The organism is Methylobacterium platani (assembly GCF_001653715.1).
Lineage (GTDB): Bacteria > Pseudomonadota > Alphaproteobacteria > Rhizobiales > Beijerinckiaceae > Methylobacterium > Methylobacterium platani.
In genome coordinates this window covers 169,883-224,078 of the sequence record NZ_LWHQ01000047.1, presented here as the reverse complement: position 1 = coordinate 224,078, position 54,196 = coordinate 169,883, and the positions used below count along the sequence as shown (strand labels likewise).

The window sequence follows — 54,196 nt, the reverse complement described above, 5'->3', positions numbered from 1 at the left end:
CGGCGAAGGCGTGCGAGGGCCACAACGACATGGTGTGGCTGACGAGCTGCGGCCCGATGATGCCGGCGAACACGCCCCCGGCCATCACCGCCGAGAGGGCGCGCGGCCGGCGCTCGGGCGCGACGCAATCGGCGGCGGCGAAGCGGAACGACAGCACCACCGCCGCGTAGGCGCCGCCGAAGAAGGTCGCGAGGCAGAAGAGCCAGAACGACGACAGCACCACCGCGAGCGCCGCCAGCAGGCCGACGAGCACCCCGCTGCCGGTGCCGGCGAGGAACGCGGTGCGGCGGCCGTAGGCCCGGGCGATGCGCCCGGCCGGCAGGGTGCAGGCGGCCATGCCGACGACGAAGATCGAGATCGGCAGGGTGGCGAGCGCCGGATCCGGCGCCAGCCGGCTGCCGATGACGGCGCCGGTGGCGTAGACCACCACCGAGTTGGCGCCGGCGAGCGCCTGCGCGACGGCGAGGCGCAGGACGTTGCCGGTGCCGGTCGCGGCGGGGAGGCTCGTCCCGGGGAGCGGGGCGGCGGGATTCGACATCGGGATCTCTCTCAGGCGGGGAGCGCGGCCCGCCAGCGCGCGTCGCGCGGCGAGGGGCGACGATGGAGGCGGGTATCGAGGAGGGTGCGGGCGGCTCCCGCCTCGCCGGCGCGCATCAGGGCGACGAGGCGGGTGTCCTCGATCACCTCGCGCTGGGCGCCGCTGCCGCCGATCCGCACGACCTCTGCGGCGACCGGCTCGAGGAGCCGCGCGCAGGCCGCGTAATCCTCGTCCGCGAAGGCCAGCGCCGCGCGGCAGATCGCCGGCACCACCGGCCCCGCCGCCAGCGTGCCGTCCTCGACGAGGGCGGTGAGGCCGGCGATGCGTCCCTGCGCCGCCGCCCGGTCGCCGGTCGCGGCGGCGAGCAGGCCCATATGGGCGTCGGCGAAGCCGAAGCCGGCTTGCGTGAAATAGGGCTCGGCATAGGCCCGGACCTCGTCCCACAGCCCGGCCGGGACCGCGTGGCCGTAGGCGCCGAGGCGCCAGAGCAGCGAGACCGTGTCGGTGACGACGTTGAGCGGCAGGCCCGCCGTCGCCCCGGGGCGGACGTGCCGATCGTAGAGGGCCAGGGCCCCGTCCGCGTCGCCGCGCTCCAGCGCCGCGAGGGCGGCGTGCCAGGCGATGTGGCCGTGCAGGATGCCGGAGCGGTCGTAGCCCGGCAGCCAGCCGGCGATCAGCGCCTCGGCCTCGGGGCCGGCGCCGTCCTCGAACAGGGCGTGGGACAGGGCATGCGCCCCGTTGGCGTTCGCGCGCCGCAGGGCGAAGCCGTGCTCGGTCAGCGCCCGGCCCCGCGCCACCGCGCCGTCCTCCGTCAGGGCCCAGCCGCGGGAGACCGCGAACCACCAGTCGTCGGGGTCGTAGGCGGCGGCGTGGCGCGCGCAGAGATCGACCCGGGCCCGGTCGTGGTCGGGCCGGCCCGAGAAGGCGAGGAGCCCGAAGGCGCCGAGCGGCAGCGACAGGATCAGGGCGTCGCGGGGCCAGGATTCGAGATGGGCGAGCGCCCGGTCGAGCGCCGGCCCCGATTGCCCGCCGATCGCCAGCGCCAGCACCGCGACGTGGCTCCGCTCGCGCTCGCTCCCGCCCCGCGCCAGGCATTCCGCGGCCGCCGCGATGCGGGCCCGTGCCGCCGCCGGTTCGGTGCGCATCGCGTGCAGGCGGGCCCGGGCGGCCTGGGCCAGGGCGAAGTCCGGATCGGCCGCGATCGCGGCGTCGAGCGCCTCCGCGGCGCCCGGCCAGGCGGCCAGCAGGAGGTCGACGCCCTCGCGGTAATGCGCGGCGGCGGTGGCGGAGCGTGTCGACAGGGGCAGGCCGCGGCGGTCGGTATGGGCCATGACGGGTCTCTCGCGACGATCCTTCTCCGGCGGCAGCCCGAGACAGCACGATTCTTCTCCTGCTTAGCGGAGCCGCGGCTGTCCGTATTTCGACGGGAAGACAGCTCGCGTAGAATAGCTGCCAAACTGGAGGCGCGCATGCAGTGGGAGACGATCGAGACCCCGCCCGGCGCCGCGCCGCCCCGGCCCCTGACGGTGCGGGCGCAAGCCATCCCGGCGCGCCACTCGTTCCCGGAGCACGCCCATCCCTGGCATCAGGTCGTCTACGCCATCTCCGGCGTGCTGACCGTGGCGGTGGCCGGCCGCTCGTTCGTGATCTCGCCCGAGCAGGCGGTGTGGCTGCCGACCGGGCACCGGCACCGGGTCGGCTCGCTGCTCGGGGCCGAGTTCCGCAGCCTGTGGATCGCCGACGCCGCTGGCCGGGGCCTGCCCGGGGAGCCGACGGTGTTCGGCGTCTCGGCCCTGCTGCAGGCGCTGATCGTCGAGGCGGCGGCGCTCGACGGGCAGGACGCGCACGCTGACGACGACGGCCGGGAGGGCGGCTATGCCGGCCGCGTCGCCGGGCTGATCCTCGACCAGCTCCGCCGGGCCGCGCCGCTGTCGGGGGCGCTGCCCTGGCCGCGCGGGGGGGGCGCTGACCGGCCTGTGCGAGGCGCTCTACGCCGAGCCGGCCGATTCCCGGAGTCCCGAGGAGTGGGGCCGGGCGCTCGGCCTGTCGGGCCGCACGCTCGCCCGGCGCTTCGAGGCCGAGCTCGGCATGAGCCTGCGCTCCTGGCGCCGCCGCCTGCGGCTGTTCAAGGCGATCGAGCTGATGGGCGGCGGGCTCGACGTGACCCGGACCGCGATGGCGCTCGGCTACGGCTCGACCTCGGCCTTCGTCTATGCGTTCCGGTGCGACATGGGCTGCGCGCCCCAGGCCTACATGCGCGGAAGGCGGGCGGGGGCCGGGCCGTGACGCGGGAGAGACCCGCCCGGTCGGGAGATCGCAGCCCGGCAGAGGTGAAGCGAGCGGCAGACGTGGCCGGCCGGCGGCGTGATCCATGGAGCCGTGAGGTCTGTTTGACGGGCGAGAGCCTGATCGGGCCGCGAAGGCAGATCGATGGGCGGTCGGTCCAACCCATTCCCGCCCTCATCCTGAGGTGCCGCTGCTTGCAGCAGCCTCGAAGGCGGGCTCCGGACATCGCCGCACTCCCTGGCGCCCTCCTTCGAGGTCAGCCGATTTCCAATCGGCTGACACCCCCAGGATGAGGTCCAGAATGGAAATTCGTTTGAATAATTTACAAGTCATCTCTGAAAGGAACATTTTGAAGACCGTCAAATAATATTATCGAAAACGGAAAAAACGCTGTAAGTCATGCTATCATATTTGTATATCGAAATTGAATTTTGCCAAATGATGCCAAAAATATGACTTTCATACAGTCCATATCGGAGATATTCAGGAATCACCCCTGTCATCTGAAAATCCATCGGCCCTCGTCAAATCGAGGCTTGACGGGATCGTCGATCGGGCATTCTGATCGGCGCATTGCGGCGGCGCGAGAGCTGGCCATGACAGGACATTCGAGCTGGAAGACCGTGCGGGCACGGGGGCGGCAGCAATTCGTCAAGGTCAGGGCGGGCGAGGAGTGGCATTTCCTCGCCGCGGGCTCGTGGTGGGACTGGTTCATCCCGTGCGGGCCGGACGGATACCGGAATTTTTTGACCGATGCCGTCGGCATCTCGCCGCGCGTCAAGGACGCCAAGTGGTTCTGCCTCGTCGGCGAGGTCGAGAGCGGCACCGGGACGATCCTGGAGACGGTGCGGATCGGCGAGGGGTGCAGCCACACCTTCGCGCAGTCCGGCGACCTCTATGTCTTCGCCAACGACGTCAGGGGGATGACCTGGAACAACCGGGGCGCGGTGGCGCTGGCGGCGGCCAGGGCGCCGGCGCGACCGCTGCGGCCCGCAGCGCGGCCCGGTCTCGTCGAGCGGTGGTGCCGGCTGCGCGCCTTCCTGAGCACGACCCGGGGCCTCCTGCTCATCGCGCTCCTCGCCCTCGGCACGCCCGCGATCCTGGCGCTCGCCCCGCAGGGCCGGGACCTGATCCGCGCCTTCGCGGAGGACCCTCCGGGTCCCGGCGCGCGCTGGCCGCAGGGGATGTTCGCGTTCACCCTGCTGTTCCTGGCGCTGCAGGCCTGGTCCTGGTCGCGCGCGATCGTCGTCTCGAATTACGGGGCGGACCGCGAGCGCTGGCGGACGGATCCCTACGGCCCGGTCCTGGTCTGGGCGCCGCGGATCGTCGGGATCGGCCCGTTCGTGATCGCCGCCATCGCCGCCGCCTTCCTGTCGGCGGAGGCATGGCTGAACGTCGCCGTCCTGCTCGCGCTCGGCGCCGGGTTCACGCTGTTCGTGGTGTTCCGGCCGAAGAACCCCGCGAAAGGGTTCGCGCAGGTCTGGATGACCCTCGGATTCGTGGCCGCGTTCGCCGCCATGATCTGGGCCGGCTTCTCCCCGACGACCTTCGGCTGGTGGTTCGGGCCGGCCGGCGTGGTGTTCCTGGGCGTCGGCCTGATCATCCCCCCGGTGGTGACGCTGATCCAGAGCAGGGCCGGCCTGCGCCTGCCGGTCGTCGCGGGCGCCCTGGCCTGGGTGGCCCTCCTCAGCCTGTGGACCGACAACCACGCCGTCCGGACGATCGGCTGCGACAAGCCCGAGACCTGCACGGCCGAGATCGCGGCGCACCGTCCCACGCTCGAGGACGCCTACGGGCAATGGAAGGCCAGGCAGAAGCCCGCCGGCGACGGATCGTACACGATGGTGCTCGTCGCCGCGGAGGGCGGGGCGTCGCGGGCCGGCAACTGGACCGCGGAGGCTCTGGCGGCGCTGCACGAGGCGAGCGGGGAGCGCCTGCCCGAGCACCTGTTCGCGATCAGCTCGGTCTCCGGCGGCAGCGTCGGCGCGGTCGGCTACGTCGCCGCCCTCGACGAGGCGGTCCGGCCCCGGGGCGAGACCTTTCGCCAGCCGCTCCTGCGGCTGACCGGGGCCGACGCCCTGAGCCCGGTCCTGGCCGGCCTGCTCTTCCCGGACCTGCTGCAGCGCGTCTTCCCGTTCGGGGTCTTGCCGGATCGGGCGAAGGCGCTGGAGCGGGCCTGGGAGCAATCGTGGTGCGGGGTGCCGAACCGATGCAATCCACCGAGCCCGGATGAACCGGCAAACCCGCTCGGCGAGGCGTTCCTGTCGCTCGGGCCGTCCAAGACACCGCCTGGGACACCGTCCGGGGCGGTGCCGGAGACGCCGTGGCGGCCCTTCGTCATTGTCGAGGGTGCGAGCGAGGAGACCGGGCGGCGCATCCTGACGAGCAAGGTCGAGCTGGCCGGCGCTGCCGACGCCGACGACTTCTACGAGATCGTCGGGCGCGACGTCCCGATCTCGACCGCCATCCACAACGGCGCCCGCTTCCCGTGGATCAGCCCGGCCGGCACCCTCGTCGACCGGGAGGGCAACCGGAAGGGGCATATCCTCGACGGCGGCTATTTCGATCCGGCCGGGCTCGAGGTCTTGCGCGAGCTCGCCCACGCCCTCTCGGTCGGGCCCGCCAAGAGGGACACCCTCCGCTTCGTGTTCGTCTTCATCGGCTACGAGGCGCACGGCCTCCTGAACGAAGCGTCGAAGCCGGTCTGGATCAACGAGGTTCTGGCGCCCCTGCGCGGCCTGTTCGCGAGCCGCACGGCCCACGGGTCCCATCTCCGGACGCGCGCCAGCAAGCTGGCGGAGGAGGATGCTGCGTCGCAGGATTGCAGACCGACGGTGCCGGGCGCCCGGTTCGAGAATCGCTGCACGAAGTTCGTGGACTTCCAGAAGATCACGCTGTTCGACGACAGCTGCGAGCGGGGCGATCCGATCGCCCCGCCGCTCGACTGGGCCCTGTCGGAACGGGTCCGGCAGTTCATGCGCCGCGCCACCGGCATGGCCGAGGACGTCTGCGCGCCGGCGCGGGAGGGCAATCCGGACGGGCAGGCAAGTGCGCGAAAGCTCGCGGCGGCCAACCGCACGGCGATCCGCCGCGTCGCCTGCGCGGTCGGCGCACGGGAGGCCTGCGATCCGGCGCCCGCGCGCTGAGCCCGAAAACGCGAAGAAGGCCGGCACCCCGGGGTGCCGGCCTTCTCGAGATCGCTCGACAGGTGCGGGCGCGATCAGCGCTGCACGATCACCTTCGTGCCGACCTTGGCGCGGGTGTAGAGGTCCATCACGTCGTCGTTGGTCATCCGGATGCAGCCGGAGGAGACCGCGGTGCCGATGGTCTCGGGCTCGTTCGAGCCGTGGATGCGGTAGAGCGAGCCGCCGAGATACATCGCGCGGGCGCCGAGCGGGTTCTCCGGGCCGCCCTTCATGTGGCGCGGCAGGTCGGGCCGGCGGCGGATCATCTGGGCCGGCGGGCGCCAATCGGGCCACTCGCGCTTCATCGAGATGGTCTGCACCCCGTTCCAGGCGAAGCCCGGGCGGCCGACGCCGACGCCGTAGCGCAGGGCCTGGCCGTTGCCGAGCACGTAGTAGAGCCGGCGCTCGGCGGTCGAGACCACGATGGTGCCGGCGCCGTAGGGGCCGGCATAGGCCACCGTCTCGCGCGGGATCGGGCTCATCTTCGGCACCGCGGCGTCGAGGGGATCGACGGCCGCCGCCGCGGCGGCGGGGGCCCGCACCGTCATGGTGAGGGGCTGGTCCAGGGGCTGGCGGGTGAGCGGGTCGATCTCGTAGGCGGCGGCGGGCGCCGCCCAGGCGGTGACGACGCAGGCCAGCCCGGCCAGGGCGGGGACGAAGCGGCGCATGAAAGCCTCTTGGCAGGAACGCTTGGGGGGGAAAGGCGCGGAGCTGACGACGGTGCGAACGCGACCGGCACCGTACGGCTGAACCAATGGCCAAGCCGTAAACGCCCACGTCTCAAAGCCAAGCTTAAATCCGGCCAAGCTTCGCGGTTGCGAGATCGGCGTTGTGCCGGCGCCACAGTGATGCGGCGCAGGCACATTTCTGGTTCGTTACTGGATGGCCGCGAGGGTGCGGCGGGCCCGCTCGGTGATGGCGGCAAAATTCCCGGCGCGGATCTCGGCCTCCGGGGCGAGCCACGAGCCGCCCACCGCCGCGACGTTCGGCAGGGCGAGCCAGGCCTTGGCGTCGGCCTCGCTGACGCCGCCGGTCGGGCAGAAGCGGGCCTGCGGGAACGGCCCGCCGAGCGCCTTGAGCGCCGCCATGCCGCCCGCCGGCACCGCCGGGAAGAACTTCGCCACCGTGAAGCCGGCGGCGAGCACCTGCATTAGGTCGGAGGGGGTGGCGATGCCGGGCATGAACACCATGTCGCTCGCCGCCGCCGCCCGCAGGAGCTCCGGCGTCGCCCCGGGGCTGAGCGCGAAGCGGGCGCCCAGCGCGTGCGCGGTCTCGAGGTCGGCCGGCGTCAGCACCGTGCCGAGGCCCACCACCGCCTCCGGCACCTCCTCCATGATCGCCTTCGCGGCGTCCCGCGCCACCGGCGTGCGAAGGGTGATCTCGAGCGTGGTGATGCCGCCGGCCACCAGGGCGCGGGCCAGCGGCACCGCGTGGGCGAGGTCCGGCACGGTGATGACGGGAATCACCGGCGAGGCGGCGAGCAGCGCGTCGAGGCGGCGGGCGCGGGTATCGGTGGTCATGAGCGTCGTTCCGAATCGGGGGTGAGGGCGAGGTCGGGCATCGCCGCCCGGGGGATCACGGCGCCGCGATGCCCGATCACGGCGCCGGCGAGGCGGTGGCCGATGGCTGCGGCCTCGGCGGGCGGCCGGCCGGCGAGGCGCGCCGCCATGTAGGCCGCCGCGAAGCTGTCCCCCGCCGCGGTGGTGTCGACGACCGACCCGACGGGGGCGGCCGGCACCGTGACGTCCTCGTCGCGCGCGAGCACCCGGACGCTCGGCGGCGAGCCGCCGCCCTTCAGCACGATCTCGCAGCGGCCGTGGTGGCGCAGAACCTCCGCCTCGCCTTCGGCCCCGTAGAGCCAGTCGAGGTCTTCCGCCGAGGCGAAGATCAGGTCGGCCGCCGCCATCGCGTCGCGGAAGGCGCCTTGCGCCTTCGCCGTGTCGGGCCAGCCGCGGGGCCGGTAATTGGTGTCGAAGGCGACGCGGCCGCCCCTCGCCTGCACGGCCCGGCAGGTCTCGGCGAGCGCCGCGCGCCCGGCCTCGCCGTAGAGCGACAGGCTGATCCCCGAGGCGTAGACGAGGTCGTAGCCGGAGAGCGCCTCTCGCGTCTCGGCGGCGCCGGGGCCGGCGAAGAGGTCGCGGGCGGCGGCGCTGTCGCGCCAGTAGTGGAAGCTGCGCTCGCCGGACCCGTCGGTGCGGATGATGTAGAGCCCTGGCATCCGCCCGGGCAGGCGGCGCACCCGGTCCGTGCCGATCCCCTCGGCGGCCCAGGCCGCCAGCATCTCCTCGCTCCACGGATCGTCGCCGAGCGCCGTGACGTAATCGACCGCGACGCCGAGCCGGGCGAGGTAGAGGGCGGTGTTCAGCGTGTCGCCTCCGTAGCTGCGCAGCAGGCTGCCGTCCGGCCGCTCCGACAGCTCCATCATGCACTCGCCGATGCAGGCGACCCTCGTCGTCATCGTGTCCGTTCCTCTCCCTGCCGCGTTCCGGGCGCGCTTTCCCCTTCCGGGGGGCGGCGTGGGGTGGCGCCCCCCGCGGAGCGCAGGGGCCTGTCCGGCGCATGCCTGCGTCGCCCTCCCACAAGGAGGAGGAGAGGGGATGGGTGTCAACGCCCCTGCGCCGTCCGCGCGTTCGCCCCCCCCGGGGACGCACCTTGTCCAGAGTTGAGACTTGAACAGTTGCGCCGCGGCGCTAAAAGACTTGCCCCAACGTCGCCCGATCGGGCAACTGCTGCGATGAACCCGCGACGGCTCCGCGCCGCCGCGAATGACGAGGCGTTCGACGCCGTCTTCCTGCCGCGGCCGGGAGCGGGTGGGACGACCGGTTCGAGACCACGAGGCTGTCGCCGCTCACGCCAGAGATCCGGGTTCGCGAGATCCCCGCCTGGCGTCCGGAGTTCGTCCGTCATGCCGCTCTACCGATTGCGCTCCATCGTCCACGACCCGGGAGAGACCGCTTCGTTCGACGATCTGCCGATCCGGGAATTCCCGATCGAGGCGCCGACGGTGCGCCACGCCGCCGCCCGTATCCTGGGCCAGGCCGACGCGATGTTCGGCGACCGGACCGGCGAGGCCTGGCTCGTGGCCGAGGACGGCGCCCGGGTCTGGAGCCTGAGCCTCGACGCCCATGAGGGCGATGCCCATGAGGGCGACGTCCGCGAGAGCGAGGCGCGGGAGAGCGCCTGGACCTGATCCCTCGCCCGCCTTGCTGACGCCGCAAGCGCCCCGCATCGGGACGGCCCCGAGCCCCGTTGCGAGTGTCCCGATTCGATGAGAGTGCTGCTCCCCGGTGCCGTCGCCGGTCTCGTGCTGGCCGCCGCGCCGGCCGCCGCCGACTGGCGCTACTGCCTCGCCCGCGGCCCCGACCGGACCGTCTACCTGTCGTCCCCGTTCTCGACCGTCGCGGCGATGCCGTCCCTCGACGCCGCCTTCGGGCAGATGCTCGACCGCACCCACCGCGCCCACGATCCGGTCCAGTGCCCCCGGGCCGAGGACGCGAAGGCCCTGCGGGCGATGCGCCAGACGGCGCTGCGCTACAACCGCGAGGACGGCGTGACCGTGGTCGAGCTCGACTGGGCCCCGGACCGGGACGCCGCCGCCCGGCAGTGACGCGCCGGCGCGCGAGGCTTTCCGCGCGCATGGCCGCCCCGCACCCACCGCGCTTCCGGCCAAATCGTTAGCATCCTATCTATGAGGCCGATCAATCATCGGCTTCTGCCGAACGCGACGGCGATGCGACGCGACCTCCTGCAATCCCTCACCCTGACCCTGCTCCAGGCCGGGCGCGTCTGGCGCCGGGCCGCCGACGAGGTCGTGACCGCCTACGGCCTGACCGAGGCGACGGCGCTGCCGCTGCTGCTGATCGGGCGGCTCGGCGGCGACCTGCGCCAGACGACGCTCGCCGACGCCCTCGGCGTCGAGGGACCGAGCCTGGTGCGCCTGCTCGACCAGCTCTGCGAGGCCGGCCTCGTCACCCGCCGGGAGGACCCGACCGACCGTCGCGCCAAGGTGCTGCACCTGACGACGGAGGGCCACGCCCGCGCCGCCGCCATCGAGGCGCGGTTCGACACGCTGCGCGAGGCCGTCTTCACCAGCGTCGGCGACGACGACCTGCGGGCGGCGTTGACCGTGCTGCGCACGCTCCAGGCCGACGGCCCGAAGGGTGCGGGTCTCTGCCCGCCCGACGAGGCCGCCCCCCTGCCGCGCCGAGCGGCCGAGGGCACCGCCACGAGAGGGAGCCTGTGATGCCCGGCTGGCGCCAATGGCTGTTCGCCCTCAAGGTCAGCGGGGCGGCCCTCCTCGCCCTCGGCATCGCGCTGTGGGTCGACCTGCCGCGCCCGTACTGGGCGATGGCGACCGTCTACATCACCATGCAGCCGCTCTCCGGCGCCACCCGCTCGAAGGCGGTCTACCGGGTGGTCGGCACGCTGATCGGCGTCTCGGCGGCGGTCGCGATGGTGCCGCCGCTCGTCGCCTCGCCGGAGATGCTGACGCTGGCGCTCGCGCTCTGGACCGCCGGCTGCCTCTACCTCTCGCTCCTCGACCGCTCGCCCCGGTCCTACCTGTTCATGCTCGCCGGCTACACCGCGGCGCTGATCGGCTTCCCGGCGGTGACGGCCCCCGAGACGATCTTCGACACCGCGGTGTCGCGGGCGGAGGAGATCACGCTCGGCATCCTGTGCGCCTCGCTGGTGGCGAGCCTGGTCCTGCCCGAGCCGGTCGGGCCGGTCCTGGCCGCCCGCGTCGGCGCCTGGCTCCGGGAAGCCGGGCGCTGGACCGGCGACGTCCTCTCGGGCGCCGGCGAGGCGCCGGCCGTCCGGGCGCGCCGCCTGCGGCTCGCCGCGGAGGCCGCGGAGATCGACGCGCTCTCGGCCCATCTCGCCTACGACACCTCGGCCCAGAGCCGGGCGGTGCCGCTGGTGCAGCTCCTGCGCGGCCGGATGCTGATGCTGCTGCCGGTCCTCTCGTCCCTCGCCGACCGGATCGCGGCGTTGCGCGGCCTGTCGGGCTTGAGCCCGGAGCTGAGCCGCCTGCTCGCCGACGTCGAGGCGTGGTCGGCCGCCGGCGCCCCGGCCGCCGGGGCCGACGCGCTGACGGCCCGGATCGAGGCCGCCGACCGGCCGCTGCCGCCCCACGCCGACTGGACCGCGCTCGTCCGGGCAAGCCTCCTCGACCGCCTGCGCGAGCTCGTCGCCATCGGCCGCGACTGCCGGGCGCTGCAGGACGGGATCGCCCGCGGCAGCGGCCGCCCGCGCGAGCCGCTCGCCTTCGCGGGCGAGTTCGGCGGCCGCGCCCCGCGCCACCGCGACCACGGCATGGCGTTCCGCTCCGCGCTGAGCGCGTTCCTCGGCACGGTCGCCTGCGTGGTCGTCTGGATCGCCACCGCCTGGCCCGACGGCGCCACCGCGGCGATGATGGGCGCGGTGCTCTCCTGCATGTTCGCGACCCAGGACGATCCGGTCCCGGCGATCCTCAGCTTCGCCACCTGGACCGGGGTCGCGGCGGCCGCGATCGGCGTGATGCTGTTCGGCGTGATGCCGCTCGTCCACGATTTCGTCAGCCTCGCGCTGGTGCTGGCGCCGGGCCTGATCCTGTGCGGCCTGCTGATGACCTCGCCGAAGACCCTGCCGGTGGGCCTCGCGCTCGGCGTCAACGGCAACGCGCTCCTGGCGATCCAGGACCGCTACGCCTCCGAATTCGGCGCCTACGTCAATTCCGGCATCGCCCTCGTCGGCGGTATCTGGATCGCCGCGATCGTGACCCGGCTGGTGCGCTCGGTCGGGGCCGAGCACGGGGCGCGCCGGCTGATCGCGGCGAGCCGGGCCGACCTCGCCCGGGCGGCGCGCCGGCGCGGGCGCGGCGACCGGGTCGCCTTCGCCCACCTGATGCTCGACCGCCTCGGCCTCCTGGTGCCGCGGCTCGCCGCCGCCGGGCCCGACAGCGAGCTGTCCCGCATCGACGCCCTGGCGGCGCTTCGGGTCGGCATGAACCTCGTGTCGCTGCGCCGTGCCCGCCACGGCCTGCCGGCCGACCAGGTCGCCGCCCTCGACGCCGCCCTCGACGCGGTGGCGCGCCATTACGAGGGACCGCGCGGCCCGGCCTCCGACGGCCTGCTGGCGGAGATCGACGCGGGCCTCGCCCTGATCGGCGCGCAGGCCGGGGCGGGGGTCGGGGAGGGCATCGAGGCCCGGGGCCGGCGCGACGCGCTCCTCGGGCTCGCGGGCCTGCGCCGCGCCCTGTTCCCCGGGGCGCCGCCCGCCGGCACCCCCCTGCTCGCGAGGGAGGCCGCCTGATGGCCGATATCGACCTCTACGGCGTCTTCGTCCCGGCCCTCCTGGTCTGGGCGGTCGTCGCCTTCCTCGTCAACCTGGTCCTGCGCCGGCTGATCGGCGCGCTCGGCCTCTACCGCCTGGTCTGGCACCGGGCGCTGTTCGACCTCTGCCTCTACCTCGTGTGCCTCGGCGGCGTCGTGTCGCTCGCCGGCCGCCTGACCTGAAGAATCCCGATCATGACCCGCGCGCTCGCCTTCCTCGGCCGCTTCGCCGTCACCGCCGTCCTGCTGGCCCTCGCCGTCGTCGTCGGGACGGCGCTCTGGGACTACTACCTCGAGGCCCCCTGGACCCGCGACGGGCGGGTGCGGGCCGAGGTGGTCGGCGTCGCCCCCGACGTGTCCGGCCTCGTGCGCGACGTCGAGGTGCGCGACAACCAGGCGGTGAAGCGCGGCGACGTGCTGTTCCGCATCGATCCGGACCGCTTCGCCCTGGCCCTGCGGCAGGCCGAGGCCGTGGTGGCCGGCCGCAAGGCCAATCTGGTCCAGGCCGAGGCCGACCTCGCCCGCTACCGCCAGCTCAGCGACAACGTCGTGTCGCAGCAGAAGCTCGAGGCGACGCTCGCCGCCGACCAGAGCGCGCGCGCCGCCTACGACCAGGCGGTCGCCGACCGCGACCTCGCGAAGCTCAACCTCGACCGCTCCGAGGTGCGCGCCTCGGTCAACGGCCGCATCAGCAACCTCGAATTGCGCCCCGGCGCCTACGTGGCCGTCGGCAAGGCGGTGATGGCGCTCGTCGACAGCGACACCCTGCACGTCCAGGGCTATTTCGAGGAGACGAAGCTCGACCGCATCCATCCGGGCGATCCCGTCAGCGTGCGCCTGATGGGCGAGGATCGCGACGTCACCGGCCGGGTCGAGAGCGTCGCCGCCGGCATCGAGGACCGCGAGCGCAGCGCCGGCTCCAGCCTGCTCGCCAACGTCAACCCGACCTTCGCCTGGGTACGCCTCGCCCAGCGCGTCCCGGTGCGCGTCGCCCTCGATCCGAGCGTCGAGCGCGACCGCCTGACCGTCGGCCGCACCGCCACCGTGGTGGTGCATCCCGGCGGCGCACGGCCGGAGATCCGCCCCTTCGAAGGTTGGCACCATCTCGGGCTGCGCGACGGCTGGGAGGCGCTGAAGGCCAGGCTGCCGGTGATCAGGAGCTGACGACGGGGCTCGGTCACCCGGAGCGCCGCGCCGTTCCTCGTCGCCCGCGTGGCGATGGTGTGCGCGGTCCAAGGCCTCCTGACGCGCGGCTCGGCGGAGGGGCCGGCGCCGACACGGCGTCGAGGGCGATTGTCCCTTTTCGGGCCGGATCCGGTCTGAAAAGGGATAATGCTTTTTCAATCAGTGATTTGGCTTCCGCCATCGTCGTCCTGGGGCTCCCCGACGGGCGATGATCCGGGATGCGACGCCTCGGAACGCCCCGGAGAGGTGCCGGGGCGAGTGCGATCAGACCGGCCGTTCACACCGCCAGCCCCACGACCGCCAGCCCCGCCGCCAACCCCCACAGGAGCCCGCACGCCCGCCGGTACAGCACCAGCGCGCGACGGATGTCGTCGGCACGCGCCTCGGCCCGGCCCGATCCCATCCAGGCATCCTCGACCCGCGTCGCGCCGTAGACCCGCGGGCCGGCGAGGCGAAGGCCGAGCGCGCCGGCCATCGCGGCCTCGGGCCAGCCGGCATTGGGCGAGCGGTGGCGGCCGGCGTCGCGCCGCGCGGCGCGGAGCGCGCCGCGCGCCGAGGCGCCCGGGGTCAGGGCGGCGGCGGCGACGACGAGACCGGCGGTGAGGCGCGAGGCCGGCAGGTTGACGAGGTCGTCGAGGCGGGCGGCGGCCCAGCCGAAGGCCTCGTGGCGCGGCGTGCGGTGGCCGATCATGCTGTCGGCGGTGTTGATCGCCTTGTAGAGCGCCCCCCCGGGCAGGCCGCCGAGGCCGAGCCAGAAGGCCGGCGCCACGATGCCGTCGGAGAAGTTCTCGGCCAGGCTCTCGATCGCGGCGCGGCAGATCGCGGCCTCGTCGAGGGTCTCGGGGTTGCGCCCGACGATCATCGCGACCGCCCGGCGCCCGCCGGACAGGCCCTCGCGGTCGAGGTCCCGGGCCACCCGGGCGACGTGGTCGTGCAGGCTGCGCTGGGCCGGCAGGCTCGCGGCGAGGAGCGCGCAGGGGAGGAGGCCGACGGGTCCGAGCGTCCCGCAGGCGAGGGCGAGGGCAAGCGCCGCGAGGCCGGTCGCCGCGAGGACGAGCCCGAGCGCCAGCACACCGGCGGCGCGGCGGCGCGCCGCCGGCGCGGCCTCGCGGTTGAGGCGCCGGTCGAGGGCGGCGATCAGGGCGCCGATCCAGGTGACAGGGTGGCCGGCCAGCCTGTACAGGCGGTCCGGATAGCCGAGGGCGGCCTCGACCGCGAGGGCGAGGACGAGCAGCAGGAGGCTGTCGGGCGGGTGCAGCAGGGCGGTCATCGGGCGTGGACGGGATGGCGAGCGAGAGGCGGGAGGGGCCGATCCGGCACGGAGGCGACCTCGGCGAGGCGGGCGGTCTCTTCCCGCAGGCCCCCGAGCCCTGGATCGATCTCTCGACCGGGATCAATCCGATCCCCTATCCGTGGCCGGCCCTCGAGGCCAGCGCCTTCACGCGGCTGCCGGCGAAGGCCGACCTCGCCGCCCTCGAGGCGGCGGCGGCCCGTGCCTACGGCGCGCGGCCCGAGCACGTCGTCGCGGCGCCCGGCACGCAGGCGCTGATCGACCTGATCCCGCGGCTGCGCGCCCCCGGCCGGGTCGCGGTGGTCGGCCCCACCTACGCCGAGCACGCGGCGGCCTGGGTCCGGGCCGGGCACGCCGTCGCGACGGTGCCGGACCTCGCCGCGGAGGCCGACGTCGTCGTGGTCGTCACCCCCAACAACCCGGACGGGCGCGTCGTGCCGCCCGGCGACCTCGCGGCGGCGGCGGCGCGCCTTGCCGGGCGCGGCGGCTGGCTCGTGGTCGACGAGGCCTTCGCCGATCTCGAGGCCTTCGGCCCGGAACCCGTCGAGAGCCTGTGCGCGGCGCCCCCGCCGGGGTGCCTCGTGCTGCGCTCCTTCGGCAAGACCTACGGCCTCGCCGGGCTGCGGCTCGGCTTCGCGGTCGCCGGCACGCCGATGGCGGACCTCGTGCGCCGCGCCCTCGGGCCCTGGGCGGTGTCGGGGCCGGCGATCGCGGTCGGGTGCCGCGCCCTGGCGGATTCCGTCTGGCGGCGGGAGGCGGCGGCGGCCCGCGGCCGCGACGCCGACCGGCTCGACGCGCTGCTCGCGGCCGCCGGCGGCCGGATCGTCGGCGGGACGCGGCTGTTTCGCACCGCCGATTTTCCCGACGGCCCGGGCCTGTTCGGCCGCCTCGGGCGGGCCGGCCTGTTCGTGCGCCGCTTCGAGGCCGCGCCGGCGCGCCTGCGCTTCGGCCTGCCCCCCGACGCGGCGGCCTGGACCCGCCTCGCCGAGGCCCTCGCCGCAGCCCCGGGGGCGTGACCCGACGCCTTTAAAAAGGCCGAAAACCGAAGCATCCGACACAACCGAGAGAACCGGGATTTCCGGTGGTCGCGAAGCCGGCCGGCGCCGCACGAGGATCAAGGCACAGATGGACGCGGACGAGGTCAAACGGCGCGACAGGCTCGGCAGCATGATCGCGTTCGCGCGCCGCACCGTGCCGGACCTGCGCCGCAACGCCGAGACGGTCGAGCCGATCGCCCCGGCCGGCCCCGGCGGCCGTCTGCCGGCCCTGCTCAACCCGCTGCGCTGGACGCGCGTGCCGCTGCTGCCCTCGTCCGGCACGCAGAACCGCGTCCTCGCCCGGCTCCTGCGCCACATCGGCCTCTTCGTGCTGCTGCCGACGGCGGTGGTCGGGATCTACCTGTTCGTCTTCGCCGCCGACCAGTACGTGGTCGAGGCCCGCTTCGCCGTCCGCGGCGAGGTCGAGCCGATGGGCAACGTCGCGCTCGGCGAGTTCTCCTCGCTGATCCAGAAGAACAACAGCCAGGACAGCTACATCGTCCAGGAATACGTCCAGAGCCAGCCGATGCTGGAGAGCGCCCAGAAGGAACTCGACGTCGTCCGGATGTTCACCCGCGACGAGGCCGACTTCTGGACCCGCTATTCCGGCGACAAGCCGGTCGAGGAGCTGCTGAAGTACTGGCGCAAGCACGTCCAGGTCCACATCGACCTGGTCTCGGGCGTGATGACCCTGACGGTGCAGGCCTTCAAGCCCGACGACGCCCTGGCGATCGGCAAGCACGTCGTGGCCCGCGCCGAGGCGCTGATCAACGCGATCTCGTCCCGGGCGCAGCAGGACATGCTGCGGCACAGCCAGGACGACCTGGCGGCGAGCGAGGCGCGGCTGCGCAAGGCCCACCTCGCCTTGCGCGAGTTCCGCAACCGCTGGGGCATCATCGATCCGGCGAAGTCGGCGGAAGCGACGATGACCACCCTGCTCTCCCTGCGCAAGGACAAGATCAAGTCGGAGAACGACCTCCAGGTGCTGCGGGGCTCCGGCCTCGACGAGAAGTCCCGCTCGATCCAGACCATCGTGGCGAGCCTCAACGCCACCAACCAGCAGATCAAGCAGCTCGAGGATTCGCTGACGAGCGACGGCATGGCGGTCGGAGGCCGGCACGTCTCGGACGCGATCCTGGAATACGAGGGCCTGATGGTCGAGCGCACCATCGCCGAGAAGCTGAACGATTCCGCCACCCTGATGCTCGACCGTGCCCGGGTGGCGGCCAACCGCCAGCACGTCTACCTGTCGGTCTTCGTGCCGCCGACCCGGCCCGAGCTCTCCACCGTGCCGATGCGCGGCCACGCCCTGTTCGTGGCCTTCTTCGCCTTCCTGGTGCTGTGGGGCTGCAGCAGCCTGCTCATCGCCGGCGTCAAGGACCACAACATGTAAGGTGCCGCATGGCCGAAGCCGCAGCCGGGCCTTCGGTCCCGGCGCGGGCCGTGCGATGAAGCGGTCCGGGGCGCCGCAGGGGCGCCCGCGGGCCCGAGTTCGCGAGCCTCAAGGACGAGCAACACCCCGATGTCCGATTTCACGGACCTGGTCGCCCGGGCGGTCTCGCCGGCCATGAGCCGGGAGGAGCGCGAGGCGGTCTACCAGGTGGTCAAGCAGGCCATGCGGCGGCTCCAGGAGCGCGAGAACCTCCCGCCGGACGATCCCCGCGCCCTGCTCCAGGAGCACCTCGTCGAGGAGACGATCCGCGACGTCGAGGCGCTGGTCACCCGCTACCTCGCCCGCCAGACCATCGTGGAGGCCGAGCGCGCCGCCGAGGCGGCGAACGCCGCGGCCGCGGCCGGCGATTAGCCGGCTCAGGCTCCCTCGGTCAGGCGCTTGAGCGAAATCTGGAGCGCGTCGCCGCCGAGCAGCAGCGCCCGCGACAGGTCCGCCAGGGTGACCCAGCCGGTGACGCGCCCGCCCGCATCCCGCACCGGCAGGCGCCGGACGTGGTGGGCGGCCATCAGGTCGAGGGCGGTGCGCAGGGGGTCGGTCTCGGCGCAGGACACGACGGGGCGCGACAGCACCTCGCTCACCCGGACGGTCGCCGGGTCGAGCCCCCGGGCGACGACCCGGTAGAGGATGTCGCGGTCGGTGACGACGCCGTCGAGGGCGTCCGGCGTCCCGACCGGCAGGGCGCCGACGTCGAGCTCGCCCATCAGCACCGCGGCCTCCTGCACCGGGGCCTCGCCGGCGACGAACTCCACGTCCCTGCTCATCACGTCCGCGACCGTCGCGCTCATCGCACCCCCTCGCTGCTCCCGAGATCCTGGCCGGCAACCCGCGGCGGCGGCCGCGGCTCCGGATCGCGATGCGATTCCGACCGGTAAAATGACACCGGTGAAATTTTGACGGCGGTGCGGGAGCTTGGGCGAGGGCCGGCGCGTTCAGCCCACAGTCAGGCTTCTCGCCTCCGGGATCGTCGAACGCCCCCATGAACATGGAACTCACGTCCAAGCCCGCGCCGGAGACCCCGGCGGCCTCGCCCCTCGCCCGGCGCGCCTCGCGCATCAGCGAGGGCCAGCCCTTTCCGCTCGGCGCCACCTGGGACGGCCTCGGTGTCAACTTCGCGCTGTTCTCCGCGCACGCCACCAAGGTCGAGCTGTGCCTGTTCGACGATACCGGCGAGACCGAGATCGAGCGGATCGAGCTGCCCGAGTACACCGACGAGGTCTGGCACGGCTACCTGCCCGATGCCCGCCCCGGCACGATCTACGGCTATCGCGTCCACGGCCCCTACGAGCCGGAGGCCGGCCACCGCTTCAACCCCAACAAGCTGCTCCTCGATCCCTACGCCAAGGCGCTCGTCGGCTCCGTCACCTGGAACCCGGCCTTGTTCGGCTACGTGATGGAGAGCGGCGACGACACCACCTTCGACACCCGCGACAGCGCGCCCTTCACCCGCAAGTGCCGGGTGATCGACCCCGCCTTCACCTGGGGCCGTGACCAGAAGCCGAACGTGCCGTGGGACAAGACGGTCTTCTACGAGACCCACGTCAAGGGCTTCACCAAGCTGCATCCGGCGGTGCCCGAGCGCCTGCGCGGCACCTATGCGGGCCTCGGCACGCCTGAGGTGCTGGCCTATATCCGCAGCCTCGGCGTCACCTCGGTCGAGCTCCTGCCGGTCCATTCCTTCGTCAACGACAGCTACCTGCTGGAGAAGGACCTGGTGAACTACTGGGGGTACAACACCCTCTCGTTCTTCGCACCCGCCCGCCGCTACGCCGCCGTCCCGGACTTCGCCTTCTCGGAGTTCAAGGAGATGGTGGCCCGCATGCACGGGGCCGGCCTCGAGGTGATCCTCGACGTGGTCTACAACCACACCGCCGAGGGCAACGAGAAGGGCCCGACCCTGTCGTTCAAGGGCATCGACAACGCCTCGTACTACCGGCTGCTGCCGGACCAGAAGCGCTACTACATCAACGACACCGGCACCGGGAACACCGTCAACCTCTCGCATCCGCGGGTGCTGCAGATGGTGACGGATTCCTTGCGCTACTGGGCGACCGAGATGCGGGTTGACGGCTTCCGCTTCGACCTCGCGACGATCCTCGGCCGCGAGCCCTACGGCTTCGACGAGGGGGGCGGCTTCCTCGATTCCTGCCGCCAGGACCCGGTGCTCTCGTCGGTCAAGCTGATCGCCGAGCCGTGGGATTGCGGCCCGGGCGGCTACCAGGTCGGCGGCTTCCCGCCCGGCTGGGCCGAGTGGAACGACCGCTTCCGCGACGAGGTCCGCGGCTACTGGAAGGGCGACGAGGGCCTGCTCCCGGCGCTCGCCTCGCGCCTCACCGGCTCGGCCGACAAGTTCAACAAGCGCGGCCGGCGCCCCTGGGCCTCGGTGAACTTCATCACCGCGCATGACGGCTTCACCCTCGCCGATACGGTCTCGTACAACGAGAAGCACAACGCGGCGAACGGCGAGGACAATCGCGACGGCCACTCGCACAACCTGTCCTACAATTACGGGGCGGAGGGGCCGACCGACGATCCCGAGATCCGCGCCGTGCGGATGCGCCAGATGCGCAACCTGCTCGCCACGCTGCTCCTGTCGCGCGGCACCCCGATGCTGCTCGCCGGCGACGAGTTCGCCCGCAGCCAGAAGGGCAACAACAACGCCTATTGCCAGGACAACGAGATCTCGTGGATCGAGTGGGACAAGATCGGCGAGGAGGAGCGTGACCTCGCCGAGTTCACCCAGCGGCTGCTGATCCTGCGCCGGTCCCTGCCGATGCTGAGCCGCGGGCGGTTCCTCACCGGCGCCTACGACGCGGATCTCGGCGTCAAGGACGTGAGCTGGCTCACGCCCGGAGGCACCGAGATGAACCCGGAGAACTGGAACGACGGCGGCGCCCGCTCGCTCACCGTCGTCCTCGACGGCCGGGCCCAGTCGAGCGGCATCCACCGGCGCGGGGGCGAGGCGACCCTGATGCTCCTGTTCAACGCCTATCACGACATGGTGGAGTTCACCCTGCCGGAGGTGGTGGGGGGCGATGCCTGGATGCGGGTGCTCGACACCAACCTGCCCGACACCCAGGAACTGGCCCGCTTCGCCGTCGGCAGCACCTACGCGGTCACCGGCCGCTCGATGCTGATGTTCGTCCTGCGCCCGACCGACGTCGACCATGCCAGCGAGACCTGGCGCTCCTACCAGCACGTGATCCAGGCCTTCGAGCGGGCGGAATCCGAATGCGTGGCGTTCGGGTTGCCGCACGAGGGATGACAACCGGGCGGGCCTGCCCACTTTGAGTGGGCCCGGATATTCCGCCCGCCCCCGCCGTCAGTGGGGGCGGGCGTGCATGAGGGCCTGTCGGACAGGCGCGGTGCCAGGGGAGCGGCCGGACCGGCCTGTCCCGTCGGCGATCGCGCGAGCGTGGAGTGGGGGCGGTGGCGAAGATCCTTCTCGTCGAGGACCATGAGGAAATCTGGGATTTCCTCTCCCGGCGACTCAAGCGGCGGGGCTACGAGGTCGTGCTCGCCCATGACGGCGAGGAGGGCGTGATGAAGGCCCGCACCAGCCGGCCGGACATCATCCTGCTCGACATGAACCTGCCGGTGCTCGACGGCTGGTCGGCGGCCCGGGCGCTCAAGTCGGACGCCGAGACCGCCCGGATCCCGATCATCGCGCTCACCGCCCACGCCATGTCGGGCGACCGCGAGAAGGTGATCCAGGCCGGCTGCGACGACTACCACCCGAAGCCGGTCGACTTCTCGAAGCTCCTGACCCAGATCGGCGCCGCCCTCGGCACGCCGCCCACTTCTTAAGACACAACAGCTGCGGCGGGTGCGAAGCCGATGATCGACGATCCCGTGACGGCGCGCCGCCTGCGCGACGCGATGCCGGTGTTCACGGCGCTGGCGGCCTGCCTGCTGGTCCTGGCAATCGGGGCGATCCTGTCGCTCGCCCGCGACGTGCTGATGCCGATCACCCTCGCGGTGCTGCTCAGCTTCGTCCTGGCGCCGGCGGTGCGGGGTCTGCAGCGCCGGCGGCTGCCGCGCTCGCTCGCGGTGCTGGTCGTGGTGCTGGCGACCTTCGGGGCGATCGGCGGCCTCGGCCTCCTGATCGCCAACGAGACGGCGCAGCTCGCCTCGGACCTGCCGCGCTACACCGTGACGATGCGCGAGAAGATCGGGGCGCTGCGCGCGCATTCCGGCGGCGGCGCCACCTTGGAGCGCCTGTTCCAGGCGGTGCAGGACCTGAGCCAGGACCTGCAGCCGCCCGAGGCCGCCAAGCCGAAGGGCGGGCCGGCCGACGTCGAGAAGCCGATGCTGGTCGAGGTGCGCGAGCCGAAGGCGGGGCTGCTCGCCACCCTCGGCAGCGTCGTGGCCCCGGTGCTGCACCCGCTCGCCACGATCGGCCTGATCCTGCTCTTCACCCTGTTCTTCCTCGCCCAGCGCGAGGACCTGAGGAACCGCGCGATCCGGCTCGCCGGCTCGGGCGACCTGCGCGCCACCACGGCCGCCATGGACGACGCGGTGGCGCGGCTGTCGCGGTTCTTCCTGGCCCAGGCCGGGCTCAACTTCGCCTTCGGGGTGGTGGTGGCGGCGGGCCTGTGGCTGATCGGGGTGCCGAGCCCGATCCTGTGGGGCGTGCTCGCGGCGATCCTGCGCTTCGTGCCCTATATCGGCGCCGTCATCGGCATGGCCTTCCCCCTGCTGCTCGCCGCGGCGGTCGATCCGGGCTGGTCGATGCTGATCGCGACCCTCGCGCTGTTCGCGGTCGTCGAGCCGATCGCCGGCCACGTCGTCGAGCCGCTGCTCTACGGCCACTCGACCGGCCTGTCGCCGGTGGCGGTGATCCTGGCCGCGACGCTGTGGACCTTCCTGTGGGGGCCGGTCGGCCTCGTGCTCGCCACCCCGATCACCGTCTGCCTGGTGGTGCTCGGGCGCCACGTCGAGCGCCTGGAATTCCTCGACGTGATGCTGGGCGACCGCCCGGCGCTCGCGCCCTCCGAGATCTTCTACCAGCGCATGCTGGCCGGCGACCCCCTCGAGGCGATCGACAAGGCGCGCCAGGTGCTCAAGGAGCGGGCGCTCGCCACCTACTACGACGAGATCGCGCTCGGCGGCCTGCGGCTCGCCCAGAACGACCGGGCGAGCGGCGCCCTCGCGGCGGACCGCCAGCAGGCGGTCGGCCAGGCGATCGAGACCGTGGTCGAGACGCTCGGCACCGTGCCGGTCCGCAAGGGCGCCTCGGCGGTCCGCAGCGCCGAGGTCGAGGCCACGGTCGCGGCGGTGGGGCCGGACCGCGCCACCACCGCCATCGTGCGCCGCAAGGAGGATCTCGCGCCGGCCTGGCGCGGGGCCGCCCCGGTGCTGGTGGTGGCGGCCCGCGGGCCCTTCGACGCCGCCGCCGCCGGCATGCTGGCCCAGGTGCTCGGGCGCCACGGCCTCAACGCCCGCACGACCTCGCAGGACGCCCTGAACCGGGGCGAGCGGCCGGACACCGAGGGCGTCGCCCTCGTCTGCCTGTCCTACATCGAGCCGATCAGCACCTCCCACATCCGGCTCGCCGCGCGCCTCGCCCGGCAGGCGATCCCGGGCGTGCGGGTGATGGTGGCGGTCTGGCGCGAGCGCGACCCGGCCGACCGCGACCGCCTGCGCCGGGCGACCTCCGCCGACATCCTGGTGACCACCATCACCGACGCCCTCGACGCCTCCTTGCGGCTCTCGGGCGCGGGGGAGGTCCGCCGCGAGGCCCCGCGCCGGGCGGCCTGACCGCCACGGCGCGCGGGCGGCCGCCCGGCGCCCGGATCCGGGTGCCGGGCAGGAAGCATAGACCGGCACCGCGGCCGCCCGTGAGAGGATAGCCGCGCGCCGGCGAGCGCCCGGGACGGTCCCGGTGCGGCACGCCCAAGTCCATCGCGGCGGATCGGATGCGCGATTCCTGTCGCCGGGATCGTTGTCCGGCTCCGAATCGTACGGAACGCCGGATCGGGGGCCGGCCGGGCGATTGCAACCTTGCGTCGCCCGCCCTACCTCGGAGCGGAGCGACGCACGGCCGCGGTTGCGATCGGCGGGATTCGTGGGTGTGCGTCGCCGTCGGGCATGGGCGCGGCGCGCGAGGGGCCCGGGCAAGGACCCCGGGCGGGCGCGGGATCGAGGTCAGCGGAGCGACGATGAGTGTGAAGCGAACGCCGACCGAACTCGGGACCCGGCCGACCGTCGCCGACGTGCCCACCGACGTCTCGGACCATCACAGCGACATCTTCTTCGCCGCCGTCGAGATGACGCGGATGCCGATGATCGTCACCGATCCGCGCCAGCCCGACAACCCGATCATCTTCGCCAACCAGGCCTTCCGGGCGATGACCGGCTACGCGCCCGAGGAGCTGGTCGGCCGCAACTGCCGCTTCCTGCAGGGGCCCGAGACCGACCGCGAGACGGTGGCGGAGGTGCGCCGCGCCATCGCCGCGCGCGAGGAGATCGCCACCGAGATCCTGAACTACCGCAAGAACGGCTCGACCTTCTGGAACGCGCTGTTCATCTCGCCGGTCTACGACCCGACCGGCGAGCTCGTCTATTTCTTCGGCTCGCAGCTCGACGTGTCGCGCCGGCGCGACGCCGAGGAGGCCCTGCGCCAGTCGCAGAAGATGGAGGCGCTCGGCCAGCTCACCGGCGGCATCGCGCACGACTTCAACAACCTGCTCCAGGTGGTGGTCGGCTACGTCGACATCCTGCAATCCGGGCTCGAGGACCCGGCGACCGATCCGCGCCGGATGACGCGGGCGGTCGACAACATCCGCAACGCCGCCGAGCGCGCCACCACCCTGACCCAGCAGCTGCTCGCCTTCGCCCGCAAGCAGCGCCTCGACGGGCGGGCGGTGAACCTCAACAACCTGGTCGAGGGCATGCGCGACCTCGCCGGGCGCACCCTCGGCGAGGGCATCGCCGTCGAGGCCGAGCTCGCTCAGGGCCTGTGGAACGCCCGCCTCGACTCGACCCAGACCGAGGTGGCGCTCCTCAACATCCTGATCAACGCCCGCGACGCGATGCCGGCGGGCGGTACGGTGACGATCCGGACCGAGAACCACGCCTTCACCGCGGACGAGCTGCCCTCGGGCCTGCCGCAGCCCGGGCGCTACGTCTCGGTGTCGGTCACCGATACCGGCGACGGCATGCCGCCGGAGATCCTGGCGCGGGTGATGGAGCCGTTCTTCACCACCAAGGAGGAGGGGCGCGGCACCGGTCTCGGCCTCGCGATGGTGTACGGCTTCGCCAAGCAGTCCGGCGGCACGATCGTGATCGAGTCCCGGGCCGGCCACGGCACCACCGTGCGGCTCTACTTCCCGATGAGCGACAGCGACGAGCGCCCGGCCCCCGGCCCGGGGCAGCGGGCCGACCAGCGCGCCGGCACCGAGACGATCCTCGTCGTCGACGACCGCCGCGACGTCGCCGAGCTCGCCCGGGCGATCCTGCGCGACTTCGGCTACACCACCCTGCTCGCCACCGACGGCCGCCAGGCCCTCGAGCTTCTCGACGGCGGCGACAAGGTCGACCTCCTGTTCTCCGACCTGATCATGCCCGGCGGCATGAACGGCGTGATGCTCGCCCGCGAGGCGCGCCGCCGCCAGCCCCGCCTCAAGGTGCTGCTCACCACCGGCTACGCCGAGGCCTCGCTGGAGCGGACGGATGCCGGCGGCAGCGAGTTCGAGATCATCAACAAGCCCTATCGCCGGATGGAACTGGCACGCCGGGTGCGCGCGGTGCTGGACGGGCCGACCGGGGTGACCTGAGGCGCCGCGCCCGCGCCGACCGGAGGAGGGACCGATGCCGGATCGCCCGACGCGCCGCGTGATGCTCGGCACCCTCGCGGCCGGCCTCCTGGCGCCCCGGCCGGTGCAGGCGACCTGCCTCCTGACCCCGCAGGCGGTCGAGGGTCCGTTCTACCTCGATCCCCGCCTCCTGCGCTCGGACATCCGCGAGGACCGGGACGGCACGCCGCTCGCGGTCTCCCTCCAGGTCGTGACGTTGCGCGACTGCGCCGCCCTGCCGGAGGCCCGGGTCGATCTCTGGCACGCCGATGCGCAGGGGCGCTACTCGGGCTACCCCGGCCAGGGCGACCGGGGCGCGTCGACGGTCGGTCGGACCTTCCTGAGGGGCACGCAGGTCGCCGACCGGGCCGGCCGCGTGGCCTTCCGGACGATCTATCCGGGCTGGTACCCGGGCCGCACGCCGCACCTGCACGTCAAGGTGATCCTGGGCGGGCGGACGGCGCTCACGGGCCAGATCTATTTTCCGGATGCGGTCAGCGACAAGGTCTATGCCGGATCGGCTTACGCGGGCCGCCCGCGGCGCGGCCGGATCGGCAATGCCCGCGATGTTCTGCTGCGCCAGGACGACCCCGAGGGCCGCGGCATCGCGACGGTCCGCCCGGTGGCCGAGGGCCAAGGGGGTGGGGGCTACGAGGCGGCGCTGACGCTGGTAATGAAGCGGGCGTGAGGGATCTCCCGCGGCGCCGAGGCCGCGGGACACCGGAGCGAGGACCGAAACGGGCGGCCGGGAAGCCCGGCCGCCCCGACGGCCTCAGGCCGTCATCGCGGTCTTCAGGTTCTCGTCGATCTTGTCGAGGAAGCCGGTGGTCGAGAGCCACTTCTGGTCGGGGCCGACGAGCAGCGCGAGGTCCTTGGTCATGAAGCCGGCCTCGACGGTGTCGACGCAGACCTTCTCCAGGGTCTCGGCGAACTTCGCGAGATCGGCGTTCGAGTCGAGCTTGGCGCGGTGCGACAGGCCGCGGGTCCAGGCGAAGATCGACGCGATCGAGTTGGTCGAGGTCTCCTTGCCCTTCTGGTGCTCGCGGTAGTGGCGGGTCACCGTGCCGTGGGCGGCCTCGGCCTCGACGGTCTGGCCGTCGGGGGTGAGCAGCACCGAGGTCATCAGGCCGAGCGAGCCGAAGCCCTGCGCGACGGTGTCCGACTGCACGTCGCCGTCGTAGTTCTTGCACGCCCAGACGTAGCCGCCGGACCACTTCAGGGCCGAGGCGACCATGTCGTCGATCAGGCGGTGCTCGTAGGTGATGCCGGCCGACTGGAACCGCGACTTGAACTCGGCCTCGTACACCTCCTCGAAGATGTCCTTGAACCGGCCGTCATAGGCCTTGAGGATGGTGTTCTTGGTCGACAGGTAGACCGGGAACTTGCGGGCGAGGCCGTAGTTCATCGACGCGCGGGCGAAGTCGCGGATCGACTCGTCGAGGTTGTACATCGACAGGGCGACGCCGGCGCCCGGGAACTTGAACACCTCGCGCTCGATGACGGTGCCGTCGTCGCCCTCGAACTTGACCGTCATGCGGCCCTTGCCCGGCACCTTGAAGTCGGTGGCGCGGTACTGGTCGCCGTAGGCGTGGCGGCCCACCACGATCGGCTGGGTCCAGCCCGGCACCAGGCGCGGCACGTTCTTGCAGATGATCGGCTCGCGGAAGATCACGCCGCCGAGGATGTTGCGGATCGTGCCGTTCGGCGACTTCCACATCTCCTTGAGGTTGAACTCCTTCACCCGCGCCTCGTCCGGGGTGATGGTGGCGCACTTCACGCCGACGCCGTGCTTCTTGATCGCCTCGGCAGCCTCGATCGTCACCTTGTCGTTGGTGGCGTCGCGGTGCTCGACCCCGAGGTCGTAGTATTCCAGCGGAACGTCGAGGTAGGGGTGGATCAGCTTGTCCTTGATGGACTGCCAGATGATCCGGGTCATCTCGTCGCCGTCGAGCTCGACGACGGGGTTCGCCACCTTGATCTTCGCCATGTCTGATCCAGCCTTCCGTGATCCGGGGCCGCCCACAAGCCCGCGTTGGCTAAGCGGCCGGCCGTGGCGCGGTCATAGCGCGCTGCACAAACAGGGGGAAGCGCCGGGGCGGAATGGATTTTCTCAAGCGCCACGAAAAAAGCCCCGGCGCGGGGGCACCGGGGCTGCAAGGAGGTCCGCACTAACAACACGGATCGGGGCCGGTGGGTTCCCGTCCTCGGCCGGCCGCTTCATTTCGGGGCCGGTTTCCGATATCGATGAGCCGGGTCGAGCTCTTTCGCGCCGGACCATGATCGAGAGCCTGCACCTTCGCAATTTCAAGAGCTTCGCCGACGCCACCCTCACGGTCGGCGGACTGACGGTCGTCGTCGGGGTGAATGCCAGCGGGAAGAGCAACCTGCGGGATGCGTTCCGATTCCTGCATGGGATCGGGCGGGGGTACACGCTGCCGGAGATCATTGGCGGGAAGTATGGTGAGGGTGGTTACCTTGAGTGGGGGCCGCTGCGGGGGACTACGTCCGAAATCGTCAGGTTTGGACAGTCGAACTTTGCTCTAGAAATCGTCGGCAGGCTCGCGGGTGGCCGCCAATTTCGCTATAAGATTATCGTGCCGCGTGAAGATGTGGGTGGTCGATTCTATGTGGGGGCGGAGTCTCTTCAGCTAGAAATCGGAGAAGAGGCACAAGCAGTATTTCATACTCTGAATGCGCCGTTCGGGCGTGATGTTGGTCTATGGTTCAGAGGCGACCCGATGGTCGTGATTGGTACAACGGACGATCATGGCTACCTCAATCGGGCTATCCTTCGAAGCGATCGGCCGATCCTGACGCAACTTACGGCTTGGCATGACGTCCCACAGTACCTGCGCAACACAATAGAACAAGTTGCCGCCACCCTCGCCGCCATCCGCTTCCTCGACCTCTCCCCCGAAGCCATGCGCCGGCCCTCGTTCCCCGGACAGACGGTCCTCGGCGAAAGCGGCGAAAACCTCGCGACCGTCCTCCAAGCCCTCTGCCTCGACCCCGAGCGCAAGCACGCCCTCATCGCCTGGATCTGCGAGCTGACGCCGCTCGAAATCGCCGATTTCGAGTTCGAGAGCGACGCCACGGGCCGCATCATCCTGTTCCTGAAGGACGCCGAGGGCGGCCGCATCTCGGCGTTCAGCGCCTCGGACGGCACGCTCCGATTCCTCGCCATGGCGGCGGCGCTCCTGTCGGATTCCGGCCGCAGCTTGTTCTTCTTCGAGGAGATCGATACCGGCCTGCACCCGTCGCGGATGCGGGTGCTGATCGACCTGATCGAGCGGCGCGTCGCCGAATCCACCCTCCAGGTCGTGACCACGACCCATTCCCCCGATCTGCTCACCCTGGTCGGCGACAAGACCTTCGAGAGTACCTCGGTCGTCTACCGGCCGCCCGGCGCCGGCGGGTCGGTGATCCGCCGGGTCGGCGAACTGCCGCGCATCGCCGAATTGCGAAAGACCCAGACCCTCGGCCGGCTGCATTCTTCCGGCTGGTTCGAGGACGCGCTGTACTTCGACGATCCGGCCGAGGCGGCCGAATGAGATTCCTCGTGATTCCCGAGGATTTTCGCAACGACCAGCACCTCCTCGCCCCGATCCTGACCGCGCTCCTCGCCTCGCTCGGCTTCGCGCGGCCGAAGCTGAAGGTCTGCCTCGATCCGCTCATCGGCGGCATCGACGAGGCGCTGAAGCCGGAGCGGCTGGACGAGGTAGTCGAGCGCTACCGCGGCATGGTCGACGTCTTCCTGCTCTGCGTCGACCGCGACGCCAACCCGCATCGCCGTGCCCGTCTCGATGCCATCGAGGCCCGCTTCGCGCCGCTCGTCTGCTTCCTCGCCTGCGAGGCGTGGGAGGAGCTGGAGACCTGGGCGCTCGCCGGGCTCGACCGGCCGGGACCGGCGCCCTGGGCCGCGATCCGCGCCGAGCGCGACGTGAAGGAGCGCCATTTCGCGCCCCTGGCGGCCGCCCGCCGGCTCTCGGCCGAGCCGGGCGGCGGGCGCCGGACGCTCGGGATCGAGGCGGCCAAGCGCGTCGACCGCATCCGGCAGCGTTGCCCCGAGGATTTCGACCGGCTGGCCGGCCGGCTCGCCGCGTTGAGACTGCGTGACTCATGACCGAATCCAACCGCCCCATCGTCATCCTGGTCGAGCCGCAGCTCGCCGAGAATATCGGCATGACCGCCCGCGCGATGGGGAATTTCGGGCTCGACGCCCTGCGCCTCGTCGCCCCGAAGGGCGGCTGGCCGATGAAGGGGGTGCGCGAGACCGCCTCGAACGCCACCCACGTCCTCGACGGCGCCACGATCTTTGCCACCGTCGCCGAGGCCCTGGCCGACCTGAATTACGTGCTCGCCACCACGGCGCGGGAGCGGGGCCAGATGAAGCGGGTCTTCGGGCCCGACGAGGGCATGGCGGAGGCGGCCGGGCGCCTCTCCGCCGGCGAGCGGGTCGGCATCCTGTTCGGGCGCGAGCGGGTCGGGCTGTCGAACGACGAGGTGTCGCTGGCCGACGCCATCGTCACCTTCCCGGTCGATCCGGACCACGCCTCGCTCAACCTCGCCCAGAGCGTGCTCCTTGTCGCCTACGAGTGGCGCCGGGCGGCGGGCCGGGCGGTGCTGCCGTTCTCCGGCGCGATGCGCTCGGGCGCCGCGCCCCGCGAGGCCCTGATCGCGCTGTTCGAGAGCCTGGAGGCCGACCTCGACGCCGCCGGCCATTATCCTCCGGCGAAGCGCGACGGGATGATCCGCAACATGCGCGACATGTTCCACCGCATGGCGATGACCGAGCAGGACGTGCGCACCTTCCGGGGGGCGCTGCGGGCGCTGGCGCGGCGCTCCCCGGAGGCGTGACGCCTACAGCTTCGCGTGAAGCCTACAGCTTCACCACCAGCTTGCCGAAGTTGCGGCCCTTGAGCAGGCCGATGAACGCCTCCGGCGCGCTCTCCAGCCCCTCGACGACATCCTCGCGGTAGCGGATCTTCCCCTCGCGCAGCCACTGGCCGACATCCTTGAGGAAGGCCGGCCCCTGGTCGGCGAAATCGGAGACGATGAAGCCGCGGAAGTTCAGGCGCTTGCTCAGCACCGCGCGCATCAGGGCCGGCACCCGGTCGGGCCCGGGGGGCAGTTCGGTCATGTTGTAGTTGGCGACGAGGCCGCAGACCGGGATGCGGGCGAAGTCGTTGAGGAGCGGCAGCACCGCGTCGAACACAGCCCCGCCGACATTCTCGAAATACACGTCGATGCCGTCCGGGCAGGCGGCGGCCAGCGCCGCGGGCAGGTCGCCGGAGCGGTGGTCGACCGCCGCGTCGAAGCCGAGATCCTCGGTGAGGTGGCGGCACTTGTCGGCCCCGCCGGCGATGCCGACCGTGCGGGCGCCTTTCAGCTTGGCGATCTGGCCGACGAGCGAGCCGACCGGGCCGGTGGCGGCGGCGACCACCACGGTCTCGCCGGGCTTCGGTGCCCCGATGGTCAGGAGGCCGGTATAGGCGGTCATGCCCGGCATGCCCAGCACGCCGAGCGCCGTGGTGACGGGGGCCGCCGAGGGATCGAGCTTGCGCAGGCCCTGGCCGTTCGACACCGAGAAGTCCTGCCAGCCGCCATAGGCCAGCACAGTGTCGCCGACCGCGAAGCCCGGATGGTGCGAGGCGACCACCTCCGACACCGTGCCGCCGACCATCACGTCGTTGATCTCGACCGGCTTGGCGTAGGATTTCGCCGCGCTCATCCGGCCGCGCATGTAGGGATCGAGGGAGAGGTAGCGGTTGCGCAGCAGCACCTCGCCCTCGTGCGGCACCGGCACCGTGCCGCGCTCGAGGCGGAAATGGGCGGGCGTCGGCTCGCCGTGGGGCCGGGACGCCAGGACGATGCGGCGGTTCACGTCGGACATGCGGGGACCTCCCTGCAGGGATCGTTCGACGCCGGTCGCGGTCGCGGTCGCGGTCGCGGCCGGCATGGGTCGCAACTGGGACGAGAGGCCCCGCGCGTCAACGCCGCGCTGGCGGCGGAGCGTCGGTGCCATACCTGTCCGGGCAGCCGCCGGACGGCCGGTCCGGGGCGATCCGCGACCCAAGGATTCGGCATGCTCCCGTCCTCCCTCCTTGCCGGCGCCCTCCTGCTCGCGGCGGCCGCCATGGCGGTGCCGGCCACGGCGGCCGGCACCGATCTCGACCGCTACCGCTGGACGTCCCGGGTGCTGGTGATCGCGGCCGAGGCCGGCGATCCCCGCGCGGCGGCGCAGGAGGCGATCGTCGCGGCGGCGGCAAGCGGGATGGGCGAGCGCGACCTCGTGGTGGTGCGGGCGATCGGGGAGGGGAGGGAGGCCGCCTCCCTGCGCCGCCGCCTCGGCCTGCCGGCGACGGGATTCCGGGCGGTGCTGGTCGGCAAGGACGGCGGGGCGAAGCTCGAGGCCGCCGAGCCGATTCCGGCGCAGACGCTGTTCTCGACCATCGACGCGATGCCGATGCGGCGCGAGGAGTCGGCGGGGCGCCGGAACTGACCGGCCCGCCACGAAAAAAGGGCCGCCCCGCCGGGCAGCCCTCCTCCGATCGCGGTGTGCCCGCCGTTCAGTAGCAGCGGGTCACGAGGACGCGGCGATAGCCGTAGGGCGTCCAGCGCACGCGGGGCACCTCGTAGCAGCCGCCGCCATAGCCGTAATCGTAGCCGCCGCCGTAATAGCCGACCGGGGCGTAGCCGCCATAGCCGTATCCGCCGTAGCCGTAGCCGCCGTAATACGGGTAGGCCGTGGCCGCCGCGAGTCCGAGCCCGACGCCGAGCCCGAGGCCCGCCGCGCCCCAGCCGTAGCCGCGGCGATAGCCGTAGCCGCCGCGCCAGCCGCCATAACCGCCGCGCCAGCCGCCGAAGCCGACGCCGCGGTAGCCGCCGAAGCCGCCGCGGTAGCCGCCGAAGCCGACCCCGCGATAGCCGCCGCCGAAGCCCCGGCCGAAGCCGCCGCCGCCGAAGCCGCCCCGGAAGCCGCCGCCGTGGAAGCCGCCGAAGCCTCCGCCGCCATGGAAACCGCCGCCGCCGAAGCCGCGCGCCTCGGCGGTGGCCGGCACAACCAGCAGCGCGCCCGCGAGGACCGCCGACGCCGCCAACATGCCTTTCATGATCCGATCTCCTGATCGAGAGATGACGTGTACCCCCAGGCCCTCAGAACGTCGCAGCGCGACGGTTGGTTCGTGCTGCAAAACGTCACGATCGCTCTATACCGGTACCCCGAAAACCGGCCCGGCGGCCGGGAGCGGGCCAACCCGGCCAGGACCGGGCCGGGCGCGAAGCGGCACGAGAGCGGAGAGGCACATGGCGGGACTGGCGGGACGGATCGGGGCGTTGCTGCTCGGGGCGGGATGCTGCTGGCTTCCGGCCGGCCCTGTCCCTGCGGCGCCCGGCCCCGCCCCTGCGGCCTCGTCTCCCGCCTCCGCCCCCGCGGCCCTGTGCCGGCCGCAGACCCACGAGGGCCAGGCCTACGCCGTCTGCACCGTCGACCTGCGGCGCGCCCGGGTGAAGCTGTTCTGGCGCGGGCCCGACGGGCTGCCCTACGGCTCGCTCTCGCGGCTCGCCGGCCAGCAGGGCGAAAAACTCGCCTTCGCGATGAATGCCGGGATGTACGATACCGGCCTCGGCCCCGTCGGCCTCTACGTCGAGGACGGGCACGAGCTGAAGGCCGCCAACACCGCCAACGGCCCGGGCAACTTCCACATGAAGCCCAACGGCGTGTTCTACGTCGCCGGGGACCGGGCCGGAGTGCTCGAGACCGGGCGCTACCTGAAGGCGCATCCGCGGGCCGAGTTCGCGACGCAATCCGGCCCGATGCTGGTGATCAACAACCGCATCCACCCCAGGATCTCCGAGGACGGCCCGTCGCAGAAGATCCGCAACGGCGTCGGCGTGCGGCCGGACGGGCATACCGCGGTGTTCGCGATCTCGGAGGCGCCGGTGAGCTTCGGGGCCTTCGCGCGGCTGTTTCGCGATGCCCTGGGCTGCCCCAACGCGCTCTTCCTCGACGGCAGCGTGTCGAGCCTCTACGCCCCGTCGCTCGGCCGCCAGGACCTGAGCCGGCCGCTCGGGCCGCTGGTCGGGGCGGTCGTCAAGTGAGGCGGGCGAAGGGGCGGGCGGTTCCGTCGAGGCCGAAAATGCTCTAGGGGGACCACGATGAACCGCACCGCGCTCTATGCCGGCTCCTTCGATCCGGTGACCAACGGCCATCTCGACGTGGTGCGCCAGGCCTGCCGCCTGGTCGGCCGCCTCGTCGTGGCGATCGGCGTGCATCCGGGCAAGACCCCGCTCTTCTCCGCCGAGGAGCGGGCGGAGCTGATCCGGGCCACCTGCGGCCCGCTCGCCGCCGAGACCGGGACCGCGCTCGAGGTCGTCACCTTCGCCGACCTCGCGGTGGCGGCGGCGCGCCGGCACGGCGCCAGCCTGTTCATCCGCGGTTTGCGCGACGGCACCGATCTCGACTACGAGATGCAGCTCGCCGGCATGAACGGCGCCATGGCGCCGGAGGTGCAGACCGTGTTCCTGCCGGCCTCGACCGGCGTGCGGCCGATCACCGCCACCCTGGTCCGCCAGATCGCCGCCATGGGCGGCGACGTGCGGCCCTTCGTGCCCGCGGCGGTGGCCGACCGCCTCGGCGCCCGCTTCGCCCCGTCCGCCTGACGCGGCCGACTTTTCCACCCAGGAGACCCCCATGATCCGCTGGCTCGCAGCCCTGGTGCTGTCCGTCGCCGCCCTCGGCATCGCCGCCCCGGCGAGCGCCGCGCCCGACCAGAACACCGTCTACCTCGACACCAAGGACGGCCGGATCACCATCCAGCTGCGCCCCGACCTCGCGCCCAAGCACGTCCAGCAGATCAAGACGCTGACGAAGCGCGGCTTCTACAACGGCATCGTGTTCCACCGCGTCATCGACGGCTTCATGGCCCAGACCGGCGACCCGACCGGCACCGGCATGGGCAAGTCCGACCTGCCGAACATCCCGGCGGAGTTCTCCAAGGCGCCGTTCAAGCGCGGCACCGTCGGCATGGCCCGCTCGCAGGACCCGAACTCGGCCAATTCCCAGTTCTTCATCTGCTTCGGCGACGCCCCGTTCCTCAACAACCAGTACACGGTGGTGGGCGAGGTGACCTCGGGCATGGACGTGGTCGACAAGATCAAGAAGGGCTCCTCGGCCCAGAACGGCAGCGTGCAGAACCCGGACAAGATCGTCCGGATGAGCCTGGCGCAGGACGGCCAGTAAGCCTTGCGCGGCGGGCTTTTCCGCGCCGGCCTCGCGCTGGCGGTGTCTGGCTCGCCCGCCGCCGCGCAGTTCGACGTCTACGACAACCCCTCGGTGCTCTCGCTGCCGACCACCCTGCGGGCGACCGTGCGTGTGCCGGTGACGGCGAATCCCGCGGGACCGGCCGACACCCTCGCGGCGCTCTATCCCCGGCTCGCCGCCTGCTGGCGCGCCCCGGCCGATCTCGGAGCCGCCGCGATCACCGCGCGGTTCGCGCTGCGGCGGGACGGCAGCCTGCAGGGCCGCCCGCGGATCACCTTCACGCGCGTTCCGCCCCGGCAGCGGGACGCGCTCGTCGCCGAGACCCTGGCGTCGCTCGCCCGCTGCACCCCGGCGCGGCTGACGGCGGGGCTCGGCGGCGCCGTCGCGGGGCGTCCCATCGCCCTGCGTTTCGTCTACCCTGGTCCGAATCAAGGAGACCGACCATGACCGACAGCAACCGACTCGTGATGGAGACCAGCAAGGGCCGCGTGGTCATCGAGCTGCGCCCCGACCTCGCCCCCAACCACGTCGAGCGCATTACGACCCTCTCGGAGCAGGGCTTCTACGACGGCGTGCCGTTCCACCGCGTCATCGACGGCTTCATGGCCCAGACCGGCGACCCGACCGGCACCGGCACCGGCGGCTCCGAGCTGCCCGACCTGAAGGCCGAGTTCAACGCCGAGCCGCACGTCCGCGGCACCTGCTCGATGGCCCGCACCAACTTCCCGCACTCGGCCAACTCGCAGTTCTTCATCTGCTTCTCCGACGCCCGCTTCCTCGACAAGCAGTACACGGTGTGGGGCAAGGTGATTGAGGGCATGGACGTGATCGACCAGATCAAGCGCGGCGAGCCCGTGCGCGATCCCGACACCATCAAGACGATGCGCGTCGAGGCGTAAGCCCGCGCTTTTGAACCCTCCCCCCTCTGCGGGGGAGGGTGGACCCTGCGTCAGCAGGGGCCGGGAGAGGGGCAGCGCGACGCTGATCGAGAGAGCGTCCTTCATCAAGCGCGCGACCTTTCCGGAAGCGGCGTCCCCTCTCCCGCCCCACTCCGTGGAGCACCCTCCCCCGCAGAGGGCAGGGCTGTCCGGGGAAAAGATTGGCGCGGGATCCCCTCTCCCACACGGGAGAGGGGATCCCGCGCTTGATCTTTAAAGGGATTTTCCCCGGCCAGCCCTGCGCAGAGGGGGAGGGTTCAAGTCCGCGCTTCACTGGATGGCCGAGCGTTCCTCACCGGCCAGCAGCCGCTCCGCCGCGAAGACATCCTCCGGCGTGTTGAGGTTCAGGAACGGATCCACCGGCTCCGTCTCCCACGCCGCCTCCGCGGCGTTGTGCCGGGCGATCCACATCCCCACGCGCCGCAGGCCGCGCTCGACGAGGGCCGCCCGCAGGTCGTGGCGCAGGGACACCGCCCAGACCGCATTCACGAAATGCAGCTGCCCGCCCGAGGCCGCCACCGCCACCTCGACGCCGTCTCGCGCCCGCGCCGCGTGGAGGCGGGCGACGAGGTCGTGGGGCAGGAACGGCGTGTCGCCGGCGACGCTCGCGACGTAAGCGACGTCGGGATGGTGGCTCGCGCAGAAATCGAGGGCGGCGAGCACGCCGGCGAGCGGTCCGGGCGCGTCGGGGATCGAATCCGGCACCACGAAGCCGGTGAAGGCGCGAAACCGGCCCGGATCGCCGTTGGCGTTGAGGATCAGCCCGGCTGCGCATTGCGGGCGCAGCCGATCGGCGACCCGTTCGAGCAGGGTCCGGTCGCCGAGCCGCAGCAGCGGCTTGTCGCCGCCGCCCATCCGGCGGGAGAGCCCGCCGGCCAGGATCACCCCGAGGGTCGGGGGCACGCCCGCCGGATCGAGGCTCACTCGATCACGATCCGGGGGGCCGGGCGCGGCCCGGCGCCGCCGCTCAGCGTCGTCCAGAGGTTGGCGGCGATCGCCCGGTAGGCGGCGGCCTGCGGCCCGTCGGGATCGACCGCGACGACGGGGCGGCCGGAATCGGAGGATTCGCGGATCGTCATGTTGAGCGGCACCTCGCCGAGGAACGGCACGCCCAGGGTCTCGGCCTCGTGGCGGGCGCCGCCATGGCCGAAGATGTGCGAGGTGCCGCCGCAATGCGGGCAGACGAAGGTCGCCATGTTCTCGACCACGCCGAGGATCGGCACCTCGACCCGGCGGAACATCGTGACGGCGCGCCGCGCATCGATGAGCGCCAGGTCCTGCGGCGTCGAGACGATCACCGCGCCGGCGAGCGGCGTGGCCTGGGCCAGGGTCAGCTGCGCGTCGCCGGTGCCGGGGGGCATGTCGACGATCAGGACGTCGAGCTCGCCCCAGGCGACCTCGCGCAGGAGCTGGGTCAGGGCCGACTGCACCATCGGGCCGCGCCAGATCATCGCCGTGTCGGCGGAGATCAGGAAGCCGATCGACATCACCGCGAGGCCGTAGCCGTTGAGCGGCACGATGCGCTGGCCTTGCGGCGTGTTGATCGTCTCGGGCTTGCGGTCGAGGCCGAAGAGCTTCGGGACCGAGGGGCCGTAGATGTCGGCGTCGAGCAGGCCGACCTTCAGGCCTTGCGCGCGAAGCGCCAGCGCGAGGTTGCAGGCGGTGGTCGACTTGCCGACGCCGCCCTTGCCCGAGGCCACCGCCACGATGTGGCGCACCCCCGGCAGGGCCGGGCCGGGGCGGGGACCGCCTTGTGGGGCTCCGCCGGGCGCCGCGGGACGCGGGGCCGGGGCGGGGCCGGCGCCCGGCCCGCGCTCGGCGGTGAGGCTCGCCAGCGCCGCCTTGACGCCGGGCAGTTGCAGGACCGCGATCTCGGCCGCCTGCCGCACCGCCTCGAAGGCCTTGGCCTCCGGCGGCGCGATGCCGATCGAGAACACCACCCGGCCCGCGGGGTCGATGACGATCTCCGACAGGCGGCCGGAGGCCGGCAGGCTGGTCCCCGCCGCATCGACCGTCACGCCCGCGAGCGCCTTCAGCACGTCGTCCCGGGTGATCGCCACGTCGCCTCGCTCCTGATTTCGCAGTTCGTCCGTTCCCGCGTCATGTAACCCCTGCGCCGGGAAACGCCAGCGCGGCGGCGATGGCCATCGGTGGGGGCGTGGGCCGGAACGGGACTGTCTCACCGGCCCGGCAGGAAGGCCCGCGCCCCGCTCTCCGTATCCCGCACCTCCTCGACCGGCGCGCCGTAGAGCCGGCTCAAGGCAGCGGCATCCAGCACCTCCGCCACCGGCCCGGCGGCGAGCGGGCGGCCGCCGCGCAGGAGCAGCGCCCGGTCGGCGTAGCGGGCGGCCTGGTTGGGGTCGTGGGTGGTGAAGAGGAGGCCGAGCCCGTCGGCGCGCAGGCGCAGGATCTCGGCCATCACCCGGCCCTGGTTGCCGAAATCGAGGCTGGCGGTCGGCTCGTCGAGGACGACGATGCGGGGCTCCTGCGCCAGCGCCCGGGCGACCAGCACCAATTGGCGCTCGCCGCCCGAGAGCCGCGTCACCGGCCGCTCGGCGAGATGGGCGATGCCCATCCGGTGAAGCGCCGCTTCCGCCGCCGCGTGGTCGGCCCGGGACGGGGCGGAGAGGAGCCCGGTGCGGCTGGTGCGCCCCATCAGCACCACGGCCCGGGCCGTGAAGGCGAAGGCGCTCGCCGCGGCCTGCGGGACGTAGGCCATCGCCCGCGCGCGCTCCCGGGCGGTGAGGTCGGCGAGCGGGCGCCCCTCGACCCGGATCGTGCCGTCCAAGGCCGGCAGCAGGCCGAGCAGGGTCTTCAGGAGCGTGGTCTTGCCGCCGCCGTTGGGTCCGAGCAGCGCCAGGGCCTCGCCGGCGGCGAGCCGCAGAGCGAGGTCGCGCCCGATCTCCCGGCCGGGATAGCCGAAGGCGAGGGCGTCGGCCTGGAGCAGGGTCACGACCAGTCGCGCTCCGCCCGCGCGAGCAGCCACAGGAAGATCGGTGTGCCGACGAAGGCGGTGAGGATGCCGAGCGGCACCTCGACCGGGGCCACCGTGCGGGCGAGCGTGTCGATGACGAGCAAGGTCCCGGCCCCGAGGAGCGCCGCCGTCGGGATCAGCCGGCCGAAGCCGGGGCCGACGAGGAAGCGGGCGAGGTGCGGCACCACCAGGCCGACCCAGCCGACGATGCCCGCCGTCGCGACGCTCGCCGCCGTCACGAGGGTGGCGGCGGCCACGACGGCGATGCGCAACGGGCCGGTGGCGAGGCCGAGCGAGCGCGCCTCTTCGTCCGGCAGGGACAGGACGTCGAGGCGCCAGCGCAGCAGGAGCAGCAGCCCGGTGCCGAGGATCACGGGACCGGCGAGCGGCAGGAGGTCGGAGGGGTGCGTGCCCGACAGGCTGCCGAGCAGCCAGAAGGTCATCGCCGGAAGCTGGTTGTAGGGATCGGCGAGGTACTTGATCAGCCCGACCCCGGCCCCGAGGAGCGAGCCGATGACGATTCCGGCGAGCACCAGCACCAGGACGGGATCGCGCCCCGACAGGGCGGTCCCGAGCGCGTAGACGCAGGCGACCGCCCCGAGGCCGCCGGCGAAGGCCAGCCCCTCGATCGCCAGCACCCCGAGCGAGAGCCAGATGCCGGTGACCGCGCCGAGGGCCGCGCCCGAGGAGGCGCCGAGGATGTCGGGCGAGACGAGGGGATTGCGAAACAGCCCCTGGAAGGCGGTGCCGGCGACCGAGAGCGCCGCGCCGACCAGGATCGCGGCGGCGATGCGCGGCCCGCGGATCTGCAGGATCACCGCCTCGACCGCCGGCGCCACGTCCGGGGCGTGGCCGGTCAGGCGGCCGGCGAGCACCCGGGCGACGTCGAGGAGCGAGACCGGGTAGCGCCCGACCCCGAAGGCGAGGGCGGCGGCGAGCACCAGGGCGAGGAGCGCCAGCCACGGCCCGCCGAGCCGGACGGCCCGGGTACTCGCGAGCGCGATGCCGCTCACAGGGCTCCCGCCAGCACACGGTCGAGGGCGGGATCGTCCGGCGTCACGTGGTAGAGCCGGCCGTAGAGGTCGCGGGCGATGGCCCGGATGTCCTCCGGAAACTGCGCCGGATACAGGATCCTGCCGAGCCACCACAGGCCGACGAGGCGGTTGACCGAGGGCGGGAAATCGACCCAGCCGAAGGGCAGCGACGGGCTGACGTACAGGCGGTTCCTCGCCAGGGCGGGCGTCGCCTGCCAGAGCGGATCCTGCCGCGCCGCCGCCGCGAAGGCGGGATCGAGGGCGACGATCACCTCGGGCGCCCACGTCACCACGTCCTCGGGCGAGACCTGCGCCAGGCCGCCGCCGGGACCCGCGACGTCGACGGCGCCCATCAGCGCCAGCGCCTCGACGTTGATCGCCCCCGCCCGCGCGGTCTCGAGGCCGCGGGGGCCGCGGGCGAGGTAGACCCGGGGCCGCTTCTCCGGCGGCACCGCGGCGACGCGCTCGCGCATCGTCGCCAGGATGCCCTCGGCGAGGGCCGCGAGGGGCTCGGCGGCGGCCTCGCGCCCGAGGAGGCGGCCGAGGCGGCGATAGGTGGCGGGCGTGGAGGCGAGGCGCCCGTCGAGGAGGGCGGTGGGGATGCCGGTCTGGTCCTGCACCCGGTCGGCCAGCGACCGGTAGGTCTCGGCGGTCGAGCCGATGTCGAGGATCAGGTCGGGCTTGAGCGCCAGCACCGCTTCGAGGTTGGCGGTGTTGCCGCGCCCGGTGAGGCGCCCGACCTCCGGCAGGTCGGCGGCCTGCGGCAGGAGATAGGGCTTCTCCGCCGGGCGGATCGCCCGCGGCCAGCCGAGGAGCAGGTCGGGCGCCAGGGTGTAGAGCAGGATCGCCGCCGGCGGGCCGGCGGGAAAGACCCGGGCGACCGGTCGCTTCACGCCGTCGAGCGCCCGGCCGGCATCGTCCCGCAGGGGCTCGGCGGCATGGGCAGGCCCGGCCAGCGCAAGGGCCGCGGAGCCGATGAGCAGGGAGCGCCGGTCGGGCCGCATCGCCAAGGGATCAATCCGTCGCGATCATCACGTCGCTGGACTTGATCACCGCCTTGACGGTCTTGCCGGGGGCGAGGCCCAGCTCGTCGGCGGATTCGTTGGTGATCGCCGCGGTGACGACCTGCCCGCCGGCGAGCTCGACCCGGACATGGGCGGTGGTGGCGCCCTTCTTGACCTCGACGACCTTGCCGTCGAGCTGGTTGCGCGCGCTGATCTTCATCTCGGGACCCGTCTTCACGTCGAACGCGATCGGCGGTCCGCCGCGCGGATCGCCCTCCCGCACAGATAGGCGGGGTCCCCCGCCCGGCGAGCCGTCCGCGCCCGAAATCACTGCCGGGTTTCGGATGCGGGGAACCGAAACCAAAGCCGGCATCGCCCGTTGTCGTGCAGCTTCGAGCGGGCCCGCCCGCTCGCGACGTTTGTTCGAGGGAGACCGACGGATGCACCAGGGCAGCCACCGCGACCACGAGGGCGCAAAGAAGCTCTTCGCGATGATCAAGGACGTGAAGGTCGCGATGATGACCACGGCCGATTCCGACGGGCAGCTGCGCAGCCGCCCGATGTGGAACCAGGACGCGGACGAGGCCGGCGACCTGTGGTTCTTCGTCAAGCAGGATGCGCCGGTGACGAACGAGATCGGCCGCGACAACCAGGTCAACCTGTCCTATTCCGACCCGTCGAGCCAGAACTACGTCTCGGTGTCGGGCAAGGCCGAGATCGTGCGCGACAAGGCGCAGATCGAGGCCAAGTGGAGCGAGGGCCTGAAGACCTGGTTCCCGGGCGGCAAGGACGATCCGTCGATCGCGCTGATCCGCGTCCACCCCGAGAAGGGCGAGTACTGGGACAGCCCGAACTCGACCATGCTGCACCTCTACGGCTACGTGAAGGCGGCGGTGACCGGCGAGTCGCCGAAGACCGAGAAGAAGGCGGTCGACCTCGGCGCCCGCTGAGGCGGAGAGTCCCCCTGAGTGATGCGGACAAGCTCGGGCCGGCGCTTGACTCGGCGGCCCGAACCGTGCCGGCTTCGCACCCGCCGTCGCCCCGCCCGAGGGGCGACGGTTCGGCCGCCCGCAGGAGGCGGCCCGAGGCAGGCAGGCACGGGCGATGCTCGATCTCGCGACCAGGGTCTACAACCACACCTGGAAGATCGACCCGATCATCCGCTCCGTGCTCGACACGGATTTCTACAAGCTCCTGATGGCGCAGACGATCTTCCGGCGCCACCGGAACGTCTCGGTCACCTTCGGGATCCAGAACCGCACCAGCCGGGTCCGGCTCGCCGACCTGATCGACCCCGGCGAATTGCGCGAGCAGCTCGACCATTGCCGGTCGCTGCGGCTGACCCGGGGCGAATCGACCTGGCTGCGCGGCAACACCTTCTACGGAAGGCGCCAGATGTTCTCGCCGGACTTCATGGACTGGCTCGAGAACTTCCGCTTTCCCGACTACCTCCTGGAGAAGCAGGACGGGCAGTACGTGCTCACCTTCCACGGCCCGTGGATCGAGACCACGATGTGGGAGGTGCCCGCACTCGCCATCCTCAACGAGCTGCGCTCGCGCGGCGTGCTCAAGGGGATGGGCAAGTTCGAGCTCCAGGTGCTCTACGCCCGGGCGATGACCCGGATCTGGGAGAAGATCGAGCGGCTGAAGACCCTGCCGGGCCTCTCGATCGCCGATTTCGGCACGCGCCGCCGCCACGGCTTCCTGTGGCAGGACTGGTGCGTCGAGGCGATGATCGAGGGCCTGGGGCCGGGTTTCCTCGGCACCTCGAACTGCCTGATCGCGCTGCGCCACGACATCGAGGCGGTCGGCACCAACGCGCACGAACTGCCGATGGTCTACTCGGCGCTCGCCGAGGCCGAGGAGGATCTCGCCCGCGCGCCCTACCTCGTGCTCGCCGACTGGCAGCGGGATTACGCCGGCAACCTGCTGGTGATCCTGCCCGACACCTACGGCACCACCGGCTTCCTGGAGCGCGGCCCGGCCTGGATGGCCGACTGGACCGGCATCCGCATCGATTCGAAGGACCCGATCGAGGGCGGCGAGGAGGCGATCCGCTGGTGGACCAAGCACGGCCGCAACCCGCGCGAGAAGCTGGCGATCTTCTCCGACGGGCTCGACGTCGACGTGATCGAGCGGATCCACCGCCACTTCCACGGCCGCCTGCGCATCGGCTACGGCTGGGGCACGCTGCTCACCAACGATTTCCGCGGCCTGGCGCCGGACGGCCGCCTCGACCCGATCTCGATCGTCTGCAAGGTGATCTCCGCCAACGGCCATCCGACCGTGAAGCTCTCCGACAACCCGACCAAGGCGCTCGGGCCGGAGGAGGAGGTCGAGCGCTACAAGCGGGTGTTCGGCGTGGGCGCGCAGCAGGCCTTGCCTGTGCTGGTGTAGAGTATCGTGCCGTCGAGTCCCGGTTCCTGACGCAAGGATCGACGGACGATCCGGAACAATCCGGCATTATCGTAGCAAGATTGTCGGATTCGTCACCAATTCCGTGGTTCCGTCCCGGCCTGTCACGGGACCGGAATCACGGCGGATGCCCCTACGCACGAACTCGGACGACATCCATGTCGCGCTGGTCGCCGAGCTCGCCCGCATCGCCGTCCCCAACGGCATCATGGGCGCCACCCTGCTGGGAGTGGGGCTGTTCGTCGCCCACACCCTCGGCGACGGGCTCCTGCTCGCGGCGGCGCTGACCGGCGGGACGGCCTCGGCCGCCAAGCTCGTGCTCATCGCTCACCAGCTGCGTCGGACCGCGCGCGGGCCGCTGTCGCGGATCGAGGCCCGCCGCTGGGAGCGCGGCCACATCGCGACGACCGCACTGGTCGCGGCCTCGATCGGCACGCTCACCGGGCGGACCTTCGCGCAGGCCGACATGGACATGCAGATGCTCGCGACGGGGCTGCTGTTCGGCTACTGCTCCGGCGTCGTCACCCATCTCTCCATCCGGCCGGGCATGGCGGCGGGCGCCCTGCTGCTGGCCGCCCTGCCGGCGATCGGGACGGCGGCCTGGTTCGGACGCGGGCCGCAGCACATCCTGGCGGCGATGTTCGCCCTCTTCCTCCTCGGGGCCCTCCACGGCGTGCTGTTCACCTACCGCAACGCGGTCCGGCAGATCACGCTGCGCCTCGACATGGCGGCGCTGGCCCGCAGCGACGCCCTGACCGGGCTCGCCAACCGGCTCGGCCTGCGCCGGGCGTTCCGCGGCCTGCCCGGGACGGCCGACGATGCCGTCGCGGTCCATTGCTTCGACCTCGACGGCTTCAAGCCGGTCAACGACCGCTACGGGCACGCGGCCGGCGACGCCCTGCTGCAGGAGATCGGCGCGCGGCTGCGCCTCCTCGCCGCCGCGCCGGCGGTGGCCGCGCGGGTGGGCGGCGACGAGTTCGTGGTGCTCCAGCCCTCGGTGCGGCACCCCCGGGAGGCGGAGGCCTTCGCGCGCCGCATCGTCCACGCCCTCGGCGCGCCCTACCGGCTTTCGGGGGAGACCGTCAGCATCGGGCTGAGCCTCGGCTACGCCTGCGCGCCGTCGCACGCGGCCGATCTCGATGCGTTGATCGGCAAGGCGGACGAGGCCTCCTACGCGGTCAAGCGGCGCGGCGGCGGCGTGGCGGCGGCCGGCCTCGCCGCCGGATCCTACCGCGCCTCGGCCGCGCCCGAGGCCGGTCCGAGGGCGTTCGCCTCGTGAGGCGGTCGGCCCGCCGCTATTGCAGCTTCGCCCGGTAGGTCTCGCCCGCCTTCGCCTTCAGCTCCGCCCCGGCCTCGCGGCCGATCGCCAGGGCGTCGGCGGCGCGGCCGCTGCGGTGGGTGGCCCAGTGGGCGCTGCCGTCGGGCAGGAACAGGATGCCGTCGAGGGTGAGCCGGTCGCCGTCGATCCGGGCGAGCGCCGCGATCGGGGTGCGGCAGGAACCGTCGAGTTCCTCGAGCAGCGCCCGCTCGGCACCGACCGCGATCGTGGTCGTGGGGCAGGCGACGGCCTGCAGGCGCGCGATCAGGTCGGTGTCGCCGGCCCGGCACTCGATGCCGAGCGCGCCCTGCGCCACCGCCGGCAGCATCTCGCTCACCGGCAGGACCTCCTGCGCGCGGTCGGCGAGGCCGAGGCGCTCGAGCCCGGCGATGGCCAGCAGGGTGGCGTCGCAGGCGCCCTCCTCGAGCCGCTTCATCCGGGTGTTGGCGTTGCCGCGCAACGGGACGATCTGCAGGTCGGGCCGGCGCATCAGCACCTGGGCGCCGCGGCGCAGGGACGAGGTGCCGACCCGGCTGCCCGGCGCCAGGGCGGCGAGGCTTCCCGCCCGCGGCGACAGGAAGGCGTCGCGCGGATCGTCGCGCTCCAGGATGCAGGCGATGACGAGGCCGTCCGGCAGCCAGGTCTCGACGTCCTTCATCGAGTGGACGGCGATGTCGACCTGATCGGTCAGCAGCGCCTGTTCCAATTCCTTGGTGAACAGGCCCTTGCCGCCGATCTCGGAGAGCGGGCGATCGAGCACCTTGTCGGCCACCGTGGTGACGACGACCAGCTCCATCGCGCCGGGCTCGGCGAGGTCCGGATGGGCCGCCGCGATGCGGTCTCGCACCATGCCGGTCTGGGCGAGCGCCATCGGGCTGCCGCGGGTGCCGATGCGCAGGGGACGTCGGGCCATTGCGAGTGCCGTGAGATCGAGGAGCCTACCCTTCCGCGAGTAGCGAACCCGGCGCCCCGTGTCACGGCTCCTGTTGCGGTGGCGCCTCCCGCGGCACCTGGTCGTCGGCGGGCCGGCCGCCCTGCGGCGTACCGGTCGCGGGCGCCGTTCCGCCCGCGCCCGCCGGGCGGCGGCTCGCCCCGAGGCTGTCGTCGGCCAGCCCCTCGCCGGGCTTCGGGTCCGGCGCGCGATCGTCGGTCATGGTCGTCTCCCGTCGTGATCGCGGGAAACGACCGGGGCCGGGCCGGGGTTCAGAAGCCCTGCACCGCCAGCACCGTGTGCTCGACTTGCGGCGGGGCGGTGAAATGCTCCGAGACCAGGGCGCGCCAGGCTTGGAAATCCGCCGATTCGCGGAAGTCGACGGTGTGGTTCTCCACGGTCTCCCACTGCACCATCAGGCGGTAGCGGGTCGGGATCTCGACCGAGCGCTGCAGCTCCATGCCGCGGCAGCCCCTGGCGCGGCGGAACAGCTCCGCGGCCTTGCTCACGCCGGCCTCGAAGGCGGCCTCGTGGCCGGCCTTCACCTCGATCTGCGCGATCTCCAGCACCATGCGATCCTCCCGTGATGCGAACCAAGATGCGCGAGCCATGCAAGAAGCGGCACGCCTTGTCCACGCGAGGGCGGCGGAGAACGCGGTGGATGAGCCCGGCGGGCGGTTGCCAACCGGGAACAGGACGCGCACAAACCGTGGATGACCTGTGCATGGGGGGCAACCGCCCCCGGCCGGCGCCGTTACCTTGCCGGAGCGTGACAGCGGAGTGCGGTCCTCATGGCGACGCTGAAGGAATTCGAGGAAGCCCTGCGCGAGAACGGCATGCTGATGGCGCTCGCGATCCTCGAGCGCCTGCGCGAGCGCGACCGCGCCACCCGGGTGGTCAAGCCCGGCCGCCGCATCGTCGGCAAGAAGATGACCCCGGAGCTTGCCCGCCAGATCCTCGAGCTGCACGGCGCGACGGAGATGACCCAGCAGGAGATCGCCTTCAAGCTCGGCGTCAACCAGGGCCGGGTGAACGAGGTGATCAAGCGCGGCAAGTGGCTCTCGGGCGACCAGACCGCTCCCGAGGCGGTGGCGCGCGACAAGGGCAAGGCGCGCATCCAGGGCGCCGAGCCGAAGCGCCCGCGCAAGGCCGCCGCCAAGGGGGCGGCGAAGGGCGCCGCCAAGGACAAGGCCGGCAAGCCGCAGAAGCGCCCGGCGACGGCCCAGCTCGCCTTCGGGGATCTGTAATCGTCCCGGCTTGTCGACCGCGCCGAGCCTCGAGAAGGCCCGGCCTGCATGCCCCGTCCCGGTCGCAGCAGGATCCGCATCGGCCCGCCGGCCATGGGCAGGGCGCTCCGCGCCGTCAACGGGCCCGTCTCCTCGGGCGCATGTCCTCGGGCCCATTGGGCGAGCGCCCGGGATGGTCTAACCGTAAGGGGCCGAAGCCGCCCCGAACGACGGGCGGCCGGTCGTTTGCACCGGACCCACCGGGAGGACCACGCCATGGCCGATCACGCGATGTACGACGCCGCCAACCTGCGGAAGCTGCCCGCCCTGAAGGGGCTCGCCCCCGAGGCGATGGGCGCCTTCGAGGCTCTCGACAAGGCGGCGCTCGCCGACGGCGCGATCCCGCGCAAGTACAAGGAACTGATGGCGCTCGCGGTCGCCCTGACCACGCAATGCCCCTACTGCCTCGAGGTGCACCGCGAGGCGGCGAAGAAGGCCGGCGCCACCGAGCAGGAACTGGCCGAGACCGTGTTCGTGGCGGTGGCCCTGCGGGCCGGCGCGGCCCTCACCCACGGCACGCATCTCCTGCCCTGACCTCTTTCTCTCGCGACGACACGCTCTCGCGACGACACGACGAAGCGCCCCGGCCGCGAGGCCGGGGCGCTCCCCCTGACGGGATGAAGGCGCTTACGCGGCCTTCTGGACGCTGCCCTCGATCGAGTGCGGGCGGGAGCCCGAGGCGATCTGGATCTGGCGGGGCTTCTTGGCCTCCGGGATCTCGCGGACGAGGTCGACGTGGAGCAGGCCGTTCTCCAGCACCGCGCCCGTCACCTGGACGTGGTCGGCGAGCTGGAAGCGCCGCTCGAAGCCGCGGGCGGCGATGCCCTGATGCAGGAACTCGGCCTGCTTGGCCTCGGCCTTGCGCTCGCCCTTCACGGTGAGCGCGTTCTCGCGGGTCTCGATCGACAGGTCCTGATCGGTGAAGCCCGCCACCGCGAGGGTGATGCGGTAGGCGTTCTCGGCCGTGCGCTCGATGTTGTAGGGCGGGTAGCTCGGCGCCGCATCCGAGGTCACGAACTGGTCGAGAGCGGAAAACAGGCGGTCGAAGCCGACGGTCGAGCGGTACAGGGGAGCGAGATCGAACTGACGCATGACATATTCTCCGTCTGAAGCAATATGTAGTCTTGTGGGACCGCCACGCGGGCCGGTCCCGGTCTTGCGCGCCGCCGTATCGGCCGGCGCCCCTCGCATATTGGGGTGGGTCATAGACTGATCAAGGCCGGTCCCGGCGGGGCCGTGCGATTTTTTTCTCGGCCAGCGGTCGGGCCGGAATCGCGCTCCATCTATACCCTCGTGCCGGCGCGAGGACGAGAAGACCTTGTGCGCCTGCCCGGCGCCGTCGGACGAGCCCGTCCGATGGCGCTGCGGTCTTGTTAGGGTGTGCCGTGCCAGGGTGCGGCGGATGACAGAACCGGGGAGCCTGCCGTGACCGTTCCGCTGCTCGCCACGCCCGACAACCCGATCCCGCCGGGGGCGACGCTCCTGACGGTGCGCACCGCCGACGGCCTCTCCCTGCGGGTCGCCACCTGGGCGCCGACGGCGCGGGCGGTCCAGGGCACGGTCTGCCTGGTGCAGGGCCGGGCGGAGTTCATCGAGAAGTACTTCGAGACCGTCACCGAGCTGCGCGGCCGCGGCTTCCACGTCGTCGCCTTCGACTGGCGCGGCCAGGGCGGCTCCGACCGCACCGTCGAGGACCCGCACAAGGGCCATGTCGACGACTTTTCCGAGTACCGCCTCGATCTCGCGGCGGTCGAGGTGCAGGTGATGGAGGGGCGGCTGCCGCGGCCGTTCTTCGGCCTCGCCCACTCGATGGGCGGCGCGATCTGCCTCACCGCCGCCCGGGAGGGCTGGCTGCCGTTCGACCGCCTCGTCGCGCTCGCCCCGATGGTGGCGATCTGCATGATCCGCCGGCCGAAGGCGGCGATGCGGCTCGCCGCCGTCTTGCGCGCTCTCGGCTTCGGCCGGCGCTACGTGCCGGGCGGCTCGGCGGTCTCGATCGCCACCAAGCCGTTCCCGAACAACCGCCTCACCGCCGATCCCGTCCGCTACGCCCGCAACGCCGCCGCGGCGCTCGCGGTCGGGGCGGGCGCCATCGGCGACCCGACCATCGGCTGGCTCGCCGCCGCCTTCCGGGCGATGCGCCGCTTCGAGGACCCGCGCTACCCGCTCGGCATCCGCGTGCCGGTGCTGGTCGTCGCCGCCGGGGCCGACCCGGTCTGCAGCACCCCGGCGGTGGAGCGCTTCGCCGCGCGGCTCGCAGCCGGCCACACCATCACCCTGCGCGGCGCCCGCCACGAGATCCTGATGGAGCGCGAGGCCGTCCGCGCGCAGTTCTGGGCGGCGTTCGACGCTTTCGTGCCGGGCTCTTCGATCCCGGTGCCGGGTTCGGAGCCGGGCGAGGCGCGGGCGGCGGTCGCCTGAGGGCGCACCCCGCGCGACCGGCGTCTCCTCGTACGGGCCCCGGCCAGCGGTGCGGCGAGCGGTTCCCGCCTGCCGGACCCGACGGCATTTTTGTGTTCAAGCAAAAGATCCTGCAATATTTTCCGTCAGATCGCTTTCTCTTGAAAATATCCGTTAATTTGTAATTATCGCAATGTTGGACAGTCTTGCGGGGCAGTCGATCCGCCCGGAGCAGCATTGGACTGATCGGCGGCCGATATGACAAGTTTCCTCGCCGCCGGTGACAGCACATTTTTCCGTTCTGCGCAGCCGGACAACACGGAGCGCGCGCCCAGGCAAGCGCGAAGCCGGCCGCCGCGGTAATGTTCACCCAGATCGAAGGCTGGACGAACGGCGGCGGCGCTTCGAAGCAGCGACCATGCGTGGTTTGCAGCAAGCCTCGTGAAATTCAAGACGTATGACATGCGTATCGTGGCTTGATTCGTCGAGACGTGCTGTCTTGCGGGGTATTGTGCGATGGAAAGATCTAAAATACTCGAAATGACTGCGGATATCACCGCATCCTACGTGTCGCGAAACCGCGTCTACATGGGCGAGGTGCCGGACCTGATTGACCGCATTCATGCCAGCTTGCAGGCGCTCACGACCCGGCAGGCGCACCAGCAGGGGCAGGCGCAGTTCCGGCCAAGCGCGGCGCAGGTCGCGGCCTCGGTCAAGCGCAACCGGATCATCAGCTTCATCGACGGACAGCCGTACAAGTCGCTGAAATGGCAGCTCGCCGCCCACGGACTCACGCCGGACCAGTACCGGGCCCGGTTCGGATTGCCCGCCACCTACCCGATGGTGGCACCGGTCTACGACAGGTCCCTCGCGCGTGCCGGCCTCCCGCCGGCCGCCAAGGGAAAGCGCTGACCGGCCCGGCCGCCCGTCCGTCGTCCGGGGAGGCAGGCGGGCGCGGCGCGTCTCCGGCGATGCCGCCCGGGTTCTCCCATGCGACAGGCCGTCTGGGCGTTTCGTGCCGTCTTTGAGTCTCGGTTGCCGGTGGCGATCGGCTGCTTCCTTGATCCGTGAAAGAACAGATCGGCATTCATCCCGCCCGGTTCGATGCAGGTGCGAGTGGCCGACGCGAGAACTCGACACGGCCGTGCGGCGCCGTGCGGGACCGGCGGCGGCCGATGCTCGTGCCGGAGCCCATCCAGGAGAAGAGTCATGAGCGATCGACTGGTGGAGCGCATCTTCGAGCGTGCGCGCGCGACCCTGTCGCGCGTGTTCGGGGATGCGGCCGGCGGAGGCATCGACATCCGGGTCGTCGACGGCCTGGTGTATCCGGTCATGCGGGCGCTGCAGGATGGCGGCGTGCAACGCTGGCTCGTCTCCGTGCACGCCCATGCGAGCCAGGACACGGTCCAGCACTCGCTCCACGTCGCCGGTCTCGCGGCCAATTTCGTCCATCACCTGGGCCTGCCCATCCGCGATTGCGTCACGCTGGTCCGCGCCGGCCTGCTGCACGACATCGGCAAGGCCCGCATCCCGCGGGCGATCCTCGACAAGCCGGGCGCGCTCACCGCGGCGGAGATGGATCTGATGCGGACCCACGCCGCGACCGGCCACGAGATCCTGCTCGCCTCCGGGATGCGGGACCCGGTCGTACTGGCGGTCGCGCGCCACCACCACGAGATGCTCGACGGATCGGGCTATCCGGACCGGCTCGCCGGCGCCGCCATCCGGGAGCTCGTCCGGCTCGCGACGGTGTGCGACATCTACGCGGCGCTGACCGAGAGGCGGCCGTACCGTCCCGGGATGAGCCGCGCCGACGCCCTGGCGATCCTGCAGGAGATGGCTCCCGTCCGGCTCGATCCCGTCCTCGTGCGCGCCTTCGGAGCCTCCCTCGACACGCCCTTCGCGATCGAGGCGGCACGGGCGGTCCGCCTCGCCCCGCCGGTCGCCGGCCTCGCCCTGCGCGAGGGCGAGGCCTCGTAGGATCACGCCTGGGAGGCGAGCGCCGCCCGCCGATACTCGCTCGGGGTGGCGTCGAAGCGGTCCCTGAAGCGGCGCGAGAAATGCGCCTGGCTGACGAAGCCGCAGCCATAGGCGAGCGCCCCGATCGGGAGATGCGCGTGGCCGGGATCGGCGAGGCGCCGGGCGGCGACCTCCAGCCGACGCTGCCAGAGCCAGTCGGAGATGTGCCGGCCCCGCTCGTGGAACAGCTGCTGCAGGTGCCGCAGCGATACCCCCATCGCCGCCGCCAGTTGCGGCGGATCGAGGGTCGGGTCGCCGAGATTCGCCTCGACGTAGGCCTTGGCCCGCTGCACGATCACGGTGCCCTGGAGCGGGCGCGGCGCCTCCCGCGCCATCCGCTCTGCGATGCTGGCGACGATGAGGTCGGCGCCGATCCGGGTCATGCGCTCGGCCGTGTCCGGGGTCATCTGCTCGTGCACGCGGACAAGGTCGTCGAAGAACGTGCGCACCAGCGAGGCCCCGGGCAGATCGCCCCCGATGGTCAGGCCCGCGAACAGGGGGGCCGACCCGAGCGCCCCCTCGAGCTGTTCGCGCGGCAGCTCGATGAACAGCGAACTCGTCGGGTCGGGATATTCGAGGCGGACGGGCTTGTTGCTGTCGATGACGGTGATGTCGCCCGGCTGCTGCACCACCGCCCGATCGTACTGGCTGCTGCGCGCCATCCCGGACAGCCGGATTACGACCGAGAGCTTGTCGTGCTTGTCGTGGCGACGGATCGTCTGCGGCGTCGTGTCGACGGCCTGGCCGTTGAAGCTCGAGCGCGTGATCAGCGTGCCGCCGATCGCGGCCCCCTCGATATGGGCGCGGAAAGTCCCGTCGCCGATCATCCGGCACTCGCTCGGCACGAAGCGCTCCCGAACGATCTCGAGGTAGGTCTGGAACTTCTTCCGGGATTTGAGGTCGTCGGTGGAGATCAGGGTTTTCATCGACGCGAGGACTATGGGCCGGGTATTCGCAAATCGGAATGAGCGATCGACTATCATCTTGTTGCGGCAACGACCAGTGCGCGACAGTTTCGAGAACGCGAATTGTTGGAATTTTTTCCTAATTTTATCCACTATAGATCGCGCATACTTGCGAAATTGATCTGAAAATCACGCATGGTGAGTTACGTGCGTAGTGAGTTAGTCAAGTCAGACCATGCAACGGCACGGACAATTGCAGATCGGGCGATCGTGGGAGCGGGGCGATGTGCGTCATCGTCGCAGGGGGGATTCCCCTCCGGTGCGCCGGCTCTCCTCCCCGGCATGCCGGGGAGGACGGATGCGGAGGGGGAGCCCTCGGCGGCGGTGCTCCGGCGCCCGGCGATCGACCGCATTCCTACGCGGCGGGCTCGAGGCGCGCGGCGTCCGGCACCGCGCTCATCGCGAGCCGCCCGCGGCCGCTCCGCGGCGTGGAGGGCCGCGTCCGCCTCCTCGACGAGGGCCTTCGGGCGGCGCCCGGACTCGCGCGCGATGGCGGCCCCGATGCTCACCCCGATGCGGGCCTGGGCCGCCCGCCGGGTACCGACGGGCTGCGCCGTCGCCTCGATGATCGAGCGGCCGAGCGAGCGCACCCGTGCCTCGTCGGCATCCGGCAGCAGGAGGACGTACTCGTCGCCCCCGATGCGGCAGGCGGTGTCGCCGGCGCCGATGTGCCGGCGCAGGAGGCCGGCGACGTGGACCAGGACCTCGTCTCCGGCGGCATGCCCGAAGCGGTCGTTGATCGCCTTGAAGCCGTCCAGGTCCAGGCACAGGACGGCGACCTGGGACGGTCCGTCCTCCGTCCCGATCTCCGACAGGTGCCGCGCGAGCGTGTCGCGCATGGAGGCCCGGTTGGGCAGGTTCGTCAGAGAATCGCGCCGCGAGAGGAGATAGTGGCTGCGCTGGTCGCGGATGGCGCCGACGAGGGTGGCGTGGGTGCGCCGCGTCAGGAGCCAGAAGGCGACGGTCACGCCGGGGAGGAGGAGGGCGAAGGGGGCTGGCCACGTCGGACGGGCCGATCGCGAGGCCGAGTTCCAGCGCCCCGGTGAGCATCGCGATGTTGAGCATCGCCAGGACCGGGAAAGCCGTGAAGAGCGCGGCGACGTAGCCGCAGAATCCGATCGTCATGACGATGGCGAGAATGGCCGTTCGATCGGATGCGGCCTGGCTCAGGACGAGGATGTCGATCGAGACGAGGGCGATCAACCCGATATTGACCGGTACGAACCGGACGGCCCGCACGCCGGCCGATGCGTGGCCCAGCCGTGCCGTCTGCCGGCGCAGTCTCCAGCGGGTGGCGAAGCGGCACGCCGCATCATGCCGTCGGCCCAGGATGCCGACGCATCGGCCCGTTGGAGCATCTCGAATCTTCGACGCCGGACCGGAGGTTCGGCGACGATCCGACAGCGGAACCGGAGGTCGTCCTCGACGACCGTCGGTCTCAGGCGTTCAGGAGCGCGAGCGCCGCCTCGTGCAGCCGCTTGTCGCCAGCGGCCACGATCCGCCCGCCCCTGGCGGCCGAGTTGCCCTCCCAGGTCGTGACGATGCCGCCGGCGCCCTCGATCACCGGGATCATCGCGACGATGTCGTAGGCCTTCAACTCGGCCTCGACCACGAGGTCGATATGGCCGGCCGCCAGCATCGCGTAGGCGTAGCAATCGGCGCCGTAGCGGGCGAGGCGGGTCGCCTTCTCGACCCGCTCGTAGGCGCGGCGGTCGGAGGTGCCCTCGCCGAACAGGCGCGGGTCGGTGGTGTGCAGGATCGCGTCCGCGAGATCGCCTTTCCGGCGGGTGCGCAGGCGGCGGGTGCCGTGCGGGCCCTGGTAATGGGCGGCCTCGCCGTCGCCGAAGAAGCGCTCGCCGGTGAAGGGCTGGTTCATCAGGCCGTAGCAGGGCACGCCGCCGCGGGTGAGCCCGATCAGGGTGCCCCAGATCGGCAGGCCGGCGATGAAGCCGCGGGTGCCGTCGATCGGGTCGAGCACCCAGACGTATTCCGCGTCCTCGCGCTCCGAGCCGAATTCCTCGCCGAGGATGCCGTGGTCGGGGAAGCTGCGCTTGATCAGCTGGCGCATCACCGCCTCGCCGGCCCGGTCGGCCTCGGTGACCGGGTCGAACGCGGCGGTCCCCGCGGCCTTGTCCTCGGTGGCGAAGGAGGCGCGGAAGAAGGGCAGGATGGCCTGGCCCGACTGGGTGGCGAGCTCGTCCACGAACCGCGCGAAATCCACCACGCTCATGCTGTCCCCGATTCCGGCTCGGCGGGCCCGCGGCCCGCTCCCGCCGGATCGAAAGGGCGGCGCGGCCCCGGCGTCAAGCCCCGGATGCAGGCCTCACGCCCCGGCGGGCGCCGGCGCCCGGGCGGGGCGGGGCTCGGCGGCGCGTTCCTGGGCAGGCTGCACTTGGTCGGTCTGCTCTTGGGCCGGTTGCTCTTGGGCCGGCCGCTCCTGGTCGGGCCGGTCCCCCGCGGGCCGGTCCTGGGCCGCGCCCGCTTCCGGCACGTCCCGCACCGCCTCCAGGCAGGCCTCGACGCCCTCGCGCAGCGAGACGGCGTAGTGGTCGGCGCCGAGGGAGGCCCGGG

Annotated in this window: 57 protein-coding genes and 1 pseudogene (2 of these 58 cut by a window edge); 34 read left to right on the top strand and 24 right to left on the bottom strand. The window is 72.2% G+C overall.

Going from position 1 to position 54,196, the window contains the following annotated elements; genetic code table 11:
* Positions 1-538: the 5' end (the start) of an MFS transporter gene (locus tag A5481_RS23675; RefSeq protein WP_048437675.1), read on the bottom strand. 683 nt of this gene lie to the left of the window's left edge; 538 of the gene's 1,221 nt are visible here — the first part of the coding sequence; its start codon is at positions 536-538; its stop codon lies off the left edge, out of view.
* 11 nt (positions 539-549) lie between these two features.
* Positions 550-1,869: a tetratricopeptide repeat protein gene (locus tag A5481_RS23670; RefSeq protein WP_064504345.1), complete on the bottom strand. Its 1,320-nt coding sequence runs from the start codon at positions 1,867-1,869 to the stop codon at positions 550-552.
* Here A5481_RS23670 and A5481_RS35845 point away from each other — a divergent pair.
* The 3 genes and pseudogenes from A5481_RS35845 to A5481_RS23660 form a co-directional block, all read left to right on the top strand.
* A pseudogene (locus tag A5481_RS35845) lies at positions 1,807-2,214 on the top strand (AraC family ligand binding domain-containing protein); the annotation flags it as partial. The gene A5481_RS23670 and the pseudogene A5481_RS35845 overlap by 63 nt on opposite strands.
* 412 nt (positions 2,215-2,626) lie before the next feature.
* Entirely contained in the window at positions 2,627-2,824 is a 198-nt protein-coding gene (locus A5481_RS35385; RefSeq protein WP_245238734.1) for a helix-turn-helix domain-containing protein, read from the top strand.
* 596 nt (positions 2,825-3,420) lie between these two features.
* The gene (locus A5481_RS23660) at positions 3,421-5,970 is read left to right on the top strand and encodes a hypothetical protein (RefSeq protein WP_156311783.1); all 2,550 of its coding nucleotides are present in this window, start codon (positions 3,421-3,423) and stop codon (positions 5,968-5,970) included.
* Positions 5,971-6,044: 74 nt separating this feature from the next.
* Here A5481_RS23660 and A5481_RS23655 read toward each other — a convergent pair whose 3' ends face one another.
* The 3 genes from A5481_RS23655 to A5481_RS23645 all read right to left on the bottom strand — a co-directional run bounded on the left by A5481_RS23655 (position 6,045) and on the right by A5481_RS23645 (position 8,467).
* Complete coding sequence (locus A5481_RS23655; protein ID WP_048433098.1) at positions 6,045-6,677, bottom strand: L,D-transpeptidase; 633 nt, start codon at positions 6,675-6,677, stop codon at positions 6,045-6,047.
* Positions 6,678-6,884: 207 nt separating this feature from the next.
* Positions 6,885-7,529 carry a bifunctional 4-hydroxy-2-oxoglutarate aldolase/2-dehydro-3-deoxy-phosphogluconate aldolase gene (eda, locus tag A5481_RS23650; protein ID WP_064504344.1) on the bottom strand — a complete coding sequence of 215 codons (645 nt, stop codon included), beginning with the start codon at positions 7,527-7,529 and terminating at the stop codon, positions 6,885-6,887.
* Entirely contained in the window at positions 7,526-8,467 is a 942-nt protein-coding gene (locus tag A5481_RS23645) for a sugar kinase (RefSeq protein WP_048433096.1), read from the bottom strand. Before A5481_RS23645 ends, eda begins: the two co-directional genes overlap by 4 nt.
* A gap of 447 nt (positions 8,468-8,914) precedes the next feature.
* Between A5481_RS23645 and A5481_RS23640 the strand changes: the two genes are divergently transcribed.
* From A5481_RS23640 to A5481_RS23615, 6 genes are all read left to right on the top strand, one after another.
* A complete protein-coding gene (locus A5481_RS23640; protein WP_053082306.1) occupies positions 8,915-9,199 on the top strand; it encodes a hypothetical protein in 285 nt (94 codons plus the stop codon).
* 78 nt (positions 9,200-9,277) lie between these two features.
* A complete protein-coding gene (locus tag A5481_RS23635; protein ID WP_048433095.1) occupies positions 9,278-9,616 on the top strand; it encodes a hypothetical protein in 339 nt (112 codons plus the stop codon).
* 123 nt (positions 9,617-9,739) lie between these two features.
* Positions 9,740-10,252, top strand: a complete 513-nt coding sequence (locus A5481_RS23630; protein WP_082173022.1) for a MarR family winged helix-turn-helix transcriptional regulator — start codon at positions 9,740-9,742, stop codon at positions 10,250-10,252.
* Positions 10,252-12,300 (top strand): FUSC family protein, encoded by a 2,049-nt coding sequence (locus A5481_RS23625; RefSeq protein ID WP_048433094.1) that lies wholly within the window; start codon positions 10,252-10,254, stop codon positions 12,298-12,300. Before A5481_RS23630 ends, A5481_RS23625 begins: the two co-directional genes overlap by 1 nt.
* Positions 12,300-12,503 carry a DUF1656 domain-containing protein gene (locus A5481_RS23620; protein ID WP_048433093.1) on the top strand — a complete coding sequence of 68 codons (204 nt, stop codon included), beginning with the start codon at positions 12,300-12,302 and terminating at the stop codon, positions 12,501-12,503. The genes A5481_RS23625 and A5481_RS23620 overlap by 1 nt, the downstream gene beginning before the upstream one ends.
* Positions 12,504-12,515: 12 nt before the next feature.
* Positions 12,516-13,484 (top strand): efflux RND transporter periplasmic adaptor subunit, encoded by a 969-nt coding sequence (locus A5481_RS23615; RefSeq protein ID WP_048433092.1) that lies wholly within the window; start codon positions 12,516-12,518, stop codon positions 13,482-13,484.
* Positions 13,485-13,782: 298 nt separating this feature from the next.
* Here A5481_RS23615 and cbiB read toward each other — a convergent pair whose 3' ends face one another.
* A complete protein-coding gene (gene cbiB, locus A5481_RS23610) occupies positions 13,783-14,775 on the bottom strand; it encodes an adenosylcobinamide-phosphate synthase CbiB (RefSeq protein WP_048433091.1) in 993 nt (330 codons plus the stop codon).
* Between the two features lie 14 nt (positions 14,776-14,789).
* Here cbiB and cobD point away from each other — a divergent pair, with 14 nt between their 5' ends.
* The 3 genes from cobD to A5481_RS23595 all read left to right on the top strand — a co-directional run bounded on the left by cobD (position 14,790) and on the right by A5481_RS23595 (position 17,637).
* Complete coding sequence (cobD, locus tag A5481_RS23605) at positions 14,790-15,812, top strand: threonine-phosphate decarboxylase CobD (protein ID WP_048433104.1); 1,023 nt, start codon at positions 14,790-14,792, stop codon at positions 15,810-15,812.
* A 109-nt stretch (positions 15,813-15,921) separates the two neighbouring features.
* Complete coding sequence (locus A5481_RS23600) at positions 15,922-17,226, top strand: KpsE/RkpR family capsule polysaccharide export protein (RefSeq protein ID WP_048433090.1); 1,305 nt, start codon at positions 15,922-15,924, stop codon at positions 17,224-17,226.
* Between the two features lie 129 nt (positions 17,227-17,355).
* Complete coding sequence (locus tag A5481_RS23595; RefSeq protein WP_048433089.1) at positions 17,356-17,637, top strand: hypothetical protein; 282 nt, start codon at positions 17,356-17,358, stop codon at positions 17,635-17,637.
* A 5-nt stretch (positions 17,638-17,642) separates the two neighbouring features.
* Here A5481_RS23595 and A5481_RS23590 read toward each other — a convergent pair whose 3' ends face one another.
* Complete coding sequence (locus tag A5481_RS23590; protein WP_048433088.1) at positions 17,643-18,071, bottom strand: CBS domain-containing protein; 429 nt, start codon at positions 18,069-18,071, stop codon at positions 17,643-17,645.
* 197 nt (positions 18,072-18,268) lie between these two features.
* On the opposite strand from A5481_RS23590, the gene glgX reads away from it, so the two are divergent.
* From glgX to A5481_RS23565, 5 genes are all read left to right on the top strand, one after another.
* On the top strand, positions 18,269-20,548 hold the full coding sequence (gene glgX, locus A5481_RS23585; protein WP_082173021.1) for a glycogen debranching protein GlgX: 2,280 nt from the start codon (positions 18,269-18,271) through the stop codon (positions 20,546-20,548).
* A 164-nt stretch (positions 20,549-20,712) separates the two neighbouring features.
* Positions 20,713-21,090, top strand: a complete 378-nt coding sequence (locus A5481_RS23580; protein ID WP_048433102.1) for a response regulator — start codon at positions 20,713-20,715, stop codon at positions 21,088-21,090.
* Between the two features lie 30 nt (positions 21,091-21,120).
* Positions 21,121-23,043, top strand: coding sequence for an AI-2E family transporter (locus tag A5481_RS23575; RefSeq protein WP_048433087.1), 1,923 nt, complete (start codon positions 21,121-21,123; stop codon positions 23,041-23,043).
* Positions 23,044-23,444: 401 nt separating this feature from the next.
* Positions 23,445-25,061: a hybrid sensor histidine kinase/response regulator gene (locus A5481_RS23570; protein WP_048433086.1), complete on the top strand. Its 1,617-nt coding sequence runs from the start codon at positions 23,445-23,447 to the stop codon at positions 25,059-25,061.
* A gap of 34 nt (positions 25,062-25,095) precedes the next feature.
* Positions 25,096-25,767: an intradiol ring-cleavage dioxygenase gene (locus A5481_RS23565; protein WP_053082305.1), complete on the top strand. Its 672-nt coding sequence runs from the start codon at positions 25,096-25,098 to the stop codon at positions 25,765-25,767.
* Positions 25,768-25,851: 84 nt separating this feature from the next.
* Here the strand turns inward: A5481_RS23565 and A5481_RS23560 are convergent, their stop codons facing one another.
* Positions 25,852-27,066, bottom strand: coding sequence for an NADP-dependent isocitrate dehydrogenase (locus tag A5481_RS23560; RefSeq protein WP_048433085.1), 1,215 nt, complete (start codon positions 27,064-27,066; stop codon positions 25,852-25,854).
* Positions 27,067-27,355: 289 nt separating this feature from the next.
* Between A5481_RS23560 and A5481_RS33840 the strand changes: the two genes are divergently transcribed.
* The 3 genes from A5481_RS33840 to A5481_RS23545 are packed head-to-tail and all read left to right on the top strand — an operon-like array spanning position 27,356 to position 29,936.
* Positions 27,356-28,630, top strand: a complete 1,275-nt coding sequence (locus tag A5481_RS33840; RefSeq protein WP_048433084.1) for an AAA family ATPase — start codon at positions 27,356-27,358, stop codon at positions 28,628-28,630.
* Positions 28,627-29,202 carry a hypothetical protein gene (locus A5481_RS23550; RefSeq protein ID WP_048433083.1) on the top strand — a complete coding sequence of 192 codons (576 nt, stop codon included), beginning with the start codon at positions 28,627-28,629 and terminating at the stop codon, positions 29,200-29,202. The genes A5481_RS33840 and A5481_RS23550 overlap by 4 nt, the downstream gene beginning before the upstream one ends.
* Positions 29,199-29,936: an RNA methyltransferase gene (locus tag A5481_RS23545; protein WP_048433082.1), complete on the top strand. Its 738-nt coding sequence runs from the start codon at positions 29,199-29,201 to the stop codon at positions 29,934-29,936. Before A5481_RS23550 ends, A5481_RS23545 begins: the two co-directional genes overlap by 4 nt.
* A gap of 22 nt (positions 29,937-29,958) precedes the next feature.
* On the opposite strand, the gene A5481_RS23540 is transcribed toward A5481_RS23545, so the two are convergent.
* Entirely contained in the window at positions 29,959-30,972 is a 1,014-nt protein-coding gene (locus tag A5481_RS23540; RefSeq protein ID WP_048433081.1) for an NADP-dependent oxidoreductase, read from the bottom strand.
* Positions 30,973-31,164: 192 nt separating this feature from the next.
* Between A5481_RS23540 and A5481_RS23535 the strand changes: the two genes are divergently transcribed.
* Positions 31,165-31,581: a DUF4174 domain-containing protein gene (locus A5481_RS23535; protein WP_048433080.1), complete on the top strand. Its 417-nt coding sequence runs from the start codon at positions 31,165-31,167 to the stop codon at positions 31,579-31,581.
* Between the two features lie 67 nt (positions 31,582-31,648).
* Here A5481_RS23535 and A5481_RS23530 read toward each other — a convergent pair whose 3' ends face one another.
* The gene (locus A5481_RS23530) at positions 31,649-32,191 is read right to left on the bottom strand and encodes a hypothetical protein (RefSeq protein WP_064504343.1); all 543 of its coding nucleotides are present in this window, start codon (positions 32,189-32,191) and stop codon (positions 31,649-31,651) included.
* A gap of 193 nt (positions 32,192-32,384) precedes the next feature.
* Here A5481_RS23530 and A5481_RS23525 point away from each other — a divergent pair, with 193 nt between their 5' ends.
* Genes A5481_RS23525 through A5481_RS23505 form a run of 5 tightly spaced genes read left to right on the top strand, consistent with a single transcriptional unit; the run spans position 32,385 to position 35,240 of the window.
* Positions 32,385-33,179, top strand: coding sequence for a phosphodiester glycosidase family protein (locus A5481_RS23525; protein ID WP_064504342.1), 795 nt, complete (start codon positions 32,385-32,387; stop codon positions 33,177-33,179).
* Positions 33,180-33,236: 57 nt separating this feature from the next.
* Positions 33,237-33,740 carry a pantetheine-phosphate adenylyltransferase gene (coaD, locus tag A5481_RS23520; RefSeq protein ID WP_048431655.1) on the top strand — a complete coding sequence of 168 codons (504 nt, stop codon included), beginning with the start codon at positions 33,237-33,239 and terminating at the stop codon, positions 33,738-33,740.
* A 31-nt stretch (positions 33,741-33,771) separates the two neighbouring features.
* Entirely contained in the window at positions 33,772-34,320 is a 549-nt protein-coding gene (locus A5481_RS23515) for a peptidylprolyl isomerase (protein WP_048431656.1), read from the top strand.
* 42 nt (positions 34,321-34,362) lie between these two features.
* Positions 34,363-34,788, top strand: coding sequence for a hypothetical protein (locus A5481_RS23510; RefSeq protein ID WP_048431658.1), 426 nt, complete (start codon positions 34,363-34,365; stop codon positions 34,786-34,788).
* Positions 34,785-35,240: a peptidylprolyl isomerase gene (locus A5481_RS23505; RefSeq protein WP_048431657.1), complete on the top strand. Its 456-nt coding sequence runs from the start codon at positions 34,785-34,787 to the stop codon at positions 35,238-35,240. The genes A5481_RS23510 and A5481_RS23505 overlap by 4 nt, the downstream gene beginning before the upstream one ends.
* A 309-nt stretch (positions 35,241-35,549) precedes the next feature.
* On the opposite strand, the gene mobA is transcribed toward A5481_RS23505, so the two are convergent.
* From mobA to A5481_RS23475, 6 genes are all read right to left on the bottom strand, one after another.
* Positions 35,550-36,203, bottom strand: coding sequence for a molybdenum cofactor guanylyltransferase MobA (gene mobA / locus A5481_RS23500; protein ID WP_280818753.1), 654 nt, complete (start codon positions 36,201-36,203; stop codon positions 35,550-35,552).
* A complete protein-coding gene (locus tag A5481_RS23495; protein ID WP_064504341.1) occupies positions 36,200-37,339 on the bottom strand; it encodes an Mrp/NBP35 family ATP-binding protein in 1,140 nt (379 codons plus the stop codon). The genes mobA and A5481_RS23495 overlap by 4 nt, the downstream gene beginning before the upstream one ends.
* A gap of 119 nt (positions 37,340-37,458) precedes the next feature.
* Positions 37,459-38,232, bottom strand: a complete 774-nt coding sequence (locus A5481_RS23490) for an ABC transporter ATP-binding protein (RefSeq protein ID WP_053082495.1) — start codon at positions 38,230-38,232, stop codon at positions 37,459-37,461.
* Positions 38,229-39,266, bottom strand: a complete 1,038-nt coding sequence (locus A5481_RS23485) for a FecCD family ABC transporter permease (protein WP_048435659.1) — start codon at positions 39,264-39,266, stop codon at positions 38,229-38,231. Before A5481_RS23485 ends, A5481_RS23490 begins: the two co-directional genes overlap by 4 nt.
* Positions 39,263-40,291: an ABC transporter substrate-binding protein gene (locus A5481_RS23480; RefSeq protein ID WP_053082494.1), complete on the bottom strand. Its 1,029-nt coding sequence runs from the start codon at positions 40,289-40,291 to the stop codon at positions 39,263-39,265. The genes A5481_RS23485 and A5481_RS23480 overlap by 4 nt, the downstream gene beginning before the upstream one ends.
* Positions 40,292-40,301: 10 nt before the next feature.
* Positions 40,302-40,511, bottom strand: coding sequence for a TOBE domain-containing protein (locus A5481_RS23475; RefSeq protein WP_048427261.1), 210 nt, complete (start codon positions 40,509-40,511; stop codon positions 40,302-40,304).
* Between the two features lie 220 nt (positions 40,512-40,731).
* Between A5481_RS23475 and A5481_RS23470 the strand changes: the two genes are divergently transcribed.
* From A5481_RS23470 to A5481_RS23460, 3 genes are all read left to right on the top strand, one after another.
* Entirely contained in the window at positions 40,732-41,241 is a 510-nt protein-coding gene (locus A5481_RS23470) for a pyridoxamine 5'-phosphate oxidase family protein (protein ID WP_048435658.1), read from the top strand.
* Positions 41,242-41,395: 154 nt separating this feature from the next.
* A complete protein-coding gene (gene pncB, locus A5481_RS23465) occupies positions 41,396-42,688 on the top strand; it encodes a nicotinate phosphoribosyltransferase (RefSeq protein WP_048435657.1) in 1,293 nt (430 codons plus the stop codon).
* Between the two features lie 145 nt (positions 42,689-42,833).
* Positions 42,834-43,985, top strand: a complete 1,152-nt coding sequence (locus A5481_RS23460) for a GGDEF domain-containing protein (protein WP_053082493.1) — start codon at positions 42,834-42,836, stop codon at positions 43,983-43,985.
* Positions 43,986-44,001: 16 nt separating this feature from the next.
* Here A5481_RS23460 and hemC read toward each other — a convergent pair whose 3' ends face one another.
* The 3 genes from hemC to A5481_RS23445 form a co-directional block, all read right to left on the bottom strand.
* Positions 44,002-44,937 carry a hydroxymethylbilane synthase gene (hemC, locus tag A5481_RS23455; RefSeq protein WP_048435656.1) on the bottom strand — a complete coding sequence of 312 codons (936 nt, stop codon included), beginning with the start codon at positions 44,935-44,937 and terminating at the stop codon, positions 44,002-44,004.
* A 61-nt stretch (positions 44,938-44,998) separates the two neighbouring features.
* Positions 44,999-45,178: a hypothetical protein gene (locus A5481_RS23450; protein WP_048435655.1), complete on the bottom strand. Its 180-nt coding sequence runs from the start codon at positions 45,176-45,178 to the stop codon at positions 44,999-45,001.
* A gap of 49 nt (positions 45,179-45,227) precedes the next feature.
* Positions 45,228-45,527, bottom strand: coding sequence for an antibiotic biosynthesis monooxygenase family protein (locus tag A5481_RS23445; RefSeq protein WP_048435654.1), 300 nt, complete (start codon positions 45,525-45,527; stop codon positions 45,228-45,230).
* Between the two features lie 219 nt (positions 45,528-45,746).
* Between A5481_RS23445 and A5481_RS23440 the strand changes: the two genes are divergently transcribed.
* Positions 45,747-46,202, top strand: coding sequence for a sigma factor-like helix-turn-helix DNA-binding protein (locus tag A5481_RS23440; RefSeq protein ID WP_048435653.1), 456 nt, complete (start codon positions 45,747-45,749; stop codon positions 46,200-46,202).
* A 255-nt stretch (positions 46,203-46,457) separates the two neighbouring features.
* The gene (locus A5481_RS23435) at positions 46,458-46,775 is read left to right on the top strand and encodes a carboxymuconolactone decarboxylase family protein (RefSeq protein ID WP_342447355.1); all 318 of its coding nucleotides are present in this window, start codon (positions 46,458-46,460) and stop codon (positions 46,773-46,775) included.
* Positions 46,776-46,868: 93 nt separating this feature from the next.
* Here the strand turns inward: A5481_RS23435 and A5481_RS23430 are convergent, their stop codons facing one another.
* The gene (locus A5481_RS23430) at positions 46,869-47,333 is read right to left on the bottom strand and encodes an Hsp20 family protein (RefSeq protein ID WP_048435652.1); all 465 of its coding nucleotides are present in this window, start codon (positions 47,331-47,333) and stop codon (positions 46,869-46,871) included.
* 333 nt (positions 47,334-47,666) lie between these two features.
* Here A5481_RS23430 and A5481_RS23425 point away from each other — a divergent pair, with 333 nt between their 5' ends.
* The 3 genes from A5481_RS23425 (at position 47,667) to A5481_RS23415 (ending at position 50,621) form a co-directional block, all read left to right on the top strand.
* Complete coding sequence (locus tag A5481_RS23425; protein WP_048435651.1) at positions 47,667-48,662, top strand: alpha/beta hydrolase; 996 nt, start codon at positions 47,667-47,669, stop codon at positions 48,660-48,662.
* 519 nt (positions 48,663-49,181) lie between these two features.
* On the top strand, positions 49,182-49,553 hold the full coding sequence (locus tag A5481_RS23420) for a Ros/MucR family transcriptional regulator (RefSeq protein ID WP_245239029.1): 372 nt from the start codon (positions 49,182-49,184) through the stop codon (positions 49,551-49,553).
* A gap of 297 nt (positions 49,554-49,850) precedes the next feature.
* Positions 49,851-50,621 carry an HD-GYP domain-containing protein gene (locus tag A5481_RS23415; protein WP_053082492.1) on the top strand — a complete coding sequence of 257 codons (771 nt, stop codon included), beginning with the start codon at positions 49,851-49,853 and terminating at the stop codon, positions 50,619-50,621.
* 2 nt (positions 50,622-50,623) lie between these two features.
* Here the strand turns inward: A5481_RS23415 and A5481_RS23410 are convergent, their stop codons facing one another.
* The 4 genes from A5481_RS23410 to A5481_RS23395 form a co-directional block, all read right to left on the bottom strand.
* The gene (locus A5481_RS23410) at positions 50,624-51,586 is read right to left on the bottom strand and encodes a helix-turn-helix domain-containing protein (RefSeq protein WP_048435649.1); all 963 of its coding nucleotides are present in this window, start codon (positions 51,584-51,586) and stop codon (positions 50,624-50,626) included.
* A 182-nt stretch (positions 51,587-51,768) separates the two neighbouring features.
* The gene (locus A5481_RS23405) at positions 51,769-52,593 is read right to left on the bottom strand and encodes a GGDEF domain-containing protein (protein WP_053082491.1); all 825 of its coding nucleotides are present in this window, start codon (positions 52,591-52,593) and stop codon (positions 51,769-51,771) included.
* 470 nt (positions 52,594-53,063) lie between these two features.
* Positions 53,064-53,855: a histidinol-phosphatase gene (gene hisN, locus A5481_RS23400; protein WP_048435648.1), complete on the bottom strand. Its 792-nt coding sequence runs from the start codon at positions 53,853-53,855 to the stop codon at positions 53,064-53,066.
* 93 nt (positions 53,856-53,948) lie between these two features.
* A protein-coding gene (locus A5481_RS23395; protein ID WP_197514229.1) for an AI-2E family transporter crosses the window boundary here: on the bottom strand, positions 53,949-54,196 show its 3' end. 1,903 nt of this gene lie beyond the right edge of the window; only the last 248 of its 2,151 coding nucleotides appear in the window; the start codon falls outside the window, past its right edge — the gene reads right to left on this strand; it ends in the stop codon at positions 53,949-53,951.

What these genes read in the sequence shown, in the direction of transcription:
- A5481_RS23670 (WP_064504345.1), bottom strand. Translation starts at nt 1,869, where the DNA reads ATGGCCCATACCGACCGCCGCGGCCTGCCCCTGTCGACACGCTCCGCC.
- A5481_RS35385 (WP_245238734.1), top strand. Translation starts at nt 2,627, where the DNA reads ATGAGCCTGCGCTCCTGGCGCCGCCGCCTGCGGCTGTTCAAGGCGATC.
- A5481_RS23660 (WP_156311783.1), top strand. Translation starts at nt 3,421, where the DNA reads ATGACAGGACATTCGAGCTGGAAGACCGTGCGGGCACGGGGGCGGCAG.
- A5481_RS23655 (WP_048433098.1), bottom strand. Translation starts at nt 6,677, where the DNA reads ATGCGCCGCTTCGTCCCCGCCCTGGCCGGGCTGGCCTGCGTCGTCACC.
- eda (WP_064504344.1), bottom strand. Translation starts at nt 7,529, where the DNA reads ATGACCACCGATACCCGCGCCCGCCGCCTCGACGCGCTGCTCGCCGCC.
- A5481_RS23645 (WP_048433096.1), bottom strand. Translation starts at nt 8,467, where the DNA reads ATGACGACGAGGGTCGCCTGCATCGGCGAGTGCATGATGGAGCTGTCG.
- A5481_RS23640 (WP_053082306.1), top strand. Translation starts at nt 8,915, where the DNA reads ATGCCGCTCTACCGATTGCGCTCCATCGTCCACGACCCGGGAGAGACC.
- A5481_RS23635 (WP_048433095.1), top strand. Translation starts at nt 9,278, where the DNA reads ATGAGAGTGCTGCTCCCCGGTGCCGTCGCCGGTCTCGTGCTGGCCGCC.
- A5481_RS23630 (WP_082173022.1), top strand. Translation starts at nt 9,740, where the DNA reads ATGCGACGCGACCTCCTGCAATCCCTCACCCTGACCCTGCTCCAGGCC.
- A5481_RS23625 (WP_048433094.1), top strand. Translation starts at nt 10,252, where the DNA reads ATGCCCGGCTGGCGCCAATGGCTGTTCGCCCTCAAGGTCAGCGGGGCG.
- A5481_RS23620 (WP_048433093.1), top strand. Translation starts at nt 12,300, where the DNA reads ATGGCCGATATCGACCTCTACGGCGTCTTCGTCCCGGCCCTCCTGGTC.
- A5481_RS23615 (WP_048433092.1), top strand. Translation starts at nt 12,516, where the DNA reads ATGACCCGCGCGCTCGCCTTCCTCGGCCGCTTCGCCGTCACCGCCGTC.
- cbiB (WP_048433091.1), bottom strand. Translation starts at nt 14,775, where the DNA reads ATGACCGCCCTGCTGCACCCGCCCGACAGCCTCCTGCTGCTCGTCCTC.
- cobD (WP_048433104.1), top strand. Translation starts at nt 14,790, where the DNA reads ATGGCGAGCGAGAGGCGGGAGGGGCCGATCCGGCACGGAGGCGACCTC.
- A5481_RS23600 (WP_048433090.1), top strand. Translation starts at nt 15,922, where the DNA reads ATGGACGCGGACGAGGTCAAACGGCGCGACAGGCTCGGCAGCATGATC.
- A5481_RS23595 (WP_048433089.1), top strand. Translation starts at nt 17,356, where the DNA reads ATGTCCGATTTCACGGACCTGGTCGCCCGGGCGGTCTCGCCGGCCATG.
- A5481_RS23590 (WP_048433088.1), bottom strand. Translation starts at nt 18,071, where the DNA reads ATGAGCGCGACGGTCGCGGACGTGATGAGCAGGGACGTGGAGTTCGTC.
- glgX (WP_082173021.1), top strand. Translation starts at nt 18,269, where the DNA reads ATGGAACTCACGTCCAAGCCCGCGCCGGAGACCCCGGCGGCCTCGCCC.
- A5481_RS23575 (WP_048433087.1), top strand. Translation starts at nt 21,121, where the DNA reads ATGATCGACGATCCCGTGACGGCGCGCCGCCTGCGCGACGCGATGCCG.
- A5481_RS23570 (WP_048433086.1), top strand. Translation starts at nt 23,445, where the DNA reads ATGAGTGTGAAGCGAACGCCGACCGAACTCGGGACCCGGCCGACCGTC.
- A5481_RS23565 (WP_053082305.1), top strand. Translation starts at nt 25,096, where the DNA reads ATGCCGGATCGCCCGACGCGCCGCGTGATGCTCGGCACCCTCGCGGCC.
- A5481_RS23560 (WP_048433085.1), bottom strand. Translation starts at nt 27,066, where the DNA reads ATGGCGAAGATCAAGGTGGCGAACCCCGTCGTCGAGCTCGACGGCGAC.
- A5481_RS33840 (WP_048433084.1), top strand. Translation starts at nt 27,356, where the DNA reads ATGATCGAGAGCCTGCACCTTCGCAATTTCAAGAGCTTCGCCGACGCC.
- A5481_RS23550 (WP_048433083.1), top strand. Translation starts at nt 28,627, where the DNA reads ATGAGATTCCTCGTGATTCCCGAGGATTTTCGCAACGACCAGCACCTC.
- A5481_RS23545 (WP_048433082.1), top strand. Translation starts at nt 29,199, where the DNA reads ATGACCGAATCCAACCGCCCCATCGTCATCCTGGTCGAGCCGCAGCTC.
- A5481_RS23540 (WP_048433081.1), bottom strand. Translation starts at nt 30,972, where the DNA reads ATGTCCGACGTGAACCGCCGCATCGTCCTGGCGTCCCGGCCCCACGGC.
- A5481_RS23535 (WP_048433080.1), top strand. Translation starts at nt 31,165, where the DNA reads ATGCTCCCGTCCTCCCTCCTTGCCGGCGCCCTCCTGCTCGCGGCGGCC.
- A5481_RS23530 (WP_064504343.1), bottom strand. Translation starts at nt 32,191, where the DNA reads ATGAAAGGCATGTTGGCGGCGTCGGCGGTCCTCGCGGGCGCGCTGCTG.
- A5481_RS23525 (WP_064504342.1), top strand. Translation starts at nt 32,385, where the DNA reads ATGGCGGGACTGGCGGGACGGATCGGGGCGTTGCTGCTCGGGGCGGGA.
- coaD (WP_048431655.1), top strand. Translation starts at nt 33,237, where the DNA reads ATGAACCGCACCGCGCTCTATGCCGGCTCCTTCGATCCGGTGACCAAC.
- A5481_RS23515 (WP_048431656.1), top strand. Translation starts at nt 33,772, where the DNA reads ATGATCCGCTGGCTCGCAGCCCTGGTGCTGTCCGTCGCCGCCCTCGGC.
- A5481_RS23505 (WP_048431657.1), top strand. Translation starts at nt 34,785, where the DNA reads ATGACCGACAGCAACCGACTCGTGATGGAGACCAGCAAGGGCCGCGTG.
- A5481_RS23480 (WP_053082494.1), bottom strand. Translation starts at nt 40,291, where the DNA reads ATGCGGCCCGACCGGCGCTCCCTGCTCATCGGCTCCGCGGCCCTTGCG.
- A5481_RS23475 (WP_048427261.1), bottom strand. Translation starts at nt 40,511, where the DNA reads ATGAAGATCAGCGCGCGCAACCAGCTCGACGGCAAGGTCGTCGAGGTC.
- A5481_RS23470 (WP_048435658.1), top strand. Translation starts at nt 40,732, where the DNA reads ATGCACCAGGGCAGCCACCGCGACCACGAGGGCGCAAAGAAGCTCTTC.
- pncB (WP_048435657.1), top strand. Translation starts at nt 41,396, where the DNA reads ATGCTCGATCTCGCGACCAGGGTCTACAACCACACCTGGAAGATCGAC.
- A5481_RS23460 (WP_053082493.1), top strand. Translation starts at nt 42,834, where the DNA reads ATGCCCCTACGCACGAACTCGGACGACATCCATGTCGCGCTGGTCGCC.
- hemC (WP_048435656.1), bottom strand. Translation starts at nt 44,937, where the DNA reads ATGGCCCGACGTCCCCTGCGCATCGGCACCCGCGGCAGCCCGATGGCG.
- A5481_RS23450 (WP_048435655.1), bottom strand. Translation starts at nt 45,178, where the DNA reads ATGACCGACGATCGCGCGCCGGACCCGAAGCCCGGCGAGGGGCTGGCC.
- A5481_RS23445 (WP_048435654.1), bottom strand. Translation starts at nt 45,527, where the DNA reads ATGGTGCTGGAGATCGCGCAGATCGAGGTGAAGGCCGGCCACGAGGCC.
- A5481_RS23440 (WP_048435653.1), top strand. Translation starts at nt 45,747, where the DNA reads ATGGCGACGCTGAAGGAATTCGAGGAAGCCCTGCGCGAGAACGGCATG.
- A5481_RS23435 (WP_342447355.1), top strand. Translation starts at nt 46,458, where the DNA reads ATGGCCGATCACGCGATGTACGACGCCGCCAACCTGCGGAAGCTGCCC.
- A5481_RS23430 (WP_048435652.1), bottom strand. Translation starts at nt 47,333, where the DNA reads ATGCGTCAGTTCGATCTCGCTCCCCTGTACCGCTCGACCGTCGGCTTC.
- A5481_RS23420 (WP_245239029.1), top strand. Translation starts at nt 49,182, where the DNA reads ATGACTGCGGATATCACCGCATCCTACGTGTCGCGAAACCGCGTCTAC.
- A5481_RS23415 (WP_053082492.1), top strand. Translation starts at nt 49,851, where the DNA reads ATGAGCGATCGACTGGTGGAGCGCATCTTCGAGCGTGCGCGCGCGACC.
- A5481_RS23410 (WP_048435649.1), bottom strand. Translation starts at nt 51,586, where the DNA reads ATGAAAACCCTGATCTCCACCGACGACCTCAAATCCCGGAAGAAGTTC.
- hisN (WP_048435648.1), bottom strand. Translation starts at nt 53,855, where the DNA reads ATGAGCGTGGTGGATTTCGCGCGGTTCGTGGACGAGCTCGCCACCCAG.